The 41,633-nt window shown below is 48.3% G+C and carries 28 protein-coding genes and 2 pseudogenes; 22 read left to right on the top strand and 8 right to left on the bottom strand.

From position 1 onward, the window contains the following. The 4 genes and pseudogenes from PAT3040_RS36840 to PAT3040_RS08035 all read left to right on the top strand — a co-directional run. A pseudogene (locus PAT3040_RS36840) lies at nt 1-365 on the top strand (alpha/beta hydrolase); the annotation flags it as partial. A 27-nt stretch (nt 366-392) separates the two neighbouring features. Further along, a complete protein-coding gene (locus tag PAT3040_RS08045; protein ID WP_108992202.1) occupies nt 393-1,295 on the top strand; it encodes a helix-turn-helix transcriptional regulator in 903 nt (300 codons plus the stop codon). A gap of 205 nt (nt 1,296-1,500) precedes the next feature. Beyond that, nucleotides 1,501-1,701: a cold-shock protein gene (locus PAT3040_RS08040; protein WP_087567460.1), complete on the top strand. Its 201-nt coding sequence runs from the start codon at nt 1,501-1,503 to the stop codon at nt 1,699-1,701. Between the two features lie 73 nt (nt 1,702-1,774). Continuing rightward, nucleotides 1,775-2,017 carry a cold-shock protein gene (locus PAT3040_RS08035; RefSeq protein ID WP_087567459.1) on the top strand — a complete coding sequence of 81 codons (243 nt, stop codon included), beginning with the start codon at nt 1,775-1,777 and terminating at the stop codon, nt 2,015-2,017. 408 nt (nt 2,018-2,425) lie between these two features. Here PAT3040_RS08035 and PAT3040_RS08030 read toward each other — a convergent pair whose 3' ends face one another. Continuing rightward, nucleotides 2,426-3,217 carry an IclR family transcriptional regulator gene (locus PAT3040_RS08030; protein ID WP_108992201.1) on the bottom strand — a complete coding sequence of 264 codons (792 nt, stop codon included), beginning with the start codon at nt 3,215-3,217 and terminating at the stop codon, nt 2,426-2,428. A 227-nt stretch (nt 3,218-3,444) separates the two neighbouring features. Here PAT3040_RS08030 and pxpB point away from each other — a divergent pair, with 227 nt between their 5' ends. From pxpB to proA, 9 genes are all read left to right on the top strand, one after another. Then, on the top strand, nt 3,445-4,203 hold the full coding sequence (pxpB, locus tag PAT3040_RS08025; protein WP_108992200.1) for a 5-oxoprolinase subunit PxpB: 759 nt from the start codon (nt 3,445-3,447) through the stop codon (nt 4,201-4,203). A gap of 1 nt (nt 4,204) precedes the next feature. Continuing rightward, nucleotides 4,205-5,212, top strand: coding sequence for a 5-oxoprolinase subunit C family protein (locus PAT3040_RS08020; RefSeq protein WP_108992199.1), 1,008 nt, complete (start codon nt 4,205-4,207; stop codon nt 5,210-5,212). Between the two features lie 10 nt (nt 5,213-5,222). Further along, nucleotides 5,223-5,984 carry a LamB/YcsF family protein gene (locus tag PAT3040_RS08015; RefSeq protein ID WP_108992198.1) on the top strand — a complete coding sequence of 254 codons (762 nt, stop codon included), beginning with the start codon at nt 5,223-5,225 and terminating at the stop codon, nt 5,982-5,984. A 33-nt stretch (nt 5,985-6,017) separates the two neighbouring features. Further along, on the top strand, nt 6,018-7,706 hold the full coding sequence (locus PAT3040_RS08010; RefSeq protein WP_087567454.1) for an FAD-binding protein: 1,689 nt from the start codon (nt 6,018-6,020) through the stop codon (nt 7,704-7,706). Nucleotides 7,707-7,731: 25 nt separating this feature from the next. Continuing rightward, nucleotides 7,732-8,043: a 2Fe-2S iron-sulfur cluster-binding protein gene (locus PAT3040_RS08005; protein WP_108992197.1), complete on the top strand. Its 312-nt coding sequence runs from the start codon at nt 7,732-7,734 to the stop codon at nt 8,041-8,043. A 20-nt stretch (nt 8,044-8,063) separates the two neighbouring features. Further along, nucleotides 8,064-9,071: a DctP family TRAP transporter solute-binding subunit gene (locus tag PAT3040_RS08000; protein ID WP_108992196.1), complete on the top strand. Its 1,008-nt coding sequence runs from the start codon at nt 8,064-8,066 to the stop codon at nt 9,069-9,071. Between the two features lie 71 nt (nt 9,072-9,142). Next, the gene (locus tag PAT3040_RS07995; protein WP_108992195.1) at nt 9,143-9,598 is read left to right on the top strand and encodes a TRAP transporter small permease; all 456 of its coding nucleotides are present in this window, start codon (nt 9,143-9,145) and stop codon (nt 9,596-9,598) included. Then, on the top strand, nt 9,595-10,884 hold the full coding sequence (locus PAT3040_RS07990) for a TRAP transporter large permease (RefSeq protein ID WP_087567450.1): 1,290 nt from the start codon (nt 9,595-9,597) through the stop codon (nt 10,882-10,884). The genes PAT3040_RS07995 and PAT3040_RS07990 overlap by 4 nt, the downstream gene beginning before the upstream one ends. A 424-nt stretch (nt 10,885-11,308) precedes the next feature. After that, on the top strand, nt 11,309-17,284 hold the full coding sequence (gene proA / locus PAT3040_RS07985; RefSeq protein WP_181376497.1) for an anti-phage protein ProA: 5,976 nt from the start codon (nt 11,309-11,311) through the stop codon (nt 17,282-17,284). Nucleotides 17,285-17,362: 78 nt separating this feature from the next. Here proA and PAT3040_RS07980 read toward each other — a convergent pair whose 3' ends face one another. Next, a complete protein-coding gene (locus PAT3040_RS07980; protein ID WP_181376496.1) occupies nt 17,363-19,846 on the bottom strand; it encodes an S-layer homology domain-containing protein in 2,484 nt (827 codons plus the stop codon). Nucleotides 19,847-19,992: 146 nt separating this feature from the next. Between PAT3040_RS07980 and PAT3040_RS07975 the strand changes: the two genes are divergently transcribed. The 5 genes from PAT3040_RS07975 (at nt 19,993) to PAT3040_RS07955 (ending at nt 25,123) form a co-directional block, all read left to right on the top strand. Beyond that, nucleotides 19,993-21,726 (top strand): sensor histidine kinase, encoded by a 1,734-nt coding sequence (locus PAT3040_RS07975; protein WP_108992192.1) that lies wholly within the window; start codon nt 19,993-19,995, stop codon nt 21,724-21,726. Beyond that, entirely contained in the window at nt 21,723-22,844 is a 1,122-nt protein-coding gene (locus PAT3040_RS07970) for a response regulator (protein ID WP_108992191.1), read from the top strand. The genes PAT3040_RS07975 and PAT3040_RS07970 overlap by 4 nt, the downstream gene beginning before the upstream one ends. 69 nt (nt 22,845-22,913) lie before the next feature. After that, complete coding sequence (locus PAT3040_RS07965; protein WP_108992190.1) at nt 22,914-23,639, top strand: Fic family protein; 726 nt, start codon at nt 22,914-22,916, stop codon at nt 23,637-23,639. 31 nt (nt 23,640-23,670) lie between these two features. Continuing rightward, entirely contained in the window at nt 23,671-24,081 is a 411-nt protein-coding gene (locus PAT3040_RS07960) for a hypothetical protein (RefSeq protein WP_108992189.1), read from the top strand. A 349-nt stretch (nt 24,082-24,430) separates the two neighbouring features. Further along, complete coding sequence (locus PAT3040_RS07955) at nt 24,431-25,123, top strand: YetF domain-containing protein (protein ID WP_108992188.1); 693 nt, start codon at nt 24,431-24,433, stop codon at nt 25,121-25,123. Between the two features lie 61 nt (nt 25,124-25,184). Here the strand turns inward: PAT3040_RS07955 and PAT3040_RS07950 are convergent, their stop codons facing one another. Further along, nucleotides 25,185-25,649, bottom strand: coding sequence for a VOC family protein (locus PAT3040_RS07950; RefSeq protein ID WP_181376495.1), 465 nt, complete (start codon nt 25,647-25,649; stop codon nt 25,185-25,187). A 427-nt stretch (nt 25,650-26,076) separates the two neighbouring features. On the opposite strand from PAT3040_RS07950, the gene PAT3040_RS07945 reads away from it, so the two are divergent. The 4 genes and pseudogenes from PAT3040_RS07945 to PAT3040_RS07930 all read left to right on the top strand — a co-directional run bounded on the left by PAT3040_RS07945 (nt 26,077) and on the right by PAT3040_RS07930 (nt 30,743). Further along, complete coding sequence (locus PAT3040_RS07945) at nt 26,077-27,111, top strand: exodeoxyribonuclease VII large subunit (RefSeq protein WP_108992186.1); 1,035 nt, start codon at nt 26,077-26,079, stop codon at nt 27,109-27,111. Nucleotides 27,112-27,120: 9 nt separating this feature from the next. Next, entirely contained in the window at nt 27,121-27,969 is an 849-nt protein-coding gene (locus tag PAT3040_RS07940; protein WP_108992185.1) for a restriction endonuclease, read from the top strand. A gap of 24 nt (nt 27,970-27,993) precedes the next feature. After that, complete coding sequence (locus tag PAT3040_RS07935) at nt 27,994-28,323, top strand: nucleoside triphosphate pyrophosphohydrolase (RefSeq protein ID WP_108992184.1); 330 nt, start codon at nt 27,994-27,996, stop codon at nt 28,321-28,323. Continuing rightward, nucleotides 28,304-30,743: pseudogene (locus PAT3040_RS07930) on the top strand (DEAD/DEAH box helicase family protein). Before PAT3040_RS07935 ends, PAT3040_RS07930 begins: the two are co-directional and overlap by 20 nt. 183 nt (nt 30,744-30,926) lie before the next feature. Here PAT3040_RS07930 and PAT3040_RS07925 read toward each other — a convergent pair. The 5 genes from PAT3040_RS07925 to PAT3040_RS07905 form a co-directional block, all read right to left on the bottom strand. Beyond that, nucleotides 30,927-32,576 (bottom strand): response regulator, encoded by a 1,650-nt coding sequence (locus PAT3040_RS07925; RefSeq protein ID WP_181376494.1) that lies wholly within the window; start codon nt 32,574-32,576, stop codon nt 30,927-30,929. Between the two features lie 2 nt (nt 32,577-32,578). Beyond that, entirely contained in the window at nt 32,579-34,333 is a 1,755-nt protein-coding gene (locus PAT3040_RS07920) for a sensor histidine kinase (protein WP_108992182.1), read from the bottom strand. A 106-nt stretch (nt 34,334-34,439) separates the two neighbouring features. Further along, nucleotides 34,440-38,171 (bottom strand): S-layer homology domain-containing protein, encoded by a 3,732-nt coding sequence (locus PAT3040_RS07915; protein ID WP_258234895.1) that lies wholly within the window; start codon nt 38,169-38,171, stop codon nt 34,440-34,442. Between the two features lie 9 nt (nt 38,172-38,180). Continuing rightward, nucleotides 38,181-40,112, bottom strand: a complete 1,932-nt coding sequence (locus tag PAT3040_RS07910) for a hypothetical protein (protein ID WP_108992180.1) — start codon at nt 40,110-40,112, stop codon at nt 38,181-38,183. 5 nt (nt 40,113-40,117) lie between these two features. Then, the coding region (locus tag PAT3040_RS07905; RefSeq protein ID WP_108992179.1) for an extracellular solute-binding protein at nt 40,118-41,633 on the bottom strand (1,516 nt) is incomplete at its 5' end.

The following is a 41,633-nucleotide window of genomic DNA, read 5'->3' as shown; positions in this document are numbered from 1 at the left end:
GGATCGTCGAGATGTTTAAATCGCTTACGGCTCCCGCCGAGGAGCTGCCGGAGGTTTCTATCGACCGCGACCGCATGCTGACGAACGTCAGTGTCTATTGGTTCAGCGGCACCGCCGGCTCGTCGGCCCAGATCTATTACGAATCCATGAACGATCCTATGGCGTGGGTACCCAAGGGAAGAGGAAGCGTTGCGACCGGGGTGCTTGTATCCGTATCGCATGACCCGACTGTACGGACTCTGGCCGAGAAAGCTCACAACATCACTCATTGGTCGGAGTCTTCGGAAGGCGGTCATTTCTTCGCGATGGAGCAGCCTGCCCGGTTCGTGGAGGATGTTCGTCAGTTTTTCTGCACGCTGGCATAGGGGTAATGTAGAGAACGGGGTGTGGGGATGAAGCTGGATCGGATGCTCGCGATTACGCTGGAGCTGATGTCAAAGAAACGCGTAAGGGCGGCCGATCTGGCTGCCCGATTCGAGGTATCTACGCGGACCGTCTACCGGGAGATCGAGCTGATCAACCAAGCTGGCATACCGGTAGTCTCCTATACCGGCGCGGACGGCGGGTTCGAGCTGATGGACGGCTTCTTCCTGACCAAGCAGCACTTCACGGTGCAGGACTTTTCCGTCATCTACCGGCTGCTGCAGAGTGTGGAGGGCGCAGTCGGAGACAGGTTTACAAGGATGAAGGATAAGCTCCGCAGTCTGCATCCAAAGCTGGAGAGCGGGGAGCATGCCGAAGATATCTTCTTCGATCTGAGCACCTCGGAGCCCGAGAGGGGGACGGTTCGCGGCATCTATGGCGCTATCGGGCGCAAGAACGTCATCGCATTCGCTTACCAAAGCGCATCCGGCACGATGAGCGAGCGACGAGTGGAACCGACACGACTGTTTTGGGAGCGCGGCGCGTGGTACGTCGAAGGCCATTGTCTCACCCGCTCGGCCAGGCGGTTGTTCCGCGTCTCCCGAATGAGCGGCCTGGTGATCGCGGACGAGACGTTCGAGCCGCGTGAAGAGACGGAATCGGTGGGCTCCGAGGAGCAGCCGCTTGGCATTCATGCTCACCTGCGCTTTGACAAAAGCGCCGACCCCAGAGTTTCGGAGCAGTTCCCCGGCGAGTACAGTCATGAAGGCGACTATATCGACGTGAGGACGGTATTCTATAAGGAGGAGTATGCCTTGTCCGTTGTGCTGAGCTACGGAGCGCAGGTTGTAGTGATGGAACCGCCTGATCTTCGAAGAAACTTGATCGACGCGCTTGAGGAAATTCGCGGGCGTTATGATGGGCGGGCATAAGGGAGCAATGACGGGACAAATACAATGGGACAAATACAATTTGTTATTATCTCGCCGATATGGTACAATGAGTTTATTGGAATTTTGACCGCAATTCGCATATTGCAGAGGGTTATTATTTTAATTAATAATCTTGTGCAATATGTGAATTTTTATTTTAATTTCGATAAAATAAGAGGTCATATAAAAATATGGAGGTGTTTCTATGCAAACAGGAACAGTTAAATGGTTTAACGCAGAAAAAGGCTTTGGTTTCATCGAGGTTGAAGGTGGAGACGACGTATTCGTACACTTCAGCGCAATCGTTGGCGATGGCTTCAAATCGCTGGACGAAGGACAACGAGTGGAATTCAACGTTGTTCAAGGCAACCGCGGCCAACAAGCCGAAAATGTTGTCAAGCTGTAAGTGAGACATTGTCCCCAGACTTAGCGTTTGGGGCTTTTCTTTTTTTTCGAGTGATGCGAAGGGGGAAGGTTCGATGGCTTATTCATGGAATAAACCGCTGGATAATTTGCCTGAGGAATTGACCACCATCTGGTCATGCGGCAGAGACGACTGCAACGGCTGGATCAGGGACAGCTTCTCGTTCAAGGAGCAGCCCACATGTCCGATGTGCAAGTCGGCGATGATCCGGAGCGAGAAATTGCTGCCGATCCTGGTCACGACGGATCAAGAGATCAAGCATTACAGGAAGAAACAGAGAGCTGAAGGAATTAGCTAAATAGGTGCGGAAGAACACCCAAGCGGGACGGCGACGTCCTTGCGGGGTGTTTTTTTTGATGATAGGAAAGAGACGGCTTGTTTATGGCACTCTCAGATGCAGATTAGTTTGGGCCGTTTACGGCAAACTAACGGCTGTGTGCTGGGTGCGCCCTTGGCTATTTTACAAACGGTACAACAATTGTGCGAAAATACACAATTAAGATGGGGGATGGGCAATCTATTCGTACATTTGTACATATATACACAAATTTTGGTTCGAAGAGGTCCCGATCGACGATATGAAGCGAGAATTTGTGTATTTTCGTACAATTTGCTGTGCAGGAGCTCCATTTGTTTAAGAAATTGGGGAGAATTGCACAAATGTGCAGAGAGGCCGATTTTCGAGCTATGCCATGTACAGATTTCCTTATCTATTGCCGTTATGCGAAAGCTGAAAACCTAGCTGAAGCGATATTTCCAGTGCCGCTTGTTTAAGCTTTTGGATAAGCTCCGGTAAATGCTGCTCCTCAAATTTGATCTCAAGACCTGCGATGCTTATAGCTGCAATTATTTTACCAGAATAATCGAAGATCGGAGCGCCTAACTCGGCCGTATAGTTTTCCAGCTCGGCCCGACTAAAGCTATAGCCGACTTCTCTAGAATGGCTTAAAATATTTCGAAGCTGCTCCTTATTTGTAATCGTACCCTCTCCGATGGGCTCAAGCTCTATTGTATTTAAATAGTGCTCTCTTTCCTCGGCCTCTAAATGAGCAAGAATAATCCGCGACGAAGCCCCCGCATATAAAGGAGCCCTTCTTCCGATTTTCGTGAATAATCTTACAGGGTGGTCGGTATCCAGCTTTTCGATATAGACGGCTTCATTGCCGTTTCGTATAGCTAAATGGACGGCTTCTTTAACGTCGCTGCTCAGTTTATGCATGATTGGCAAGGCGCTTTTTCGAATGTCCAGCCGCTCGCTCACTAGATGACCAAATTGTAAAAACAACAATCCCAGCTTATATTTTCCTTCATGGTCTTTTTCTAATAAACCCATATCCTCCAAAGAGCCGATCATACGATGTACGGTTGTTTTTGGCATGTTGGACAACTTAACCATATCGCTGATCGTCAATTGTTCGTGATGCAAAAATAAATGGAGCAGATCCATAGAACGTACGACTGTTTTGTTTTTATGGTTCGAAACGGTAGGAATACTCATAAAATCCTCCATATTTTAAGCTGCTTCAAGCAGTGATGGGCGAATGTGTCGATTACCAGTATACACGGAAAATGGCTAACCGTATAACGGGAGGAAAAAAATGATTGCTTTCCGTTTAAATCCGACTATAATTATCGATATATATGTGATTGTTTTACGGAACGATGGTTCCGAAATTCGGAACAAGAAAGATAATCGATTTATCATGAATTGAAATAGGGGATGTTATGGTCGCGAAGATTACGAATTACGAAATGGCTTCGCTTGGAGATAGCGCGATAATGGTTAGTTTGGGCACCCAGGTGGATGAGGGTACTCATCAACGGGTCATGATGCTGTCTCATTATCTGGAACAGCACTCGTTTTACGGCATGATCGAATATATTCCAGCCTATACTTCGGTAACGATCGTTTATGAGCCCTTGCAGGTGTATATGGGGATGCTGCAGAGGGCGGAGGCTGATCCGGAAGCCGGTTCCGAGCTTGACCTTTCTCCCTATGAGATTGTAAGCAAGTGGCTGGAAAGTGTTTTGCAGCAAGTGCAGCATACGGCGGCCGCGGAACCTGCGCTGGTGGAAATTCCGGTTTGCTACGGGGGAGAGTTTGGTCCCGATCTGGAATTTGTAGCTGCGCAAAACGGAATGAGTACAACAGAGGTTATCCAGATTCATTGCAGCCGCGATTATCTGGTATACATGCTTGGTTTTGCGCCGGGATTTCCTTATTTGGGCGGGATGGATAAACGAATTTCCGCACCGCGGAAACAAACGCCTCGTCTAGTCATCCCAAGCGGGACGGTGGGGATTGCGGGCGAACAGACAGGCATTTATCCCATTTCAACGCCGGGTGGCTGGCAATTAATCGGACGAACGCCGATTTCGTTATTCTTGCCGGATAAAAATCCTCCTACCTTATTGAAGGCCGGTAACAGGATTCGTTTCTATCCAATATCACCAATAGAGTATGACCAATGGAGTCGAATATAGAATGGGCATTTATGTGATTAAACCTGGCGTCCTGACAACGATACAGGATATGGGGAGATTCGGATACCAAAAATTTGGCGTTGTTGCTGGCGGAGCGATGGATACATTAGCGTATCGCGTCGCAAATATATTAGTTGGCAACGAGGAAGCCGAAGCGAGTCTGGAAATTACCGTTGTCGGTCCAACTTTATATTTTGAGCATGCCGCTCTCATTGCGATTTGCGGAGCTGCATTCAAACCAATGATTGACGGGGAGGAGCTTCCGCTATGGAGGCCTGTATGGATAGAAGCTGGACAAACGTTGCACATGGGATCCGCGAAGCAAGGGATGCGCGCTTATATCGCGGTTGCAGGCGGATTTAAGCTTCCTAAGCCGATGAATTCCTATTCTACTTATTTGAGGGCGCAAATAGGCGGATTAGAAGGAAGAATGCTGAAAGCAGACGATGTATTGCAAATCCGTCCCCCGAACGAACGATCCACAAAAATAATCGACAAATTAAAGCGAGAGAACAAGAAGGGCGATTCCTTCGCATCCGTTTCATGGAAAGTGTCGGATGAGCTGCTTCCTCGTTATGCCTTACAGCCTGTGTTAAGGGTTTTGCCGGGGAGCCAGTTTGAGTTTTTTAGGCCAGAGAGCCTTCAAAGCTTGTTTCAAGAGCCATTTGTAGTTGAGCCCCAGTCTGACCGTATGGGATACCGGTTAAAAGGAGCCGCTCTGCAATTAAAGGAAGCAAGAGAGCTTCTTTCTGAGCCGGTTGTAATGGGGACGGTGCAGGTTCCATCGGACGGCAATCCCATTGTGCTCATGGCTGATCGTCAAACAACGGGTGGATATCCTAAAATCGCTCAGGTCATTTCGGTAGACTTGCCGCTGCTGGCACAAGCTCAAATCGGCAATCCAATCAGGTTTGAGCTTATCGATATAAAGGAAGCGCAAAGATTAAAAATGATTATGGACCTGAGCCTGCTTCAACTGCAATTAACGATTAAAATGTACAGCTTATAGGAGGATGGATATGAAGGTTATTGATTTAAACTGCGACATGGGCGAAAGCTTTGGGGCCTACCGGCTGGGTTATGACGAAGAAATATTGCCATATATCACTTCGGCCAATATTGCTTGCGGCTTCCATGCCGGAGATGCGGGGACGATGAGGAAAACGGTCAAGCTGGCTATAGCAAACAACGTCTCGATTGGAGCTCATCCCGGACTGCAGGATTTAATCGGATTTGGACGTAGAAAGATGGATATATCTCCGCAAGAAGCCTATGACATTGTTGTCTATCAAATTGGCGCTCTTGGAGGCTTTGTTCAATCGGAAGGCGGGAAGCTCCGGCATGTAAAGGCTCATGGCGAGCTATACAATATGGCAGCCACCAATGCCAAATTGGCCGAGGCTGTTGCAGAAGCCGTGTATAAAGTGAATCCCGAATTGATTTTGTTTGGTTTGGCCGGAGGAGAGCTGCTAAAAGCGGGCAAGCGTATCGGTCTGCGTACGGGAAGCGAAGTATTTTCGGATCGTACCTATCAATCCGACGGAACGCTGACGTCCAGGAGGGAACCTGACGCCATGATTACGGACGAACAACAAGCGCTGGCGCAAGTAATTCGCATGGTTAAGGAAGGAAAGGTTCTTACAAGGCAGCAGGTTGATATCGATATTGAAGCCGAGACGATATGTATTCACGGGGACGGTATCCGCGCGCTGGAGTTTGCAAGGACCATTAATCAGGCATTAACCGCGGCCGGCATAACTGTACAAGCATTACAAAAATAAGAGTCGCTACATAGCAGAAAGGAAGGTTGTACGATGGAACCCTTATACGTGCAGACGGATGTGTTAGTCATTGGCTCTGGCGCGGCCGGCATGGTGGCAGCGAAAGCGGCGGCAGACAAAGGATCAAGGGTTGTGCTAGCGGATAAAAGCATTATTGGGCGCGGCGGTGCGACCGTGCTTGCCCAAATGACTGTAGCTGTCGCATTGGGAGAGGCTGAGGAGGACCATCCCGATATTCACTTCGAGGATACGATAAAAGGCAGTCGGGGCATGGCCGATCCCGATATTGTTAGAACGATTGTCGATCGCGGACCGGAATTAATTAATGAACTGGAAGGTTATGGCGTAAAGTGGGCTCGTACAGCCGAAGGTATCCGATCTCAAGTAGTGGCGCCCGGTCACTCGCGAAGACGCTGTGTTTATGTAGATATACTAAATACGGGCGGAGCAACATCTGCCGGACTGCGAAGAGCCATCTGGAAGGATAAAGCGATCGAGCGCATCAAAAATATGATGATTACAAAAATCGTTGTAGAAGATGGACGAGCCGTTGGCGCGATCGGCTTCTCCATCGAGCAACTGCAGCCCGTTAAAATTGATGCTAAAGCGATTATTTTGGCAACGGGCGGCCTTACCGAGATCTACGAGCGCAATAGCGCCTCGGCAAATATGACGGGAGACGGTTTCGTGCTTGCGGCAGAAGCGGGCGCCGAGCTGCGTGATATGGAGATGGTGCAATTTTTCCCTATCGCCCATTTGCATCCCCCGCTTGTGGGGATTGACCCTATTATGTGGGACCCCTTTCGGTATAAACTCGGCGGTCGTTTGTTAAACGGTCTGCAAGAAGAATTTATGGATCGTTACAATAACGAGACTTCCGGTGTGTATACGGCGGCACGCGACCAAACTTCCTTTGCTATATTTAGCGAGGTAAAAGAGGGCAGGGGTACGCCGCATGGCGGAGCTTATCTGGATTTCAGGATGGTTCCGGAGCCCAAGCTAAAAGAGGCTTTTGGATCGACGATTGATCTATTGAGCAGGCAGGGCATTGATCTGACAAAAGATTTGGTGGAAGTTGCTCCAATGGCTCACTTTACGATGGGTGGCATCAAAATAAATACGCAAATGGAAACGACAATTGAGGGGCTGTATGCATGCGGCGAGTTGATTAATGGTATGCACGGAGCCAATCGCTTGTCCGGAAATGCACTTACAGAAGCTTTTGTATCGGGGCGTATTGCCGGGGAGCAGGCAGCAAGGCTCCAAACCTCGGTCACATGGAGCGATGAGAGAGTAAAAGAGGAATTCGCAAGATTAGAGGATTTGTGGCATCCACGTCAAGTTGCTCAGGATGAAGGTTCCATGCTTGCCATTAAGCACGAGCTTCAAAAGGTAATGTGGGAGGGTGCCGGCCCGCTGCGAACAGAAGAAAAGCTTGTCGCTGCCCGCCAACAGCTGGCGGCGCTGCGGGACAGGGTTGTCCGCATAGCCCTTGCGAAATCCTCGGCTTATGTACTGGGCTTCGTTGAAAAGGTAGAGCTGCTTCATATGATAATGCTTGGCGAAGCCATTGTTGAGGGAGCGCTTTTGAGAAAAGAAACGCGTGGAGCTCATGTTCGACTGGATTACGAGCAGCCGTATGAGCAGCCCGTTAGTATTCAATATAAACGGCATCGGGATGGCGCTTGGGAACTCCATTCTCATCGCTTATCCAGCGTGTAATCTAAAGTAAAGGGAGTGAAGTGAAGTGGCGCTGATCACTTTAAATGTGGTACGCGGCGATACTCAGACCGGTATGCGTACGGAAAGGTTTGAAGTTCCTTACAAAGAGGGCATGAGTTTATTGGATGCGATCTTGTGGCTAAGGGAATTTGAAGATCCATCGATCGCCGTTAGATATTCGTGCCGCTCTGCAAATGCGTGCAGGGAATGTATGGCTGTAGTGGATAACAAAGCAGGGTACTTATGCAGCATCCGCGCAATTGCGGATTCGGAGGTTCACATTTCGCCCGTATCAGGTTTGCCTTGGATCAAGGACCTAGTTACCTCAATCGATTAAAACAAAGGAGTGTAGGAGAAATGAAAAAAACGAATAGATTTGCCTTAGTTATGCTTGGGATGGCCGTGTTTTTAGCGGCATGCGGCAGCAATGACAAAGGCGGCAATTCTTCGGAAGCAGGGGCCATTACTTTAAAAATTGCCCACGTAGGTTCTACAACGCATCAATACCAAATTGCGGCGGATAAATTTAAAGAAATCGTCGAAGCGAAAACCGACGGGGCGGTAAAGGTAGATATCTACAACAATGGCGTGCTGGGCAACGAAAACGAAACGGTTGAACAAGTCATGGACGGGACGTTGGATATTACGGCAGTTGTTGCGGACAGCTCCTTTGCCAACATTGTCCCCGAGATGAATGTATTCGGTATCCCTTATTTGTTCCGCAACCTGGATCATGTGTATAAAACGCTGGACGGAGAAATTGGACAAGAGCTGATCGGAAAAGCAAACGATAAAGGGATGAAGTTCCTTGGATTTTGGGAAATCGGTTTCCGCCATTTTACCAATAATAAAGTAGAGATCAGCAACCCCGAAGATATGGCAGGCCTCAAGATTAGAGTTCAACCGTCCAAAGTATGGGATGCTCACATGGCCGTTTTAAAAGCCAACGGCACTCCGCTCGGGTTTAACGAATTATATTCCGCGATGGACCAAGGTGTCGTAGATGGACAGGAAAATCCTCTGAACACGATTTACTCCATGAAATTTTATGAGGTTCAAAAGTATTTGTCCCTAACCGGCCACACCTATTCTCCGGCAGCGGTCGCGATGAGCAACAAGGCATGGAAAAGCTTGTCGGCCGAACAACAAAAAGTAGTAGAGGATGCGTTTAAAGAAGCGCAGTTGTTCCAACGCGAGAAGCTTGCCGAGATTGACAAAAATATTATTGAAGAGATTAAAGAGGAAGGCGTCATTGTGACCGAGCCTAATATCGATGCGTTCCGTGAACTAACCAAAGAAGTCAAGGACGTGCTTTCCGATCAAGTTCCGGCAGAGCTGGTTGAGCGTATTGGCAATATTCAATAACCGCTAATTTTGGGCAGAGTAAGCCTTGCTGCTTACTCTGCCCAATCGTTTCCTAAGAAAGGAAGTTTACAGTGAAAAACAAACTACATTTCTTAAGCTATACGCTGGAGTTTCTAACCTGTTCATTTCTGTTGATTGCAGTTCTGATTACAGCGATACAAGTCATGTGCAGATTCTTGTTTGACCTTTCCTTTTCATGGTCTCAGGAAGTATTGATGATCAGCTTCGTATGGTTTGTTTTATTCGGCGCAGCCTTAGCGGTTAAACATAAAGAGCATTTAAAAATTGATTTGGTAGAAAACTTTCCTTCTTCCATTCGAAAGTTATTTAAAATGATTGAGTTGATTGTGATTTTTGCTTTTCTTTTCGTTTTTATTTATTACGGTATTCTGCTGATCCGCGATAATTTCCAATCGGGCCAAACGGTAGGGTTTCTCCCGTTGCAAGTTGCTTATGTATATATGGCTATTCCCATTAGCGGTCTGTGTATGCTTTATTACACTGTGAAGGACTTGATGAGAAAATGATCTATTTAATCCTGGTAATGTTTCTTTTGTTTTTCATCGGAGTTCCGATTGCGTATGCATTAGGTTTTACTTCTATACTAGCGATTTTGTTTACCGATCCTGATTTACTCATTAATGTGCCGCGTAGAATTTTTCGAGGGATAGACAGCTTCTCGTTAATTGCGATTCCGCTGTTTATTATGGCAGGAGAAATTATGTCCAAGGGCGGAATTTCGGCGAGATTAATTCGGTTTGCCCAAACGTTGGTCGGACATTTTCCGGCAGGGTTGGCCATGGTTGTCGTTCTGGCTAGTATGTTTTTTTCCGCCGTTACCGGCAGCGCAATCGCAACTGCAGCGGCAATCGGCGGCATGTTAATTCCGGTCATGAAAAAAGAAGGCTACGATATAGGTTTTTCATCGAGTTTAGTAGCGACCTCTGCTATATTAGGTCCCATCATTCCGCCCAGCATCTTTATGGTGCTGTATGGCGTAATGGCCAACGCATCCATCGCCGATCTGTTTATGGCGGGAGTTATGCCGGGTGTCTTGATCGGACTTGGGCTGCTTGGGTATTGTTATTATGTCGGCAAAAAAATGAATTATAAAGGAAGAGAAACACGCGCTACGGGCAAGGAAGTCGCGACGGGGTTAAAGGATGCGTTTTTGGCCTTGTTAATGCCAACCATTATGGTTGGAGGCATTTTATCCGGTTTGTTTACGGCGACGGAGTCCGGGGTTATTGCGATCATCTATTCTCTTATTATTGCCATCTTTGTATATAAGGAGCTTAAACTTAAGGATGTCCTTGATATTTTGCTTACAACCTCCAAAATATCCGCAGCCATCATTTTATTAATTGGGTCGGCTTCCTTGTTTACATGGTTGTTATCCTATCATCGTATTCCGGACCAACTGATCGAGCTGCTGGGACCGTTTGCCGAAAATCCTTTTATGCTGCTGCTTCTCATGAACGTTATTCTGCTTATTGCCGGAACCTTTATAGATGCGATTAGTGCGCTGATGATCTTTACGCCATTGTTTTTGCCATTAGCTTTGGCAGCAGGCATTGATCCCGTGCATTTAGGCGTCGTGATGGCGGTTAATGTATCGATCGGGCAGATTACTCCGCCTGTAGGCGTATGTTTGTTTGTTACTTCTTCTATTGCCAAGATTAAGGTGCCGCAGATGCTTCCGTTTATTTGGCCCAAGTTGATTATTTTGTTAGTGATTCAAGTATTAATTACTTATGTACCGGAGGTCAGCCTGTTCATTCCTGATTTTTTTAATCGTCTTACGGCTGGCTGATTATATAAGTAGGGGGAATATAGCTCTAGCGTGCAGAAACACACCCAAGCGGGACGACGAGTCTTGCGGGGTGTTTTTTTTTCGGGGAGTTCGCAAGCACTTCGGTATTAACGCAGGATCGGCCGTGCAAGAGTTGTGTATGCTGGACACGCCAGTGGCCAATGATGTAAATAGAGCGTCTGAGAGAATGGCGCCATTCGATTAGGTAGAGTTTATGAGGTATCATATGGATATGCTGGACGTACAACCTATTTATCATGCATGACACCAACCCAGAGTACTACACGGGCACTGGTCTTCTTATCCCGGAAATATGTCCATACCATGCTTGACTCTATTGCAAGCTCATATTTTGTGGGAATAGAATACCGCCTGCGCTATAATGACAGGAAGAGCGTTATTTCGGAGAGGCAGGGGCTGCAAAATGGAGATTGTTGTCGACAGAGGGCTGACATGCGAGTGGATGCGACACGATGTAGTGAACTATGCCATGCAACAAAATTACGTACCAATCGTACAGCGGATCTCGCTCAGCAATCATTCGGGCAGCAGCTTGCATGCCGTACGGTTGACCGTTGCAAGCGAGCCTGAATTCGCCAGCGTATGGACAAAATCGATTGATGTCATTCTGCCCGGGCAGACGATAGATATCAGCACGGTGTCTATCGAGGTATCGGGCGTTTTCCTGGCGAGTTTAACGGAGAGACTCGCAGGTACTCTTACGCTGGAAGTAACATGCGGGGAGGACGTCGTCTACAGGGACAGATCGCCTCTGTCGGTGCTGGCCTACGATCAATGGGTCGGACTTGCTGTCATGCCGGAGATGATTGCTGCGTTCGTTATGCCCAATCATCCGATCACGGCGCGGGTGATAAGAGAGGCGGCGCCTTATCTGGAGAAGTGGACGGGGAGCTCCGCATTCGACGCGTATCAGAGCAACAATCCCAATCGGGTTCGCCATCAGGCAGCCGCGGTTTATTCGGCGATTCAAGACATGCAAGCCACTTATGTCGTCCCTCCGGCAAGCTTCGAGGAGGTTGGTCAGCGCGTTAGACTTCCGGATGCCGTTGCGGGCAACGGAATGGGCAGTTGCCTGGATCTGACCTTGCTGTTTGCCGCTTGTCTGGAGGCGATCGGTCTGCATCCGCTGGTCGTGTTCACCGAGGGACATGCGTTCGCGGGCGTTTGGCTCATCCAGGAATCCTTTTCGGAGAGCGTACAGGATGACAGCTCGCTGCTTACGAAACGGCTTGCGGCCGGCGTGCATGAGATCAGCTTGGTGGAGTGCACCATGATGTGCGAGGGCAGCCGAGCTTCCTATCAAGAGGCGGAAAAGACGGCAGCCAATCATCTTAATGCCCCGGAGCTGTTCTTCGGCTTTGTTGACGTAAAGCGTGCTCGCGCCAGCTCGATCCGGCCGCTTCCGATCCGATTTCAGACGGCGACCGGCTTCGAGATCGTAGAGGAGAAGCGGGACGCCAATCATCGAGTGACGGGGGAAGCGCCGACGGAATTAGCCATTCTCGAACGGCCGGTCGAGGTTTCCGCCATAGCGGTAACGAAGCAGAAGCAGTGGGAGCGCAAGCTGCTCGACCTGACGCTGCGCAATACGCTGCTTAACTTCCGTTTCACGAAGTCCGCGCTGCCGCTTCTTCATACGCGACTGGGTGAGCTGGAAGACGCGTTGGCGGAAGGGCAGGAGTTTCAATTGCTGCCCAGACCGTCGGATTGGGACAATCCGATACGAAGCGCGGAGCTATTTCGCAGCGTTAGCAAGGATCATCCTCTCGGCGCGTTGATCTACGAAGAATTTCAGCATAAGCGCCTACGCGGGGATGTAAATGAACGTGAGCTCGCGGACAAAACCGTTCACCTCTACCGTTCGGCCAAGCTCTCGATCGAGGAGAATGGGGCGAACACGCTTTATCTGGCCCTGGGGCTGTTGCAATGGTACGAGTCTACAGCCAGCGAGCTGCCCAGGTACGCTCCGATTGTGCTCGTGCCGGTCGAGATCATCCGCAAATCCTCGAGAGCCGGATTTATTCTCAGAGCGAGAGACGAGGAGCCTCAGATCAATATTACGCTGCTGGAGATGCTCAGACAGGATTTCGGCAGCCACATCGGCGGTCTGGATCCTCTACCAAGGGATGAGAAGGGCATCGATCTGGGCGGTATCTTTACAACGATCCGGCATATCATTATGAATATGCCCCGGTGGGACATTGTGGAGTCCGCGATCCTTGGTTTGTTCTCGTTCAGCCGCTTCGTCATGTGGAATGATATACGCAGCCGTTCGGACGAGCTCGCCAAAAACAAAGTCGTCGCCAGTCTCATGGCGGGCCGCATGGAATGGGAGCAGACGGATACGTTTCCCGAGCCTGAGAAGCTGGATGAGCTGTTCCCGCCGGATCAATTGCTGCTTCCCATCAGCGCGGATTCTTCGCAGATCTCCGCGGTTAGCGCGGCAGGCAGCGGTCGAAGCTTCGTGCTCCACGGTCCGCCGGGCACGGGCAAGTCGCAGACGATTACAAATATGATCGCATCGGCGTTGGCCGGCGGCAAGACGGTCTTGTTTGTGGCGGAGAAGATGGCGGCGCTCAGCGTCGTGCAGAGCAGGCTCGAGAGCATCGGACTCGGCCCGTTCTGTCTGGAGCTTCACTCCAACAAGAGCACCAAAAAAGCAGTGCTTGAGCAGCTGCGCCGAACGCTGGAGACGGCGCGGACTTCGTCTCCAGAGGAATGGCGAAGACTGGCGGCTCGGCTCGCGGCATCGAGGCGGGAGCTAAATAGCCATGTCGAGTCCTTGCATAAGCAATACGGCTTCGGCTCTTCATTATATGAAGCCATTACTCGTTATGGTTTGGTTAAGACTGCCCCGTCCGTGGTCAACCTGGAGCCTGGTGTTGTTGGCAGCATGGACAAGGATTCGTATATGGCGTGGAGCGACCTCGTTCGAGAGCTTGCCGTTGCCGGCGAAGCGACAGGCCATCCCAATGGCCATGCCTGGTCGGATGCAGGAGTGTCGACCTATCATCCTCAGTTGCGCACGGGGACGGAAGAGCTTCTTGCAGCCTACAAAGCTGCTATTACAGGTGTGAGGTCGGCTTATGAAGAAGTAGGCGCTTTGCTTGCCCCTCCTGCTGGAGGACCTTCTTCTCAGGTGCTGTTGCGCACCTGGCATGTTGTCCGCGAATTAATTGCTGCGCCTCCGGTTATTTCTGCCGGCCTGCTTCGCGAGACCGATCTGGAAGCCGCCGGCACTGTAGTGCTTCGGGCGATCCGGCATGGCAGGGCCAGGGATGAAGCGAAGCAGAAGCTATTGGCGCTATTTGCGGCGGAAGTGTTGACCTTTGACGCCGGCAACGCTCTGCAGGAGTGGAAGAAAGCCCAGCTCAGCTGGTTCCTGCCCAGACTGCTGAAGCAGAATCGGATATTCAAGCTGCTTAGAGGCAAAGCAAATGCCGGCGCAGCGCTTCAGAAAAACGAGACGGAGAGGCTCCTGGAGCAGATTATCGCGTATCAGACGGAATCGGCAGCGTTGACCGCGATGGAACCCGCCGTCGCATCTCTGCTTGGCCCGCTTTGGAATGGCGGCGATGCGGATTGGGAGGCCGTTCAAGCGGTCCATGTCTGGATACTGGCGCTTAACGAGAAGCTGCTGCAGCTGCACCAAGAAGCGCCCGCGGCGAAGATGGCGAGAGAGCGGCTTGCGGATGCTTATACTGCGGGCAAGAGCGTGTTCGACGGGAAGCACGGACATGTTTTGGTAAATTGTACGGCCTGCTATGAGGAGTTCCAGCAGCAGGAAAAGGGGCTCGTCGCCTTGCTGCAGCTGGATCTGGAGGCCATGGACGGCAAGCGCGGAGAGCAGCCGTGGTTCGAGTACCGCGCTTCGAAGGCTCAAACATGGCAAGAGCATGTAGGATCTCTAAGGGATTGGTGCACATGGAGGCAAGTACGCGATCGTGCCTTATCGGCAGGTTTGTCATCGGTTGTAACGGCCTATGAGAGCGGACAGCTGCGCCACGATGAGCTGCAAGCGGCCTTTGAGCAAGCTTGGAACAAAGCAGCCATCGCTTATATTCTGGAGAGTGATCCAGGGCTGGCTTCGTTTTCCGGGCGATTGTTCGAGGAGAAGATCAAGTCGTTCCAGGAAACGATGGAGACGTTCGAGCAATTGACGAGAGAAGAGATCGCAGCCCGTCTGGCCGCGAATATCCCGTCGATCGGCAATCAGACCGCATCCAGCTCGGAAGCGGGCATCCTGCTCAGGGCTATTCGCAGCGGGGGCAGGGGCTTGTCCCTGCGCAAGCTGTTCGAGCAAATTCCGAATCTGCTTAATCGGCTATGTCCGTGCGTACTCATGAGTCCGATGTCCGTAGCGCAATATCTGGATCCGAAGTACGCGCCGTTCGATCTTGTCGTCTTCGACGAAGCGTCGCAGTTGCCTACCAGCGAGGCCGTTGGGGCAATGGCAAGAGGCAAAAATGTCATCGTCGTGGGCGATCCCAAGCAGCTGCCTCCGACCAGCTTCTTCTCCAGCACCAGCGGCGAAGAGAGCGACGAAGTCATCGTACCGGAGGATCTGGAGAGCATCCTGGAGGACTGCTTGGCGCTTGGCATGCCGCAGGACCATCTGCTGTGGCATTACCGAAGCCGGCATGAGAGCTTGATCGCGTTTAGCAATCGACATTTCTACGAGAATAAATTACTGACCTTCCCGTCTCCAATGGAGAGACAATCCAGCGTGAAGTGGCATCCCGTTGGAGGGTTTTACGATAGAGGGAAGACGAAGCAGAACCGCGCCGAAGCGGAGGCCGTCGTGCAAGAGATTGCTCGCCGCTTAAAGGATCCCGTTTTGAGCAATCGAAGCATCGGAGTCGTCACCTTCAACTCCATCCAGCAGACGCTGATCGAGGATATGTTGGACGAAGCGTACCGGCGCGATCCCGAGCTGGAGACTGCGGCAGCGAGGCTGTACGAGCCGATTTTTATAAAAAATCTGGAGAACGTGCAGGGGGACGAACGCGATGTCATCCTGTTCTCCATCGGATACGGCCCCGACGCCACCGGCAAGGTCGTCCTGAATTTCGGCCCGCTGAACCGCGAAGGCGGCTGGCGCAGGCTTAACGTTGCCGTCTCCCGGGCGCGCCACGAGATGCATGTGTTTTCCACGCTTCGCGCGGATCAACTGGATGTGTCCCGGACCCGTGCGGAAGGAGTAGCGGCGCTCCGCTCATTTCTAGAATATGCGGAGAAGGGGACGTCCGCGCTTGGCGTGGGTCTGGAAGAAGTGAATCACCGGATACAAGGCATAGAGACGGAAATTGCGGAATCGTTAAAGAAGGAAGGCTACAAGGTCGATCTCCACATAGGTACCTCCGGCTATCGGATGGATCTTGCCATTGTCGACCCGGATCAGCCGGATACGTATCTGCTCGCGGTAGTGTGCGACGGAAGTGGTTACAGAACGGGCAAGACGGCGCGGGACAGGGAAGTTTTGCGCGGACAAGTGCTGCGCCAGCTTGGCTGGAGCATCCACCGGGTATGGGCCATGGATTGGTTGGATAATCCCGAGAAGGAAGTCAAGCGAATTATCGCTTCTGTTGAAGCCGCAAAGGAGCGCAAGGCTGCAGGAAGTGCGACTATGGAGAATGTCGTTGCAGCTTCGGCGGCAACGACAGCGAATCAGTTGTCGACTTCGGCGAACGAAGGGGACCCTACGAGCATTTCGGGCGACGAGTCTGTTCAGTCCTCTTCTCCAAAGTCAGCGGGATCAGTAGAGAGAGCGGAGGTGGCGCAACAAGCGCTTGATTCGCCGCAGGCCAGCAGATGGCGCACCTCGTATCAGCCCGTAAATCTGGAGCAGATCGCGTCCAAGTCATCCGAAGAGTTCTATAGCACCTCCTCCAGCAGGCTTGTGAAACAACAGCTCGCGAATGTCATCGAAGGAGAGGGCCCCATCAGCCGATCGCTGCTGACTCGCCGAGTCATCCAAGCTTGGGGGATGACAAGGTCCGGAGCGCGGATCGAGCGCCATCTGGAGAGCTTGCTTTCTTCGATGCCTTTCCAGTCTACGGCCTGGGAGGACAGCGTCTACTATTGGCCAAAGGATATCGATCATTCCCAATATGCCGTCTATCGGATAAGCGAAAATGACTCCGACCGGAGGAGCGCGGAGGACCTTCCTTCAGAGGAGGTCGCGAACGCCATCCATGAAATTCTTTTTACCCATGGCAGCCTCTCGACGGATGACCTTGTCCGAGAAACGGTAAAGCTGCTGGGCTACGCCAGAACCGGAGCCGCGCTGGACAAGGCGCTGAGGAACGGCATTAAAGTCGCGGAGAGCCGTGGATTGGCTACGGTGGAGGATGGTAGGGTTTCTTTTGGAGTGAAATAGCGACAAAACCCGACCTGTTGAGGTCGGGTTTTTGCGATCTTTATAGGAAGCGAAGAGATGATAATCAGGTTTCAGATATCAGTTTGCATCGGTTGCAAGATCATGCCACAGACGCAATAGCAACGTTGTCGCTTCCGCCCTTGTGGCCGGTTGCATGGAGCTGAACCGATTACCGTCGCGTCCGGTCACCAGTTCCCTCTCTACAGCGCCAAGGACGTAACCTTTGGCCCAAGCAGGAATATCCGCATCATCTGCGAAAGAGGTGTATCCCGCCTCCAAATCCCACTTTAATGCCCTCGCCATCATGACAACCATCTCCGATCGGCTCACCCTCTGCATCGGTCGAAGCGTCTGATCCGGATATCCCTGCAAAATGCCGTTCTCTTGTGCAGTGCTAATCAGATCTGTCGCCCAGGCAGGAATTTGATCTCGATCGATAAAGGTCAGCTCGCTTCCCGCAGGCGCGGAATCGATTTCTAGCGTACGAAGCAGCATAGCCGCAAACTCGACGCGGGTAATATATTTTTGAGGCTGGAATGTTGTCTCCGAAGGGCCTTCTACAATTCCAATTTGCAGGGCTTCGCAAATATGAGACTCAGCCCAATGCCCCTTAATATCACGGAATGTGCAAGCCGGCACCTCCGGCGGCAATTCATCAATCTCTGGCAGACGTTGGATCGATAGTTTATAGGTTTTGACCGTGCCGCTCTCGGCTCTAACCGCAATTTCGAATTCATTGATTCCCTCGAGCAGAGCGATTGTTTTGCCTCCGACAAGATTAGCTTTATTGATGGCAACAGAGGCATTGGCATCAAAAGGAATCGCTTCGATCGTGACCTCGTTCGCCGTTGTTTCCGTTTGATAGTTCGTTGTGTTTGCCGCAAATGTCGGCGTTAATGCCAGTTCTTCTTCGCCGGACTTAACGGTCAGACGTGAGAGATTCGCGTTATCCGATAGCTGAGGTACGTAAGGTACGTCCGGCCGTTTCCATACGGCGTACAATACCATATTGTCGATCAATGTAACGGTATCTTGGACACGATAAGTATCCCCGCTGCCATCCGCCGCCGTATTCCAACTCTGAAAGAGGAATCCGCTTTTCGTCCAATCGTTGCTTCTTTCTAGAATTTTCACTTGCGATCCATTAGAGTAGGAGTGGCTCCGATATTGTTCGCTGCCGTGATCCGTACCGTTGCCCGCATAGGTTACAAAGGTTTGAATGGCGCTCAAATAAGGATAACCGCTATGATGCGGAGCATCTATACCCCAAACCGTAGCAAAATCAAAGCCTGTGTAGTTCAGCCTGTCTTTCATTTCCTCGGAAGTCAGACCTTCCCCATTCGTATCCGATAGTCCCGAAGTTTCCATGTCATAGTAACTATGGATAATGCCCCCGTTGTCATTAATGCCTGTCAAACCGCCGATGTATGCAGAGCCTGTTACGCGCCCGATCGCAAAGGTGTTTTCAATGGTTCCATCTTTATTATCCCCGACAAGTCCGCCGATGGAGTCGCTGTAATTGCCGCATGACGCTTCATCCGATAGGCCCGTCACATTACCAGTTGCATAACTGTTGATAATGCGCGCATCGTTGTCACCAATCAGACCGCCTACATCATTACAGCCTGCTACATTTCCAACAGCATAACTGATAGAGAGCTCCGCATTTTCCAACTCGCCAATTAATCCGCCGACATCACTCAAACCAGTAACATTGCCAGTGGCGCTGCTACCGGAGATGTCCGCGCCATTGTGGCTGATACCGGCCAAGCCGCCCACATCGTTTTGGCCGATGACATCGCCGGAGGCATGGCTGTTCGTTATCGTTCCGTTATCCTTATTAGTCCCGACCAATCCGCCGACTTCTCTCTTACCTTCGACATGGCTGCTGGCATGGCTATCTATTATCGAGCTTGCGGAGCTACTGCCAATCAGACCACCAGCTCCTACTCCTGGACTTGTTTGTCCTCGGCTCGTCACCATACCTGAAGCATAACTGTTGGTTACTATGCTTCCACCGCTCAAAGAACCAACCAGACCGCCTACCATATCCTCGCCAGTTACATTCCCTGCAATGCCGACGCGATCGATCACCGCCCCGACAGCTCTTCCTGCCAATATGCCTGTCTCGTCCAGTGCTACGACTAACACATCTTTGAAGTTCAGATTCCGGATATGGCCGTTCGTGCCAATAACGCCAAAAAATCCCGCAGGCGCATCCATAGTACGGCGATCGAACATAAAATTCGAGATTTCAAAATTTTGACCGTCCAGTTTCCCAGTGAACGGAAGCGAAGTATCCCCAATTGGCACCCACCCGCTGTATCCGTACATGTTGATATCGTTTACCAATACAAAGTGGCTAGTGAGATGATTCTTTATTCCGCCCAGCTGCTCCGCCGACGCAATCCGAAAAGGGTCTTCCGACGTTCCGACTCCTCCTGCAAAGTCCTCTGGCGCCGCATGGGCTGTACCACCTTTCGCTATCAGCCCTGGATAAGCTCCAAGCATTAGCATGAACGCAAGAAAAACCGTCACGCTTCGTTTTTGCCAGTTCCTCATCATGTACCTCCTGCTTCTCTATGTAATCTTTCTCACTTCGATTGTCATCCTGCATCATACCATTTACCCTATGACAAAATTATGAAAGACAGCCTTTATGCAGTATAATCGAAGTATGCTATGGCGAAGGAGTATCTTTACCGATTATGGACGTGATAGGGCAGCCATCTACCATTACTATCATTTTTTCAGCGATGCTGATATGCATCCTGTTTATGTATGCTATCGTTTATCGCCGTGAACGCGGCGTTCGATTTTTTGTTTGGGTGCTGGGGTGCCGAGTGGTTTATGCCGGAGGCGTTATTCTGGAAATAAGCTCCGCCGATCTGGCCTCCAAGATTGTTTTCAGAAATTTGGAGCAAACGGCGCTTGTGTTTATGGTCCCCCTGATGGTTCTTTTTGTGTTGGATCTGGTCGGCATGGACAAGTGGCTGCGCTGGAAGTGGCTCCTGATTGCCTTATTTGCCTGCTGGTCGTTCGTGATATGGACCGATTCCTATTGGCATGTGATTAACAGCACGCAAGAATTGGTTAACGGACATTTGGTCACGACCAAAACTCCTTATTCCCTTGCATTTAATCTATTGTGCTATGCGATTATAGCCGGCTGCATCTTCGCTTTGGTGCGCTATATACTTGGCGCCCGTCCCGAAATACGCAAATCGGGTATGTTGCTCCTCATGTTTGGGAGTATTCCGTTAATGGTAGAAATATTAAAGCTCGTTAAGCCGAACCTGCTGCCGTGGCTTCTTCCTGTTTCCGTTTATAGCGGGATTTGCGGCATCGTCATGTTCTGGATTATTATGCGATATAAGCTTTTTTCAAGTGTCCCGATGGCCAGAAATATCGTGGTCGAAACGATGCATGAGGGAATGCTTATTATCAATACAAATGGCAACGTTATTGATAGCAATAGATTCGCCTCTGAACTGGTCATAGGGAAGACGGACCATCCCATTCTGGGACGTCATATTCGGGAAGTATTGGCGGCTTGGCCGGAATGGCTGTCCGCTTGCTCGCGCATGGAAGAAAGACGCATTGAAATCAGCAGCCCTGTGGATTACGAGACAAAATCGTACATCGTGAATGTTTACCCATTCTTTTCCCATCGGAAGCGCAAGCTGGGAACGATCTCTATCATCATCGACATTACGGAGAAGCAGCAAGCGCTAGAGCAAGTCGCCCGCCTTAACCAGATGAAGGACCAGCTCTTGACGGCCGTATCCCACGACATTCGCGATCCGTTGGCCTTACAGGTCAATCTGGTAGAATTGCTGGATACAAACAAACAAAGCTTGCACCCAGCAGAGTCCGAGATTATTCGTACATTAAGCGAACAAGTTCGCAACACGTATGCGATGGTCGAAAATCTTCTGGAATGGTTTCGCGGCCAGAAGGAGGGCATCGTCCTTCAACCTGAATCGCTGATCATACACGGTGTCGTCGAGGAAGCATGTCGGCTGCTTGTGCTGAACTGCGAAGCCAAACAATTGCTACTGCGCGTCGACGTGGACGAGGACATGCGGGTTAGCGCCGATCGCGAAGCGCTTGTTCTAGTCATCCGCAACCTGCTGTCCAACGCGATTAAATTTTCCAAGCCGGGTGGAGTTGTTTCTGTAAGCGCAGCATCCTTTGGGGGCAAGACGGAAATCTCGGTGCAAGATGACGGCGTAGGGATGAACGAGGAGCAAATTCGTCAACTCTTCGATGAAACCCGGTTCTCTTCCACAAAAGGAACCGCCGGCGAGAAGGGAACCGGGATGGGATTGCTCGTAAGCCAGCATTTTCTGCGAATGAGCGGCGGCCAGCTTAAGGTGCACAGTAAGCCAGGCGTTGGAAGCAAATTTACAATTGTTCTCGAGGATGGGGATTTGCGATGAGAGTTATTGTCATAGATGACGAGAAGGCCATGCATCTCGTGATGAATCAAATGTTATCCCGGATTCATGACGTGGAAGTGGCCGGCTGCTATCAGCACCCTGCGGATGCCATGGAACAAATCCGGAACGAGGACATTGATCTTGTATTTATCGATATCAACCTCGGCCATGATAACGGCCTGGAGGTTGCCCGCGGACTGCGTTCCGCGCATCGCGAGCTGGACATTGTATTCGTAACCTCGCATAAGGAGTACGCTATCGATTCGTTCGACAGTTACCCTCTGGATTATATGATCAAGCCGGTTTCCCAATCCCGTCTGGAACAGACGATTGCCCGGGCGGCAGCGAGAATAGGGGAAAAGTCCTCCGTCGTCGATGTCCCTATCGGCAAATTGACGGTGCGAGCCCTGGGAGGGTTAGAGGTCAAGACCGAGCAGGGCGAACCTGTAAAATGGATCTCCAGAAAAAGCATGGAACTGTTTGCTTATCTGCTGATGCATAGAGGCAGTCCTGTTTCCAAAAGCCGCATCATCGAGTACATATACCCGGACATGCCAATAAAAAATGCTGCAATCTATATCAATACGACCGTCTATCAACTTCGCAAATCTTTGCATGCGTCAGGGCATAAACACATTATTGCCAACTCGCTTGAACAATACTGGTTGCTCTTTGACCCGATCGAAGCTGACTTCGTGATGTTCGAAGATCAAGTGTCTCAATTTAGCACGCTGAGTGCCGAAAATATTGAAGCGGCATTAGCATGCGAGCGTTTGTATACAGGAGAGTTATTCGATGAGCGTTCCTACGTATGGGCGGCTCCCGAGCAAATCCGTTTGCACGAATTATACATACGTTTTGCTAAACAGATCGGCCGATGGCTGCTTCAGCACCAAAAGCCCGAGCAAGCAGCTATCCTCATCAAAAAGCTCGTGTCCCGGAGCGAATGGGATGAGGAAACGCATCTGCTGCTGCTTGAAGCCTATGGGAAACTGGGCGACCCAGCAGCGCTTGCTCGGTACTATGAGCACGTAACAGATCTGTACCAGAAAGAATTATCCATCCCTACACCCATTGAATTCACGAAGTTGTATGAACACTATCGGGAGATTATATGAGGGCAAATTATACCACTCGAGATGGTGTATAATAAGGTGAAATTCTCTAATGGAATGGAGTGAGTCGCATTGTTCTCAGTCATTAACGAGAAGAAGCTGCTGCTGGATAAAAAAAGACCTCTGCCCGTTCATACATTGCGCAGTATAAGAGAACATCTGATCATTAATTGGACTTACCATTCCAATGCGATTGAGGGCAATACGCTTACCCTTTCGGAGACGAAGGTGGCGCTCGAGGGAATTACGGTGGGTGGCAAGACCATCAAAGAGCATTTGGAGGCGATCAACCATAAGGAGGCTATCCTCTATATTGAAGAGATCGTAAGTCGCGAGGAACAACTGTCGGAGTGGCAGATCAAGAATATACATCGATTAATCCTTAAGCATATTGATGATGAGCATGCCGGCGTTTATAGACAAGAGAATGTTATTATTAGCGGCGCCACGCATATACCTCCAGACTATGTTCAAGTGCGGGACGAAATGGAGCAACTGATTACACTATACGAAACGTGGAAACAGGAGAAAGAAGCGATTGAACGCGCCTCGTTGCTGCATATTGAATTTGTGAAAATACATCCGTTTATCGATGGCAACGGAAGGACGGCGAGGCTGCTCCTCAACTTTGAACTGATGAAAAGCGGTTTCCCACCTATTGTCATTGAAAAAGAAGATCGTGCCGAATATTATTCGACCCTGGACTTGGCGCATACAAGCGGCGATGCTTTGCCGTTTATCGCTATGACGACGAGGATCATGGACAAAACGTTGGATTGGTACTTGAAGCTGTTGTAAGGAAAGACAAGTGAAAGGGTTTCTAGAATACATGAACAGACAGCAATTGCAAGTAAAGGTGAAGCAGCTCGTTCATCAAATGATTCACGAGAAGCAGGAAGCAAGTCCGATTGAGCTTTTTATTCGTATGGATAAGCTAAATCCAAAACTTGTACAAGAATGGCGAGCCGGGAAGGTGCCTTATCTGGAGCGATTGATGCAGGGCAGCTTGTCGCAATTAAGTTTTATTATGAGCGTTTATCGTAAGACGGCAAGTGAAATGGGGCTTCAGGCAGTCATAAGAAGCTATACACGGTGGGGGAAAGGGCCAAGACAGTCGCTGCGATTCTCCAAGTCGGGAGATGTTTCGATAGAGAGGGGCTACTTCACGCATTATGTTAAAAAGAAAACGGCTGGTACGCCAACAGATTTATCGGAACTTGAGCCGGAAGGCTCTAATTGAGGTAATCAGACCCAAAGAGCTCATCTTACGATGAACTTTTTGGGTCTGATGTTATTCCAAGCTTAAATCCCTACACGATCATAACTCGTTCGGACCAGATCCCATTCGACCTCTAACCTTTGTCGCGATCAGCGATTGATGCAAGAAGTCCGATTAATATCCAATTCGGCATGTGAGGAGTTCCTCAAGGAACTCCTCACATGCCGAATTTTGCTTATTCCGTATAAGAGATTTATTTTGCGCTATTTGTGATACGGTTCTCCGTGCTGTCTGTTTCTTCACTGACAAGTATAGTTACTGGAAACAAAGGCCAATATAAAATTATCTTTTATGCTAAGGAGTTTGACACATGACGTATGGAGAAATTCTGTTTCGTACGGTAACGTCTTTTATTGCCTTACTCGTTTTGACGCGTCTACTCGGTAAAAAACAAGTCGGACATCTAACGTTTTTTAATTATGTAACGGGGATCACCTTTGGCTCCACTACAGCCGAGATTATCGTCAACAAACAAATCACGTTATTGCAAGGACTATCCAGCTTGGTTTTATGGTCGGTCTTGGCATTCATCATTGCATGGGTCGGATTGCGATCCGTCAAAACGCGTGAGATTCTCGACGGTCAGCCTACCATTCTCGTCAAACAGGGAAAGATTCTGGAAAAGGCATTGGCTGAGCAGCATCTCAACATTGACGATTTAAGCATGTTGCTGCGGAACAAGGATGTCTTCTCGCCTGAAGAGGTTGAATTTGCAATTTTGGAACCGGATGGTCAACTCAGCGTGTTGAAAAAGGAAGAACTTCTACCTGCAACAAAAAAAGATATAAAAGCAACTATTACGACTATTCACAGAATACCGACTGAGCTTATCGTTGATGGTAAAATCGTAGAAAAAAATCTTGGAAAATTGGAAGTCTCCGTTGCCTGGCTCAACCAGCAATTAAAGAAAGCCGACATCCATTCTTTAGATCAAGTATTTTACGCAGAGCTCCAATTAGATGGGACGTTGTATATCGACAAGTACCAGGATTCGATCCTATAAATAAACCCATTAGCTTTGTTCAACTATCGTTTTCCGTCAGCGAAGTAGAGTCTATCTCATCTTATGGTTGCCAAACTTCCCATACGTTTCCGTCAGGATCGGCGAACGTTATGTTTGGTCCGCATGTCACCCGTTCTCCTAAAATATTCACTCCGTTTGCCCTGAAACGGTTATATAACTCCTCGATTCGCGGTGTAATCAAACATGCTATTGCATGGGGTTTTCCGCTGTCCAATGACCAGGAGAACCGTAATCTACCGCCTTCTTCGTCCGATTTGTGAAGGAACAATGCGGGTACAACTTGCCTTAGACCAGGTGAGGGAAGATTTCCATTCCGATCGGGAAAATTCAAAATTGCCGTCACCATCCCAGGCTCAACAAGCTCGTTGTCAGAAGGTTGGTACCCTAAATTCTTTTGGTACCATTTAATAGACTCGTAAACATCATTTACTGGTACGTAAATACAAGTCATACCGGTAATGTCTTCTAGCATTTGTTCCGCTTTGTTTTCCTCATGTTTCGACATATTCATTTCCTCCCTTGGTACAAATAGTGAACCGACACCACGGCCTTCTCTGCGATGTCATCGCCCGCGGGTCTCGCTAAACTCAGCTTAACAAATATTTCCGGAAATTACTGTATTTTTTATCAAAAATATTAGCCAGTTTCGTAGGTAGCTCGGCATAAAAGTACCGATACTTCTGGCGGCAAGAAAGAATATCGCTCGCTTGCTTCATCATAGAAGAAAGTCGCCACGGTTTGGCCGCTATTCAATTTTAATGGATCGAACGACATTGTGATCGTGAGCGTTTTAATTGCGCATGGGCCTCCTAGATTGTAGTAATCTGTTTTTGGCTTAATCGCAACCTTTTCCATTTCATAGGAAGGATTAGGAAATCCTGTGTCGAAAAAGTATATAACTAATTCAAAAGTCACACGGGAGGCCTAGTGTAATGGTTCAGAGTACTCAGATTAAGGTGATGTCGTTAACTGAAGCATATAAGGATATACTTCAGGTTGTGAAAAGAACTGCGAGTTCTGAGATTAAGAATAGGGAATTCGCTATACTAGCTGAGGTTAGTCATATAAATTCAAAAGTATATGGTGGTTGCCAATATATAAGATCGGTTGGGGACGACGATTCGGAGTTGCAGCTAGTCGTACCAGTTGAGATAGCCGCCGCTTTAGAAACTAAACATTTCTATGAATTTAGCGGTTCCTTTGAGGTATCGTCTTCACCTAATTTCGGTTTTTTTCAATTTAGAGTATCGCATGCTATTTTGCAGGGAGCTAACATGAAGCTTGAAGCCAAGAAACAAGCAGCGAACGAAATTATTGAAAAGGGTTACCTGGACAAATACAAAGATGATTTTAGTCGTTTGCGCGGTAAAGAGAAATGCAGAGTAGCCTTGGTTACATCACAACAATCACAGGTGATTAGAGACGTTCAGGAAGTTTTTAAGCAGCACCGAGGAATTGCTTACGATCTGATTCCAGTAAAGCTGAGTGTTAGCAGTGTAATTGCAGAAGGAATTGCTTCTGCGGCTGGCGGAGGGTATGACGTCATCATGATCGTTCGTGGTGGTGGCAATGAGAACGATTTTAATGTGTTTAACGAATCAAATGTTGTCAAAGCCATATATGATTCTCAAGTTCCTGTTATTGTTGGTATCGGGCACACGGATAACAATACATTCGCCGATAAAGCGGCTGATCGCTCGGAGACAACGCCATCCAAAGCTGCACGGTATCTTGTAGATATGTTAGGAGTTCCTGCTCCCATAAACCATAGACCTTCCGATCAGAGAAGGAGATATGCTAATCGGTCTTATATTCCGCCGCAGAATCAGGTCCAGACATTCAAAAAGTCTCAAGCTGGTTCGATGGTTATTCTCACTGCTATTATCGCTATGTTAATAATAGCCGTTGGAATTGCAATCTTTGTATTCGTCCCCAAACTATTCGAAACTATTTTAACGAGCCAGTAGGAGGAAGTCATGGCTAGAACATATAAATCAGAGGGAAACCAGATTGCTTACCTATTAAGAGGTCTCTTTATTCTTGGAGGACTAGCTCTTTATTTCAATATACCAGGGCTGCATTGGGGATTTTTCTTTGGAATATTGTTTGGATCCGTTATTTTGTCAGAAATCGTTGGTCTTATTTGGATTAGAAAGAGACGTGCAGCTAAAACGAAAAGAAAGTCTCAGCCGAAGACACAAAGGGCAAGCTCGGTAGCCCATCGGACTTCCAAACACATAAGGACAGATGAAGTGATTTTGGCTACGAAGTTGGAGGATCTCTCCGGCGCCGAGTTTGAAAGGTTACTGGCCATGTATTTCATAAATCAAGGCTATGCAGTAAAGGAAGTCGGCGTTGGAGGCAATGATGGTGGAGTAGACTTGGTCATCACGGATCGACGCGGCGAGAAGACGGCAGTTCAAGCTAAATGTTATTCTGAGCGAAATAAGGTACCAGTACAGACAGTACGTGAGTTGGTAGCGGCAAAACGCAACCATGACTGCATCCTTTCTCTTCTTGTGACAACGTCTGATCTGACTTCTCCTGCAAAAGACGAAGCAGATAAATTTAAAGTCGACTATTGGCATGGTGCTATTGTTGAGCAGAAGCTTAAGACTTGGGGGAAATGGCAACCAGGTAAGAAAATAGCTGTTCAATCGAAGCTCACAACGGCTAAGAGAGAGGTATCGACAGCAAGAAAAGAAATAGCATCTGCTATTACCTGTTCATGCGGCGCCCCCATGGTAAGACGCAAGAGCAAGCAAGGTGCGGAGTTCATGGGTTGCTCGAAGTATCCTTCTTGCAGACAAACTAGACCGATATAATTCATACAGGAAGAGGTGATCCAGATGCCAACTTACAATAAACTCGTTCGAGATCGCATTCCGCAAATCATTGAAGAGACGGGCAAGACATGCCGGACTCGGGTTCTGAACGACGAGGAGTATCTCCAAGAACTAAATACGAAGCTGATGGAAGAAGTCAACGAATATCTAGGTGCCAAAAATTCCAATGAAGCTCTGGAGGAACTGGCCGATGTTCTTGAGGTGATTAGAGCCCTGACTTCCGCACACGGATACAGCGTGGAGGAAGGAGAGGAGCTTCGCAGGCAAAAGGCCGAAAAACGAGGTGGCTTCCGGGAGCGGGTGTATCTGATCGATGTCGACGACGAAGCTTAACGTCAGGCTGATTACGGAAAACCTTGGCGATGAATTAATCGCTAATATGCAGCATGCCGCCGGCATTTATATTATGACTTCTTTCATTATGCAGTCGGGAGTACGTTTGCTGGCACCTCATCTGAAGAGCGCGATTGAACGCGGAGCGGAAGTGAAGGTGCTGGCGGGAGACTACCTATTCGTAACGCAGCCGGAAGGTCTTCGGTTATTGTGCGGCATTGACGAACGGTTAGAAGCCAGGTTGTGGCGAAGCATGGGGACATCCTTCCATCCCAAAGCTTATCTATTCGATTACGAGCTTGGCGAGGGCTTACTAATCGTGGGCTCTTCTAACTTCTCCATGTCGGCGATGAAGATGGGTATGGAATGGAATCTGGCGATGAACGCCAAAGCGGAGCCTTATACCTTCCAGGTTGCGCTAGATAAATTCATGCAGAACTTCTATCATGAATCGACCATGCCGCTGAACGAGCATAACGAGCTACGAAGAGGAATATCTGCTGCGTCATCGCGAGAGTCCTGAGTTAACGAGACTCGTTGAGCGAATGGAGGAAGAGGATTACCGGTCGGATGAAATCGTCGAAGCAATGGAGCGGGAAACAGCAATCCCGGAGGTTGCCATTACCCCAAGATTTGCGCAGCTAGAGGCATTAGAGGGACTGGATCGAACCTTGGAGGAAGGTTACGAGAAGGCGATGGTCGTGATGGCCACCGGACTTGGCAAAACCTATCTTGCCGGATTTCTCGCGAAGCGATTTAAACGTGTTTTATTTGTCGCGCATCGCGAGGAAATATTGCATCAAGCCAAGGCCTCGTTTTCGCGTATTTTGCCGGATAGAAGCTTTGGGCTTTATAACGGCGTCCATAAGGAAGCAGATGCGGATTGTATATTTGCATCTATATATACATTAGGGATGAGAAGGCACCGGGAAAGCTTCTCGACTGATGCTTTTGATCTCATTGTCGTGGATGAATTTCATCACGCGGCGGCCGTATCTTATCGTTCAGTTATGGACTATTTTGAGCCGAAGTTTATGCTCGGCATTACGGCGACGCCAGACCGAATGGATGGCAAAGACGTATTCGCGTTATGCGACGGCAACGTTGCTTATCAAATTCATTTCTTGGAAGCCATTCGAAGAGGTTGGCTGTCGCCGTTCCGTTACTTTGGCGTATACGATAGCACGGACTATTCGCAGATTCGCTGGTTAGGCTCGCATTATGACGAGGAGCAGCTGGCAGCGTTACAGCTCCGCGATTCCATGGCACTCCGCATTTACGAAGCCTGGGGAGAGCATAAGATCACGCGTACCATTGCCTTCTGTTCATCCATCCGACAGGCGGATTACCTGGCTGATTATTTTCAGGAACGGGGAGTTTCGACCGTCAGCTTGCATTCAGGGACCATTGGAATGACAAGAACCGAAGCGATTGAAGGCTTGTCGAAGGGGAACCTCGATATTATTTTTACCGTGGATTTGTTTAATGAAGGCGTAGATATTCCAAGCGTCGACACGTTATTATTCGTCAGACCAACGGAGTCTCTAACCGTGTTCACGCAGCAAGTAGGCCGGGGGCTTCGACTATCGGAAAACAAAAGCCATTGTCATATTATTGATTTGATCGGCAATTATCGCAATGCGGACCTTAAGATGCGATTGTTCGAGGAAAAGGACGAGACGTCCAGTTCTGGCAAGGTGGCAGTAACGGCGGCTCTTCCTGGCGAATGCGAGTTGAAGCTGGATATACAAGTCATCGACCTGTTGGCGGAGATCAGCCGCAAGAAGCTTCCGAGAAGAGAGTATCTGCTGGGAGCCTACCGACAATTAAAGCATGAGCTTGGCCGGACTCCGACTTACTTGGAGCTCCATCTGCATGGTCGTGCCAATAGCCGCGAATACGCTAGCGAATTCGGTAGTTACATCGGCTTCTTGCATTGGGCTCACGAATTGACGGAGCGCGAGCAAGGACTATTTCAGCAATATGAAGCTTGGCTCAAGGATGTTGAAAAGACCGCGATGGCCAAGAGCTACAAGATGATTGTGTTGCTTGCCATGCTTGAGCGTGGGGCGAGGGAGTGGATGAAGGTACTTACGCCATCCGAGGCGGCTCCATTCTTCCATCAATACTTGACCGGCAAGGAATATCGGAAGCGAATCGACTTCTCGGATCAAAAGGCTAAGCGACTGTGGAGCTACAATGAGGCTGGGGTAAGCGATCTTATCGCGGAGATGCCCATGTCCAAATGGTCTGGCGCGCGGGGAAGCATGACGACCTTCGAGAATGGCGTATTCGCATTGCGGATTGAAGCGTCTGCTCGTCCAGAGGATGAAGAGACTCTATATCAGTGGACGAAGGATATTTGTTTGTATCGGTTGCATTATCATTTTGAACGGCGGGGGAAGCGAAGGTCTATTTAAATCATAACTTATGCAGCTCATCCCAGTTGATGGAAGTACCATAAGTGTCATGCAATTGTACCCCGAAATTTGAAAATCTCTCGACTTTTCTGAAATCCTCCAATAATCGCAAAGGATACCTTTTTACAAAGGTATATCTTTAGCGATTATAGGTGATTTCATTGAAAATGATAAATTTACGTGTTAATCTTGCACTTCTCTATATTCTGAAGGCGTTAAGTTCGTCGCTCGTTTAAAAAACTTTGTAAAATATGCCGATGATTCAAAGCCAAGCTCCATCGAAATTTCATGCACCTTGAGCAGCGGATTTCTGAGCAATTGTTTTGCTTTATTCAATCGAACTTCAGTTATATACTCAAATAACCCCTCGCCAGACAACTGCTTATACAAACGGGACAAATAGGATGGGTTAAATCCGACAACCTCTCCAATTTTGGCAAGTGACAGATCGCCTGCCAGATTGTTCTCAATATAACGTTTAATGGTTGCGATCACCTTGAGCTCAAGCTCCGCCACATTCGATTGGCTATATTCGAATATCGCTTCGGCTACCTTTGCCAAATATTCCATAGCATCTTCCCATGAGCTATGAGCTGTTAGCTGCGTAAGCTTTCCTAAATCAATATTGAGCCCAATGCTGCTTTTATCCAATGATTTATTCAAAAATGTAAAGAAAATCGGAACGATAGCATAATACGTTTGCAGTTTGATTTGATCGTTCGCATGCTCCTCCGTACTACGGACAAGCTTAGATAAGAGCAAAAAAAACGGCTCGCGCTGAGAAGTTTCAAGATAGGTCTCCAACCTTCTAATCATTCCAGTCAGCGATTGAAATGAAGTATCGCTTTCTCGCTCCGTACTGAGCGAGAGTTGACTTTCTAACAAAAGAACCTCTTTATGCAAGCCGTACTCAAAATTGAAAATTCGTTTAAGTCTGCTGAATGTTTGGCTGCTTTCATGGAAAGGCACCGGTATAGTTCCAGCGAGCAGCGACACCTTCAAACCTAAATACTTTTTGCAAGCCGCTTGAATCTGCTCCAGGGACTGGCTGATTAGCATTGTGGCAAGCTTCCAGGAGCTGTCCAGATTAAATTGGGGATCATTGTGCTCGGGGGCAAGCTTAGGCTGAATTAGCCATATCCAATTGCCATGTTCATACATACAGGAGAACAACTGCAGCGAAGGACTGAGCAGTTCATTTACAATCGCATGAAGCGAGAAGCCGTGCAGCGTCTGATCCTGTGACTTCAGCTCTCTATTCTCTACTCTACCTAGCATAAGTAGTACGGGAAAAGCGGCATTAAGCGGTATTTTCAGCTCAGTCATGCGCTCATCAAGTTTGCCGGCATCCTTATCTTCTCCGCGCAACAAATCGCCAATCCATTCTTTTTGCAGCATAGGCAGCGCTTCAAGCATATAAGCGTTTGCTTGCATGACAAGTTGCTCCCGCTCAAACTTATTTTCCAGCATTTGAACAGCATTATGGATGGTCTCAACGATAATGTTGTCATCCTCTGTTTTCAATATATAATTGAAGCTATTGTTTCGGCTAGCTGTGTGCAAATAATTGAAATCATCATGTCCCGTCAAAAAAATAACGAGAGCATGCGGCCATACGCGATTGATCTCTTGCTGCAAAGCAAGACCCGACATGCCAGGCATACGGATGTCACTAAGCACAATGTCGATTTTTATTCGGTTAAAAATATTTAAAGCTTCGAAGGCAGAGTATGCGAGATGAATGTCCACTTCATAATCGAGCGAACTTTCAATAAGCTGTGCCAAGCCATGGACGATCAATTCCTCATCATCAACGATAAGTAGTCTATACATGCCTAAGTCCCCTTTGTTATTGGAATAGCTACTTCGACACATAAACCGCCAAGTGAAGAACGTGAAACGGACAATCCGTACTGTTTGCCGAATTTCAACTGCAGCCTGCGGTGCACATTTAACATGCCGGTTGTTTCCACATGCTCCTCTAATTTGAGCTCCATTGCAATCCTTTCAATTTGCCGATCCGACAAATCATCCCCGTTGTCCTCCACCGTAATTTGCAAAAGCTCATCTGTCGACGAAAAAGACATTTTTACAATGCCGCCGGCCATTTTATTTTCCAACCCGTGCTCATATGCATTTTCCAAAATAGGCTGCAGAACCAGTCTAGGCACCAGAACCTCCTTGCAGCTGTCTGGCAATTCTTCGCAAATTGTTTGTATTCTGCGCGAATAGCGCAGCATCTGAATTTCAATATAAGAATGAGTATGGCGAATCTCTTGCGCGAGCGCTATTTCATCAGCACCATTCCGAGTAATATAACGAAAATATTCTCCCAAATGACGGGATAGTCGAATGACTGTATCGGTATCATGCATCTGCGCTACACGATGCAGTACAAAATAGCTGTTGTACAAAAAATGAGGGTTAATTTGAGACTGAAGCTGCTTCAGCTCGGATTGCTGCGAGCGTATTTTCTCTTCGTATACCTCGTGAACAAGCAATTGAAGCTTGCTGGACATAATATTGAACTGCTCGTACAAATAAGCAAATTCATCTTCTTGGCTATGCTTTAAGGAAACATTCAAGTTGCCTTTTTCCAGCTTGCGAAATGCAAACACCATTCTTTGTATCGGCTGATGAATGATACGATAAATCCAATATGAAAATATAATGACTATTACAACCGACGTTAAAGTAATGATCCAATACCAATAGCGGTATTTCGTAAGCGGCCCAAGCGTCTCTTCCTCTGGTAAAAAAACAGCCATAACCGTATTTAATACGGAAGATTTTTCGTAAATGACCGTATATGCCACATGGTTGGCCGTTACACTAAAGCTGCCATTCTGGAACTGCTCCATCGATTCGCCGGCGATATGTGGAATTAAGTTTTCGGCTAATGCATGCATTTGGTCATTCCCGCTAACAATTTTCCACTGCTTGTCGGCTTGCAGCAGCATGCCTCCTCCAAGCTTCGTATTATGCACCTCATTTAGAGACTGCTGCAGAAAATCCTCTGAAACGGATAGCTTTAATATAAGAAAAGGCTCATCCTCGCTGTCCTCAATCCCATAAGTGCCCGGAAACGAACCGCCTATTAAATATTGATCGTTCCAAAAAACAATAGGGGATGAAAGAGTAGACCGCTTGAGCGCAGCAATTTCGTCTTCAACTGGCAAAGTTATAAATCCCCTTGAAGAAATATTTCTTTGAATGCGCGGTAAATAAACGTTGATATCATCCATATATAAGCTGGAAGCTTGGAGCAGCCTCAGCTTCTCTTGAATGCGGAGAACGGCCTGTGCATATAAATAATCGGAGAGATGATGCTTGGCGTAGCTAAGCGTTTGCAGGTCGCTGTCCGCGAGCAGCTCATTCCTTAGGCGCATCAATCTTTGAAAGTCTGCATCCATTCCTCTGACATAGTTATGCAGCCTAGACTTAAGCGATTGTTCGATTTGTTCCTTTACGGTTGTCGAGCTCGAATAGTTTAAATACAAGCCGAGAATAGACAAGGGCAGTATAATCAATAAAAATGCTATAGCCAGTTTGAAAAATATGCTAGACAATTTAATAGGTAGCATCTTCATTGTATCCCCCTGTTTTTTGAATGACTCAATTGCCGCACTGCGGGAGTAAATAAAGAAGAGCAGCTCAAGCGTGAAAATCTTGAACTGCTGTTTAATATAGGATTCCTTATTTTACAGCTAGCAAGCGATAGATGACAACAGATGCCTGCGCTCGTGTTGCAGTGCCATTCGGCTGCATTTTATTGGAAGAAACACCTGCAATAATTTGCTCGCTTACAGCTAGTGCAATATCATTCGCCATAGATTCTGTCAGCCCGGAAATATCAACGTATTGACTTAATTCATTGCCAGCCTGATGGCTGTCCGTTTCCTGATGAAATAGCCTGATTGCCCGCCCGGCCAATACGGCCATTTCGGCGCGAGTAATCGCGTCATTAGGGCCAAATGTCCCGTTTGCACGACCATTAATTAAACCGCTCGTAGCAGCGGCCGCTGCATACGGCGAAAACCAGTCTGTCTCATTAATATCGTGGAATGGCTGTGAGAAGTCTTTGAGATTCAACTGATAAAGCCTGGCCAGCATCGCTGCAAATTGTGCCCTTGTCACAGGTGCATCGGGATCAAAGCGACCTTCCGCTTTTCCATTCACAATGCCGTTTGCGGCAATAACTCCAATCGCGCGACCCGCCCAATGCGAGACATGGTCAATATCATCAAATGCCACCTTGTTTTCCAAAATAGCGAATATTGAAGCACCGCCAATGAATGCTGCATAGCTGCCACTGAGCATATTTCCTCTAATCAATCCAGGACCGTCTTGGCCAAGATCAGCCATTACGAGCAGCTCCTGATCGAAGTCCCCATCGACTGGCAATTCCAAACGGATCGGTTTTTGGAAAACAGGCTGCTCTATTCCGTTTATTTTCAATTGAATATGATAGGCAAGCGAGGCAAGGGCTTGCTCCAAATAACCTGTTTCCTGCAAATCTACTTCTGTAATTTGAAGCTCTGTCTCGCCATTAAATTGTTCTGGATCAAAGCTTACAGTTACACCCGACCATTTCGCAGAAACATCCAGCAAGCCAGCTTCTTTCAGCTTTTGAAGGAGCTGCTCATCCAGCGTCAATGATAGGCGGCCTGCTTCAGTCGAACCTAAATCCATAATCAGTTTCGCGTTTAAGGCCGAAGCAGAAGGATTAAGCTTTCCTAACAGCTCATTCAGACGCTTGATAGATGCTTGAACATTCGCAATTTGCTCCTGCAGCGTTTGCCCGCCGAGTTCAGCTGCGGCGGCGCCAGCATGAATTGAAACGGCAGAGCTTAGGTCTAACGTGCTTATTTGTTCAAACAAAGCTTTAATTCGTTCCGTTCCAGCAGCAATCAGCGCGGCTTGTTCAGACGGGGCTGCGCCTGCCAGCTTTTGTTCAATACCTTTCAAATATTCCTCCAGCTCCGCTATAGGAGTGGATGGCATCGGATCGATAACCAGTCCTCCCCCAGGATAGGTAGGTAGCGGGCTTAGCTCATAAATGCGCACCTCTAATGGGCCATACGTCTGCTGCAAACGATTCTGACTGACTGCGATGCTGCTCCCTGATTTCCAATCCTTCACCTGCATGCCTGCAGGTATACTGAAGGCTGCTTCCAGCTCTTCTTTACTGCTGTTAACTGCAGCAAGATACGTTTTTCCGTTCACTTGGCGGCTTATCCAGTGCAGATGCTCGCTGTAATCGCCAATTACTTTCACATTTGAATCCAGTTTATCTGACAAAATAAAAGCCTGCAAATCTTTTATTTCTTGAGCTACCGTGTTTACATGACCTAGCAATTTTTCATAGGCTTGTCCGCTGTCATCATTTTTCAAATCGAATAAAGAATAAAACAGTATTCCTCTGGCACCTTCAGTAATGTATTGCCATGCCATATTGCGCATTTCCTGCTCGGTTGGAGGACGAAGCCCGCCTTGCGCGTAGTTGCCCACATTTTGCGCTTGCACGACTGCCCATTGACCTTTTTTGCCTAGCATTGCTGTTGTCTCTTTCTGCAGTTTGCCAGGCTCGCTGATCGGATCGGTATCGAGCCCTTTAATCGGATAAACGTCCAACCCGAAAATATCAGTCGTTTTGTCCAGCGTATTGGCATTCGGCAAATTAAAATCGACGGTATAGGCTGGATGATCAGGATCATTCTCTTTCACCGCTTCATAATGACTTGGCAGACGGTCATCATTCGGCGACTCATCATTTAAATACCAGGCCAGCAAAGCCGGATGGCTCTTGTATCGGTTTGCGAAATCACTGATCATTTCTACCGCATCCTCGTCACTTTCAATGCCTTCAGGCGCCCATGTCGACCCGTAATAAAAATCCTTCAGCGAAAAGATAACGGATTTGCCGTATTGCTGAGCTAGGTCAAGCTGCTGCTCGGACGGATAATCATAAGGCAGCAGTGTATTGATCGGGCTGTCCTTCAGCTCCTCCAGCTCAGAGGCAATAATTTTGTCTGCATATATGCCAATCGGTAAAAACAGTTTGTCGTCTCTCCAAAACCTTCCTTCGCTGTCCACATAGGTTCTCGGCAACTCAGCACGACTGGAAACCTTCTGGATCGTCCATTCCTTGGAATCAACAACCGTATCGGCAGAAAGAGCTTCTACTCGAGCTTTGTAGGTGCCCGGGGCCAATTGTGCAGAAGCAAATGTATGCTCTATACTTGAAACCCCAGTGTATTCTTGTGCTTCCAGCACAGAGTCATCATTTCCTAACAAACTGGCGCGCAGTGTATAAGCTGTCAAATCAGCTCCAATTGCTGGCTCTGCCTTTATCCGGATGGGGGACTCATCCCCCGGCATAATAAAACCTCTATAATTGGGATACGCAAGCTGTGTTTGCAGCAGCTTAGGCATAACCGAATAAATTTGCAAATCGTCGAACCAAACCGTGCCTGCCGATCCTCTTGTATATAAAGTCAAATCTGCTTTTGTCGCATTGGCAGGAGCTGTAAGCAGCGGTATTCGCAGCAGTGTCCATTGTTCAGGCTTAATCGGATTTACATAGGAGCCGGTTATCCAACCTCCTGCCGAATCCACGACATCCAGCGCAAGCAGTGCCCCATCCTCGCCCGATATTCCTTCAGTTTTTACCCACACCTCTGCGTAATATCCCATTCCTGGGGTAACAGCAAACTCGAAGCGCGGTGAGTTATTCGTAGCTCCGTTCTCATACTTCAAAGAGCGAGTGCCTGTACGGAATACGGTGTCATCAAAGCTCGTCGAGCTTGTTATCCATATATCCTGTTCATCGTCCTCCTCGAATGAGGTTTCATATCCTGTAATGGTACTGCTGCCTGACGCTTTTTTGTATACCTTGACATCGTCAAACCATACCGTGCCCGTGCCATCCTTGCTCAAATAAAGCGAAACCTGCGTTCTTGTCGCATCCTCTGGAATGGTGTATGTCGGCAACTTCAGCAATGTCCAGTCCGCTGCCACAATTCCTTCTGTGTATTGCCCGCCTTTCCAATCGTCACCGTCATAAGCCTCTAAAGCGATTCTTGCTTTATCGGCGCCGGCTACATTTTTTGTTTTAATCATCACAGTAGCATAATAAGTAGAGCCGGTCTCCAAATTAATTTGATACCTTGGATATTCGTACTCTTTTGGGTCAGTCCGTTCATATTTCAAGGAATGCGTACCGCTATAAGCCTCCGAATCGTCATAGCTAGTTGCGGTCGTAATCCAATCCTGCATCTCTGCATCATCAAAGTGTTCTTCAAACACCAATTCATCGCCGCTGGCTGCGTAAGCAACCGAAGACGAACGATCTGTCACGCTTGGAACGAGCCCTGGCTGAAGCACGAGAGCTGCTGCAATAAATAAACTGAGCCACTTTCTTTTCATTTTTTCCACCTAACCTTCCACCTCATAGATGTGTACTTGCAATGGTGCGAACGAATCTGTAAACGTACTTGTTGTTACCGGCAATACACGCCCTTCTTTAGGCACCTTTACTTGCTGTGCTCCGGCAACTTGAAAGGATGCGGTTTGATTCGTTTTTCCGTTATTCACCGCAAAAATAAATGTTTTGTTGTTGTACCGCTTGACTGTCCAGTTCAACCAGCTGCCGCCAGTTGTCGTTGTCAGCGGCGCCGCTTCGATGGACAAGAGGTGCGGCACGAACTCCTTCACCTCTGCTGCAACCTGCTTCACGTTTCCTAGCAAAGTCGCATAAGGCTGCCCGCTGGCATCGTTTTGCAAATCAAACTGAGAGTAGAACATAAGACCGGTAGCGCCCTCGGTTAAATACTGCCATGTCATATTGCGCAGTTCTGCGAGTGTCGGCGGACGAGTGCCGCCTTGGCCGTAATTCTCAAGATTATGCGCTTGTACGACAGGCCATTGACCACGGAAAGGAAGCGCATTCATAGAACTCCTTTGATAGCTGCCGGGCTCGCTGATCGGATCGGATGACAACCCTTTTACGACATAACGATCCATGCCAAATATGTCAGAAGACCGCATGAAATTGTCCGGGCTTGGAACATTATAATCTACGATGTATGCCGGATGATCAGCATCATTTGTAATTACGGCTTCATAATGATCGGGCAATCTCGCATCAAGAGGCGCTTCATCATTCAAATACCAAGCGAGTAGAGCTGGATGAGATTTGAACCAATTTACATGCTGGGCGATATAATGGGCCTCATCCGCCACACTCGTAATAAATGAAGGGGCATGCAGAGAGCCGTAGTAAAAATCTTTAAAGGAATAGATGACCTTTAAGCCGTAGCTATTGGCTAAATCCAGCTTGCCTGCATCAGGATGCACATAAGGCAAAATCGTATTAATCGCACTATTGTTCAGATCCAGCATATCAGCTGCTGTAATGTCGGAAGTATAAATGCCTATCGGAAAAAATAAACTGCCATCCTTCCATAGCCTGCCGTATTTATCTACATAGTTGGCTGGAGCTGAGACTGTTTTAGTAATCGGCTTTTCGATATAGCCCTTTACTTGCCCGGTTGATGTTTTAATCAATTGAATAACAAGCTTGTAGCTTCCATTCGCCAGTGCAGAACCGTCAAATATCGTAGCCGTAGACTGCTGGCCCGTATAAGTGGCGGAATTCATTACTATACCAGCCTGATTATACAGACTGATTTTTGTCGTATACCCGCTAAAATCAGCCGACCAGGCATGGGGGATCGTCTTCACTCTTATGTCTGTATGATCCATATCGATCAGCTTGCCTCGATAAGAGGGGTAATCCAGGTAGGCATAAACCAATTGGCTTGGCTGAAACTCATACACGTTAAGGTCATCAAACCAAGCTGTCCCTGTTGTGCCTTGCTCCAAATAGAGAGAGAGGCTTATTTTAGCTGTATTTGCCGGCAGCGTATACATCGGAACAGTAAGCTTTGTCCACTGTCCCGCTCGAATGCCGTTCACATATTTCCCTCCCAGCCAAGCATTCGTTGAGCTGAGCGCTTCAATAGCCATTGTTGCGCCGCCTGAGCTGCTAAGCCCAGAGGTTTTTATCCATACTGTGGCGTAATAGCTTTCGCCAGCGCTTGCAGGCAGCCACTTGGAAGGATACACATAGCTGGAGCTTAAGGAGCGACTATATTTTAAAGATTGTCCAGAGGATAGAAATTGGCTTGAATCATAGCTGGTTGATGCTGAAAGCCAATCTGTGTCGCCGCTATTTTCAAAGGGTGTTTCGTATACAAGCAGATCAAAGGCCGCATGCGCTGAAGTAGCCGTTTTTAGGCCATAGAGCGCGGTCGTACATATTAAAGCTGCCATAAACAAGCTAAAAAAACGAAGCCTTTTGTACATGCTTGTCATCCACCTTTCGCTTTTACCCACTCATTCACTTCTTTCGTAATAATATTTCCGCCTAATTCTTTCCACTGAGCAACATATTCATCAAATGCTTCTAGCGGCAATTCGCCCATAATGATCATCGTGTAAGTGTCTAGCGTGAGCTTTTCAAGGATGGGCGTGACCTGGCTCATCGTCTTGGTTGGCGGGCCATAAAACTCATTCATCTGGATAAGCTGATGATCAATTTTTTCCTTAATATGTGACCATGCGCTAATCTCGCCGTACATGCCTTCTTCAAACCAATACTGATTTGCCCCTTGCCGATAAGCCTGGATATTGTCGTAGTAGCCTTTTTCCACAGTGTTCAGTTCATCAGGGTTGCCTGACTTCAAAGCTTCCTGTATATGGAGATAATTTTTAAAGCTGCCGTTTTCCGGCCATGTGTAGACTAATGGATAGTTATTGTATAAAAAACCGTCCTTGCCGATGAAAAAACGCTCCCATTGCGGCTCCTCATAACCGCGATGCACCATTAAATTTAGCAAATGAACGAGCGCTTCGGGATGCTTTATTCCTTTTCTAACGACAAAATAGCTATAGACGGGAAAATTGTATTCCACCTTGGCAGGCAAATCACTTATAGAAGGAATGCCATATGCTCGCCAATCCGCATCAGGCTCGGCATCCTTGCTTGTCTGCAAGGGATAGGTCGGGTTCCACCAGGCTCCATATTGCATCCCTACCTTGCCGGCTACAATTTCCTCCGCCATAAAATTCTGATCCTTCACGGAAAACTCCGGGTCCAACTGGCCATCCTTATACATTTCCTGTAAAGCAGCCAGAGCGGTCTTTACCTCAGGCTGTATGCCGCCAAAGGCGATCTGTCCGTCGCCTTTCTTAATCCAGCTTGAAGGATAAGCGTGAAAGCCATTTAAAAATCCTTTCAAGGAGGCCACATTAATCCGATTATGCAAGCCCATGTTAAGTCCAAGGCCGAACGTGTCAGGTTTGCCGTTCCCATCTGGATCAAGCTTTGTGAAAGCTTTCGAAATATTTATTACATCTTGCATCGTTTCCGGCTCCGGCAAACCGAGGCGGTTCAGCCAGTCATATCGGATCCAAAGCACCTGCGATTGATCCGTAGTTGAAGCCCCTTGCGGTATCGCCATCAGTCTTCCGTCAAACTCGGCGGTTTCCAGCGCATTCGGAATTTCTTCAAGCATCCTGCGGGCGGCACCAGACGCATGCGTCTCATAGACATTGGTCAAATCCTCGATCAAGCCAGCATTGACCAACTGCTTGAGCTGCAGGCTGTCCACCTCAAAAATATCGGGAATCTCGCCTGTCAATATCGAGGCATTCAGCCTTTGATTATAGTCGTCCGTTCCTTTCGTTGTTGTCCATAAATACTTAATCTGTATGCCGAGCGTATCCATGTAATCTCTGCTCCACACGTTGTTCGTCAAAGATTCACCCGCCCGGAATACAGTGCTGTCATTTAAATTACGTACAGCAGTAAGCGTTATGGCAGGG

The organism is Paenibacillus agaridevorans (assembly GCF_003112455.1).
In the GTDB taxonomy this organism is placed as follows: Bacteria; Bacillota; Bacilli; order Paenibacillales; family Paenibacillaceae; genus Pristimantibacillus; species Pristimantibacillus agaridevorans.
This window is presented reverse-complemented; position numbering and strand designations above follow the sequence as displayed.

What these genes read in the sequence shown, in the direction of transcription:
- PAT3040_RS07950 (WP_181376495.1), bottom strand. Translation starts at nt 25,649, where the DNA reads ATGTCGAAACATGAGGAAAACAAAGCGGAACAAATGCTAGAAGACATT.
- PAT3040_RS08030 (WP_108992201.1), bottom strand. Translation starts at nt 3,217, where the DNA reads ATGAGTATTCCTACCGTTTCGAACCATAAAAACAAAACAGTCGTACGT.
- PAT3040_RS08010 (WP_087567454.1), top strand. Translation starts at nt 6,018, where the DNA reads ATGGAACCCTTATACGTGCAGACGGATGTGTTAGTCATTGGCTCTGGC.
- PAT3040_RS08035 (WP_087567459.1), top strand. Translation starts at nt 1,775, where the DNA reads ATGGCTTATTCATGGAATAAACCGCTGGATAATTTGCCTGAGGAATTG.
- PAT3040_RS07960 (WP_108992189.1), top strand. Translation starts at nt 23,671, where the DNA reads ATGAACAGACAGCAATTGCAAGTAAAGGTGAAGCAGCTCGTTCATCAA.
- PAT3040_RS08040 (WP_087567460.1), top strand. Translation starts at nt 1,501, where the DNA reads ATGCAAACAGGAACAGTTAAATGGTTTAACGCAGAAAAAGGCTTTGGT.
- proA (WP_181376497.1), top strand. Translation starts at nt 11,309, where the DNA reads ATGGAGATTGTTGTCGACAGAGGGCTGACATGCGAGTGGATGCGACAC.
- PAT3040_RS07925 (WP_181376494.1), bottom strand. Translation starts at nt 32,576, where the DNA reads ATGTATAGACTACTTATCGTTGATGATGAGGAATTGATCGTCCATGGC.
- PAT3040_RS08000 (WP_108992196.1), top strand. Translation starts at nt 8,064, where the DNA reads ATGAAAAAAACGAATAGATTTGCCTTAGTTATGCTTGGGATGGCCGTG.
- PAT3040_RS07910 (WP_108992180.1), bottom strand. Translation starts at nt 40,112, where the DNA reads ATGTACAAAAGGCTTCGTTTTTTTAGCTTGTTTATGGCAGCTTTAATA.
- PAT3040_RS07915 (WP_258234895.1), bottom strand. Translation starts at nt 38,171, where the DNA reads ATGAAAAGAAAGTGGCTCAGTTTATTTATTGCAGCAGCTCTCGTGCTT.
- PAT3040_RS07975 (WP_108992192.1), top strand. Translation starts at nt 19,993, where the DNA reads ATGGACGTGATAGGGCAGCCATCTACCATTACTATCATTTTTTCAGCG.
- PAT3040_RS07935 (WP_108992184.1), top strand. Translation starts at nt 27,994, where the DNA reads ATGCCAACTTACAATAAACTCGTTCGAGATCGCATTCCGCAAATCATT.
- PAT3040_RS07940 (WP_108992185.1), top strand. Translation starts at nt 27,121, where the DNA reads ATGGCTAGAACATATAAATCAGAGGGAAACCAGATTGCTTACCTATTA.
- PAT3040_RS07980 (WP_181376496.1), bottom strand. Translation starts at nt 19,846, where the DNA reads ATGAGGAACTGGCAAAAACGAAGCGTGACGGTTTTTCTTGCGTTCATG.
- PAT3040_RS07920 (WP_108992182.1), bottom strand. Translation starts at nt 34,333, where the DNA reads ATGAAGATGCTACCTATTAAATTGTCTAGCATATTTTTCAAACTGGCT.
- pxpB (WP_108992200.1), top strand. Translation starts at nt 3,445, where the DNA reads ATGGTCGCGAAGATTACGAATTACGAAATGGCTTCGCTTGGAGATAGC.
- PAT3040_RS07945 (WP_108992186.1), top strand. Translation starts at nt 26,077, where the DNA reads ATGGTTCAGAGTACTCAGATTAAGGTGATGTCGTTAACTGAAGCATAT.
- PAT3040_RS08015 (WP_108992198.1), top strand. Translation starts at nt 5,223, where the DNA reads ATGAAGGTTATTGATTTAAACTGCGACATGGGCGAAAGCTTTGGGGCC.
- PAT3040_RS08020 (WP_108992199.1), top strand. Translation starts at nt 4,205, where the DNA reads ATGGGCATTTATGTGATTAAACCTGGCGTCCTGACAACGATACAGGAT.
- PAT3040_RS07970 (WP_108992191.1), top strand. Translation starts at nt 21,723, where the DNA reads ATGAGAGTTATTGTCATAGATGACGAGAAGGCCATGCATCTCGTGATG.
- PAT3040_RS07955 (WP_108992188.1), top strand. Translation starts at nt 24,431, where the DNA reads ATGACGTATGGAGAAATTCTGTTTCGTACGGTAACGTCTTTTATTGCC.
- PAT3040_RS07990 (WP_087567450.1), top strand. Translation starts at nt 9,595, where the DNA reads ATGATCTATTTAATCCTGGTAATGTTTCTTTTGTTTTTCATCGGAGTT.
- PAT3040_RS08045 (WP_108992202.1), top strand. Translation starts at nt 393, where the DNA reads ATGAAGCTGGATCGGATGCTCGCGATTACGCTGGAGCTGATGTCAAAG.